The 53,651-nt window shown below is 67.7% G+C and carries 61 protein-coding genes (2 of these 61 running past the window's edge); 29 read left to right on the forward strand and 32 right to left on the reverse strand.

What is annotated here, in order from left to right; all coding sequences use genetic code 11:
- Both CXR42_RS18295 and CXR42_RS18300 read right to left on the reverse strand, forming a co-directional pair.
- Positions 1–114, reverse strand: the 5' end (the start) of a protein-coding gene (locus CXR42_RS18295) for a hypothetical protein (protein ID WP_103259037.1). The gene continues 705 nt to the left of window position 1, outside the view; the window shows 114 of its 819 coding nt (coding positions 1–114); its start codon is at positions 112–114; its stop codon lies beyond the left edge, outside the window.
- 109 nt (positions 115–223) lie between these two features.
- A complete protein-coding gene (locus CXR42_RS18300; protein WP_103259038.1) occupies positions 224–898 on the reverse strand; it encodes a hypothetical protein in 675 nt (224 codons plus the stop codon).
- A gap of 115 nt (positions 899–1,013) precedes the next feature.
- On the opposite strand from CXR42_RS18300, the gene argE reads away from it, so the two are divergent.
- Positions 1,014–2,162 (forward strand): acetylornithine deacetylase, encoded by a 1,149-nt coding sequence (argE, locus tag CXR42_RS18305; protein WP_103259039.1) that lies wholly within the window; start codon positions 1,014–1,016, stop codon positions 2,160–2,162.
- An 81-nt stretch (positions 2,163–2,243) separates the two neighbouring features.
- Here argE and CXR42_RS18310 read toward each other — a convergent pair whose 3' ends face one another.
- Positions 2,244–2,627 (reverse strand): MerR family transcriptional regulator, encoded by a 384-nt coding sequence (locus tag CXR42_RS18310; protein WP_103259040.1) that lies wholly within the window; start codon positions 2,625–2,627, stop codon positions 2,244–2,246.
- Between the two features lie 99 nt (positions 2,628–2,726).
- Here CXR42_RS18310 and CXR42_RS18315 point away from each other — a divergent pair, with 99 nt between their 5' ends.
- From CXR42_RS18315 to CXR42_RS19635, 8 genes are all read left to right on the forward strand, one after another.
- On the forward strand, positions 2,727–3,158 hold the full coding sequence (locus tag CXR42_RS18315) for a PaaI family thioesterase (RefSeq protein ID WP_103259041.1): 432 nt from the start codon (positions 2,727–2,729) through the stop codon (positions 3,156–3,158).
- Entirely contained in the window at positions 3,155–3,649 is a 495-nt protein-coding gene (locus CXR42_RS18320) for a PaaI family thioesterase (protein ID WP_103259042.1), read from the forward strand. Before CXR42_RS18315 ends, CXR42_RS18320 begins: the two co-directional genes overlap by 4 nt.
- Positions 3,646–4,953: an MATE family efflux transporter gene (locus CXR42_RS18325; protein WP_103259043.1), complete on the forward strand. Its 1,308-nt coding sequence runs from the start codon at positions 3,646–3,648 to the stop codon at positions 4,951–4,953. Before CXR42_RS18320 ends, CXR42_RS18325 begins: the two co-directional genes overlap by 4 nt.
- A gap of 63 nt (positions 4,954–5,016) precedes the next feature.
- A complete protein-coding gene (locus CXR42_RS18330) occupies positions 5,017–5,505 on the forward strand; it encodes a hypothetical protein (RefSeq protein WP_103259044.1) in 489 nt (162 codons plus the stop codon).
- A gap of 69 nt (positions 5,506–5,574) precedes the next feature.
- Positions 5,575–6,030, forward strand: a complete 456-nt coding sequence (locus tag CXR42_RS18335) for a universal stress protein (protein ID WP_103259045.1) — start codon at positions 5,575–5,577, stop codon at positions 6,028–6,030.
- 117 nt (positions 6,031–6,147) lie between these two features.
- A complete protein-coding gene (locus CXR42_RS18340) occupies positions 6,148–7,779 on the forward strand; it encodes a phosphoethanolamine transferase (protein ID WP_103259046.1) in 1,632 nt (543 codons plus the stop codon).
- Positions 7,776–8,147: a diacylglycerol kinase gene (locus tag CXR42_RS18345; RefSeq protein ID WP_103259047.1), complete on the forward strand. Its 372-nt coding sequence runs from the start codon at positions 7,776–7,778 to the stop codon at positions 8,145–8,147. The genes CXR42_RS18340 and CXR42_RS18345 overlap by 4 nt, the downstream gene beginning before the upstream one ends.
- A 101-nt stretch (positions 8,148–8,248) precedes the next feature.
- Complete coding sequence (locus tag CXR42_RS19635; protein ID WP_180996113.1) at positions 8,249–8,398, forward strand: hypothetical protein; 150 nt, start codon at positions 8,249–8,251, stop codon at positions 8,396–8,398.
- 49 nt (positions 8,399–8,447) lie between these two features.
- Here the strand turns inward: CXR42_RS19635 and CXR42_RS18350 are convergent, their stop codons facing one another.
- Positions 8,448–9,323, reverse strand: coding sequence for a DMT family transporter (locus CXR42_RS18350; RefSeq protein ID WP_245875487.1), 876 nt, complete (start codon positions 9,321–9,323; stop codon positions 8,448–8,450).
- Between the two features lie 105 nt (positions 9,324–9,428).
- Here CXR42_RS18350 and CXR42_RS18355 point away from each other — a divergent pair, with 105 nt between their 5' ends.
- Positions 9,429–11,798: a trimethylamine N-oxide demethylase gene (locus CXR42_RS18355; protein ID WP_103259048.1), complete on the forward strand. Its 2,370-nt coding sequence runs from the start codon at positions 9,429–9,431 to the stop codon at positions 11,796–11,798.
- 70 nt (positions 11,799–11,868) lie between these two features.
- Complete coding sequence (locus CXR42_RS18360; RefSeq protein ID WP_103259049.1) at positions 11,869–12,252, forward strand: group II truncated hemoglobin; 384 nt, start codon at positions 11,869–11,871, stop codon at positions 12,250–12,252.
- Here CXR42_RS18360 and CXR42_RS18365 read toward each other — a convergent pair.
- Genes CXR42_RS18365 through cbiB form a run of 4 tightly spaced genes read right to left on the reverse strand, consistent with a single transcriptional unit; the run spans position 12,249 to position 16,118 of the window.
- Positions 12,249–13,151, reverse strand: a complete 903-nt coding sequence (locus tag CXR42_RS18365) for a glycosyltransferase family 2 protein (protein ID WP_103259050.1) — start codon at positions 13,149–13,151, stop codon at positions 12,249–12,251. The genes CXR42_RS18360 and CXR42_RS18365 overlap by 4 nt on opposite strands.
- Positions 13,145–14,044 carry a glycosyltransferase family 2 protein gene (locus tag CXR42_RS18370; RefSeq protein ID WP_103259051.1) on the reverse strand — a complete coding sequence of 300 codons (900 nt, stop codon included), beginning with the start codon at positions 14,042–14,044 and terminating at the stop codon, positions 13,145–13,147. The genes CXR42_RS18365 and CXR42_RS18370 overlap by 7 nt, the downstream gene beginning before the upstream one ends.
- Positions 14,044–15,201, reverse strand: a complete 1,158-nt coding sequence (locus tag CXR42_RS18375; protein ID WP_103259052.1) for a lytic murein transglycosylase — start codon at positions 15,199–15,201, stop codon at positions 14,044–14,046. Before CXR42_RS18375 ends, CXR42_RS18370 begins: the two co-directional genes overlap by 1 nt.
- Before the next feature lie 17 nt (positions 15,202–15,218).
- A complete protein-coding gene (cbiB, locus tag CXR42_RS18380; RefSeq protein WP_103259053.1) occupies positions 15,219–16,118 on the reverse strand; it encodes an adenosylcobinamide-phosphate synthase CbiB in 900 nt (299 codons plus the stop codon).
- Positions 16,119–16,331: 213 nt separating this feature from the next.
- On the opposite strand from cbiB, the gene CXR42_RS18385 reads away from it, so the two are divergent.
- Positions 16,332–16,685, forward strand: coding sequence for a hypothetical protein (locus tag CXR42_RS18385; RefSeq protein WP_103259054.1), 354 nt, complete (start codon positions 16,332–16,334; stop codon positions 16,683–16,685).
- 91 nt (positions 16,686–16,776) lie between these two features.
- Here the strand turns inward: CXR42_RS18385 and CXR42_RS18390 are convergent, their stop codons facing one another.
- Together CXR42_RS18390 and CXR42_RS18395 are read right to left on the reverse strand one after the other, a co-directional pair.
- Positions 16,777–17,316 (reverse strand): L,D-transpeptidase family protein, encoded by a 540-nt coding sequence (locus tag CXR42_RS18390; RefSeq protein WP_103259055.1) that lies wholly within the window; start codon positions 17,314–17,316, stop codon positions 16,777–16,779.
- Positions 17,313–18,485 carry a MalY/PatB family protein gene (locus tag CXR42_RS18395; protein WP_103259056.1) on the reverse strand — a complete coding sequence of 391 codons (1,173 nt, stop codon included), beginning with the start codon at positions 18,483–18,485 and terminating at the stop codon, positions 17,313–17,315. The genes CXR42_RS18390 and CXR42_RS18395 overlap by 4 nt, the downstream gene beginning before the upstream one ends.
- Before the next feature lie 206 nt (positions 18,486–18,691).
- Between CXR42_RS18395 and def (CXR42_RS18400) the strand changes: the two genes are divergently transcribed.
- Positions 18,692–19,207 carry a peptide deformylase gene (def, locus tag CXR42_RS18400; protein ID WP_103259057.1) on the forward strand — a complete coding sequence of 172 codons (516 nt, stop codon included), beginning with the start codon at positions 18,692–18,694 and terminating at the stop codon, positions 19,205–19,207.
- Here def (CXR42_RS18400) and CXR42_RS18405 read toward each other — a convergent pair whose 3' ends face one another.
- Positions 19,208–19,603: a hypothetical protein gene (locus CXR42_RS18405; protein ID WP_103259058.1), complete on the reverse strand. Its 396-nt coding sequence runs from the start codon at positions 19,601–19,603 to the stop codon at positions 19,208–19,210.
- 67 nt (positions 19,604–19,670) lie between these two features.
- On the opposite strand from CXR42_RS18405, the gene def (CXR42_RS18410) reads away from it, so the two are divergent.
- Genes def (CXR42_RS18410) through CXR42_RS18425 form a run of 4 tightly spaced genes read left to right on the forward strand, consistent with a single transcriptional unit; the run spans position 19,671 to position 21,835 of the window.
- Positions 19,671–20,159: a peptide deformylase gene (gene def / locus CXR42_RS18410; RefSeq protein WP_103259127.1), complete on the forward strand. Its 489-nt coding sequence runs from the start codon at positions 19,671–19,673 to the stop codon at positions 20,157–20,159.
- Positions 20,156–20,659, forward strand: coding sequence for a peptide deformylase (gene def, locus CXR42_RS18415; RefSeq protein ID WP_103259059.1), 504 nt, complete (start codon positions 20,156–20,158; stop codon positions 20,657–20,659). The genes def (CXR42_RS18410) and def (CXR42_RS18415) overlap by 4 nt, the downstream gene beginning before the upstream one ends.
- On the forward strand, positions 20,656–21,549 hold the full coding sequence (fmt, locus tag CXR42_RS18420) for a methionyl-tRNA formyltransferase (protein ID WP_103259060.1): 894 nt from the start codon (positions 20,656–20,658) through the stop codon (positions 21,547–21,549). The genes def (CXR42_RS18415) and fmt overlap by 4 nt, the downstream gene beginning before the upstream one ends.
- 52 nt (positions 21,550–21,601) lie before the next feature.
- Entirely contained in the window at positions 21,602–21,835 is a 234-nt protein-coding gene (locus CXR42_RS18425; RefSeq protein ID WP_103259061.1) for a GlsB/YeaQ/YmgE family stress response membrane protein, read from the forward strand.
- Here the strand turns inward: CXR42_RS18425 and CXR42_RS18430 are convergent.
- The 8 genes from CXR42_RS18430 to CXR42_RS18465 all read right to left on the reverse strand — a co-directional run bounded on the left by CXR42_RS18430 (position 21,828) and on the right by CXR42_RS18465 (position 27,170).
- Positions 21,828–22,328: a transcriptional regulator gene (locus CXR42_RS18430; RefSeq protein WP_103259062.1), complete on the reverse strand. Its 501-nt coding sequence runs from the start codon at positions 22,326–22,328 to the stop codon at positions 21,828–21,830. The genes CXR42_RS18425 and CXR42_RS18430 overlap by 8 nt on opposite strands.
- Positions 22,329–22,366: 38 nt before the next feature.
- Entirely contained in the window at positions 22,367–23,002 is a 636-nt protein-coding gene (locus tag CXR42_RS18435) for a trimeric intracellular cation channel family protein (RefSeq protein WP_103259063.1), read from the reverse strand.
- A gap of 8 nt (positions 23,003–23,010) precedes the next feature.
- Positions 23,011–23,469, reverse strand: a complete 459-nt coding sequence (gene rnhA / locus CXR42_RS18440; RefSeq protein WP_103259064.1) for a ribonuclease HI — start codon at positions 23,467–23,469, stop codon at positions 23,011–23,013.
- Between the two features lie 3 nt (positions 23,470–23,472).
- On the reverse strand, positions 23,473–23,934 hold the full coding sequence (locus CXR42_RS18445) for a DUF3429 domain-containing protein (protein ID WP_103259065.1): 462 nt from the start codon (positions 23,932–23,934) through the stop codon (positions 23,473–23,475).
- Positions 23,935–23,973: 39 nt separating this feature from the next.
- A complete protein-coding gene (locus CXR42_RS18450) occupies positions 23,974–24,447 on the reverse strand; it encodes a hypothetical protein (protein ID WP_146038114.1) in 474 nt (157 codons plus the stop codon).
- 68 nt (positions 24,448–24,515) lie between these two features.
- Complete coding sequence (gene ispH, locus CXR42_RS18455; protein WP_103259067.1) at positions 24,516–25,469, reverse strand: 4-hydroxy-3-methylbut-2-enyl diphosphate reductase; 954 nt, start codon at positions 25,467–25,469, stop codon at positions 24,516–24,518.
- 671 nt (positions 25,470–26,140) lie between these two features.
- The gene (locus CXR42_RS18460; RefSeq protein WP_103259068.1) at positions 26,141–26,578 is read right to left on the reverse strand and encodes a YqaA family protein; all 438 of its coding nucleotides are present in this window, start codon (positions 26,576–26,578) and stop codon (positions 26,141–26,143) included.
- 16 nt (positions 26,579–26,594) lie between these two features.
- Positions 26,595–27,170, reverse strand: coding sequence for a LabA-like NYN domain-containing protein (locus CXR42_RS18465; RefSeq protein ID WP_103259069.1), 576 nt, complete (start codon positions 27,168–27,170; stop codon positions 26,595–26,597).
- A 142-nt stretch (positions 27,171–27,312) separates the two neighbouring features.
- Here CXR42_RS18465 and folK point away from each other — a divergent pair, with 142 nt between their 5' ends.
- The 12 genes from folK (at position 27,313) to CXR42_RS18525 (ending at position 37,514) form a co-directional block, all read left to right on the forward strand.
- Entirely contained in the window at positions 27,313–27,885 is a 573-nt protein-coding gene (gene folK, locus CXR42_RS18470) for a 2-amino-4-hydroxy-6-hydroxymethyldihydropteridine diphosphokinase (protein ID WP_103259070.1), read from the forward strand.
- An 81-nt stretch (positions 27,886–27,966) separates the two neighbouring features.
- Entirely contained in the window at positions 27,967–28,320 is a 354-nt protein-coding gene (gene rpoZ / locus CXR42_RS18475) for a DNA-directed RNA polymerase subunit omega (protein WP_103259071.1), read from the forward strand.
- 37 nt (positions 28,321–28,357) lie between these two features.
- Complete coding sequence (locus CXR42_RS18480) at positions 28,358–30,475, forward strand: RelA/SpoT family protein (protein WP_103259072.1); 2,118 nt, start codon at positions 28,358–28,360, stop codon at positions 30,473–30,475.
- Between the two features lie 40 nt (positions 30,476–30,515).
- Positions 30,516–31,238, forward strand: a complete 723-nt coding sequence (locus CXR42_RS18485) for a DUF2062 domain-containing protein (RefSeq protein WP_245875488.1) — start codon at positions 30,516–30,518, stop codon at positions 31,236–31,238.
- 13 nt (positions 31,239–31,251) lie between these two features.
- The gene (locus tag CXR42_RS18490; RefSeq protein ID WP_103259129.1) at positions 31,252–32,010 is read left to right on the forward strand and encodes a pyridoxine 5'-phosphate synthase; all 759 of its coding nucleotides are present in this window, start codon (positions 31,252–31,254) and stop codon (positions 32,008–32,010) included.
- A 58-nt stretch (positions 32,011–32,068) separates the two neighbouring features.
- Complete coding sequence (gene acpS, locus CXR42_RS18495; protein WP_103259073.1) at positions 32,069–32,485, forward strand: holo-ACP synthase; 417 nt, start codon at positions 32,069–32,071, stop codon at positions 32,483–32,485.
- A gap of 50 nt (positions 32,486–32,535) precedes the next feature.
- The gene (lepB, locus tag CXR42_RS18500) at positions 32,536–33,324 is read left to right on the forward strand and encodes a signal peptidase I (RefSeq protein WP_103259074.1); all 789 of its coding nucleotides are present in this window, start codon (positions 32,536–32,538) and stop codon (positions 33,322–33,324) included.
- Positions 33,321–34,007 carry a ribonuclease III gene (gene rnc, locus CXR42_RS18505; protein ID WP_103259075.1) on the forward strand — a complete coding sequence of 229 codons (687 nt, stop codon included), beginning with the start codon at positions 33,321–33,323 and terminating at the stop codon, positions 34,005–34,007. Before lepB ends, rnc begins: the two co-directional genes overlap by 4 nt.
- Positions 34,008–34,153: 146 nt before the next feature.
- Positions 34,154–35,065: a GTPase Era gene (gene era, locus CXR42_RS18510; RefSeq protein ID WP_103259076.1), complete on the forward strand. Its 912-nt coding sequence runs from the start codon at positions 34,154–34,156 to the stop codon at positions 35,063–35,065.
- A gap of 67 nt (positions 35,066–35,132) precedes the next feature.
- On the forward strand, positions 35,133–35,468 hold the full coding sequence (locus CXR42_RS18515) for a DUF1491 family protein (RefSeq protein WP_103259077.1): 336 nt from the start codon (positions 35,133–35,135) through the stop codon (positions 35,466–35,468).
- Between the two features lie 47 nt (positions 35,469–35,515).
- Positions 35,516–36,235 carry a DNA repair protein RecO gene (gene recO, locus CXR42_RS18520; RefSeq protein WP_103259078.1) on the forward strand — a complete coding sequence of 240 codons (720 nt, stop codon included), beginning with the start codon at positions 35,516–35,518 and terminating at the stop codon, positions 36,233–36,235.
- Positions 36,236–36,296: 61 nt separating this feature from the next.
- Positions 36,297–37,514 carry an MFS transporter gene (locus CXR42_RS18525; RefSeq protein WP_103259079.1) on the forward strand — a complete coding sequence of 406 codons (1,218 nt, stop codon included), beginning with the start codon at positions 36,297–36,299 and terminating at the stop codon, positions 37,512–37,514.
- Here CXR42_RS18525 and CXR42_RS18530 read toward each other — a convergent pair.
- From CXR42_RS18530 to CXR42_RS18590, 13 genes are all read right to left on the reverse strand, one after another.
- Complete coding sequence (locus CXR42_RS18530) at positions 37,511–38,611, reverse strand: alginate lyase family protein (RefSeq protein ID WP_103259080.1); 1,101 nt, start codon at positions 38,609–38,611, stop codon at positions 37,511–37,513. The two genes, CXR42_RS18525 and CXR42_RS18530, sit on opposite strands and share 4 nt — an antisense overlap.
- Positions 38,608–41,340, reverse strand: coding sequence for a tetratricopeptide repeat protein (locus CXR42_RS18535; RefSeq protein ID WP_103259081.1), 2,733 nt, complete (start codon positions 41,338–41,340; stop codon positions 38,608–38,610). The genes CXR42_RS18530 and CXR42_RS18535 overlap by 4 nt, the downstream gene beginning before the upstream one ends.
- A 15-nt stretch (positions 41,341–41,355) precedes the next feature.
- Positions 41,356–41,985 carry an alginate O-acetyltransferase AlgF gene (locus CXR42_RS18540; RefSeq protein WP_103259082.1) on the reverse strand — a complete coding sequence of 210 codons (630 nt, stop codon included), beginning with the start codon at positions 41,983–41,985 and terminating at the stop codon, positions 41,356–41,358.
- Positions 41,982–43,325 (reverse strand): alginate O-acetyltransferase AlgX-related protein, encoded by a 1,344-nt coding sequence (locus CXR42_RS18545; RefSeq protein WP_103259083.1) that lies wholly within the window; start codon positions 43,323–43,325, stop codon positions 41,982–41,984. The genes CXR42_RS18540 and CXR42_RS18545 overlap by 4 nt, the downstream gene beginning before the upstream one ends.
- On the reverse strand, positions 43,322–44,077 hold the full coding sequence (locus CXR42_RS18550) for a hypothetical protein (RefSeq protein WP_103259084.1): 756 nt from the start codon (positions 44,075–44,077) through the stop codon (positions 43,322–43,324). The genes CXR42_RS18545 and CXR42_RS18550 overlap by 4 nt, the downstream gene beginning before the upstream one ends.
- On the reverse strand, positions 44,070–45,146 hold the full coding sequence (locus CXR42_RS18555; protein WP_103259085.1) for an alginate O-acetyltransferase AlgX-related protein: 1,077 nt from the start codon (positions 45,144–45,146) through the stop codon (positions 44,070–44,072). The genes CXR42_RS18550 and CXR42_RS18555 overlap by 8 nt, the downstream gene beginning before the upstream one ends.
- A 9-nt stretch (positions 45,147–45,155) precedes the next feature.
- Positions 45,156–46,583 carry an MBOAT family O-acyltransferase gene (locus CXR42_RS18560; protein WP_103259086.1) on the reverse strand — a complete coding sequence of 476 codons (1,428 nt, stop codon included), beginning with the start codon at positions 46,581–46,583 and terminating at the stop codon, positions 45,156–45,158.
- 4 nt (positions 46,584–46,587) lie between these two features.
- A complete protein-coding gene (locus CXR42_RS18565) occupies positions 46,588–48,018 on the reverse strand; it encodes a right-handed parallel beta-helix repeat-containing protein (RefSeq protein ID WP_103259087.1) in 1,431 nt (476 codons plus the stop codon).
- Positions 48,018–49,472, reverse strand: a complete 1,455-nt coding sequence (locus tag CXR42_RS18570; protein WP_103259088.1) for a mannose-1-phosphate guanylyltransferase — start codon at positions 49,470–49,472, stop codon at positions 48,018–48,020. Before CXR42_RS18570 ends, CXR42_RS18565 begins: the two co-directional genes overlap by 1 nt.
- Positions 49,469–50,545, reverse strand: a complete 1,077-nt coding sequence (locus tag CXR42_RS18575) for a hypothetical protein (RefSeq protein WP_146038115.1) — start codon at positions 50,543–50,545, stop codon at positions 49,469–49,471. The genes CXR42_RS18570 and CXR42_RS18575 overlap by 4 nt, the downstream gene beginning before the upstream one ends.
- Positions 50,546–50,563: 18 nt before the next feature.
- Positions 50,564–52,039: a glycosyltransferase gene (locus CXR42_RS18580; RefSeq protein WP_245875489.1), complete on the reverse strand. Its 1,476-nt coding sequence runs from the start codon at positions 52,037–52,039 to the stop codon at positions 50,564–50,566.
- Complete coding sequence (locus CXR42_RS18585) at positions 52,039–53,358, reverse strand: nucleotide sugar dehydrogenase (protein WP_103259090.1); 1,320 nt, start codon at positions 53,356–53,358, stop codon at positions 52,039–52,041. Before CXR42_RS18585 ends, CXR42_RS18580 begins: the two co-directional genes overlap by 1 nt.
- 284 nt (positions 53,359–53,642) lie before the next feature.
- Positions 53,643–53,651, reverse strand: the final stretch of a protein-coding gene (locus tag CXR42_RS18590; protein ID WP_146038116.1) for a response regulator transcription factor. Its footprint extends 639 nt past the window's final position; 9 of the gene's 648 nt are visible here — the last part of the coding sequence; its start codon lies off the right edge, out of view — the gene reads right to left on this strand; it ends in the stop codon at positions 53,643–53,645.

Below are 53,651 nucleotides of genomic sequence, written 5' to 3' on the forward strand. Positions count from 1 at the left end.
GCCCTCGGCGGTGGTGCCGACATTGGTGCCGGACTTGTCCTGGGCCAGGACCGGCAGGGAAAGCGCCACCAGCGCGGTGGTGGCAAGGGCGAGGGAAAGGGATTTCAGCTGCATGGCTATACCTATGGTCAGCCGGCCCGGGATGGACCGGAATGCGCCATCCTTGCAGGTCGCGGGGCCGTTGAGAAGGTGGGTTTCCGTGACAAATCCGGTCACGCGGGGGCTAGTTCCCCAAAAGCCGGTAGCTGTTGACGATGCCGCCAGCGTTGGTGACGGTGACCGTGAAGAATCCGTTCCGCGCCGGGGTCAGGCTGCACAGGGCCGGAGCGGTTCCGGCAGGGCGGGTGCAGAGGACCGCGCCGGTTTCATCGGTCACGGTCAGCGCCAGCGGCCCGTCGCCGTCGCCGACCAGGCCGATCTCGGCGGCAACCTCGCCAAAGAGTGGCAGGGTCCAGGTATCGGTCTGGCCGGAGCCGAGGTCGGATGCGGCCACGACGGCGGTGTCCTGATGGGCGTCCGGCAGTTGCGCATCCAGCGCATAGACCAGATCCTGCAGGTCCGGGTCCTCGCCCGCAAGGTTGCGAGCGATGGCCATGGCGGCCTCGCCGGCGGGATCGGGGGCGGCGGGTTGGCCCGGTGGGGCGTCGGCGGCGGGCTGGCCCGCACTCTCCAACGTCCAGCCGGTGGCCGGGCGCTGGGTGACGCCGCGCGCCAGGCGGATCGCGGTCAGCAGGGCCAGCGCCTCGCCCTGCGTCAGGGCGGCCTGGTAGGCGCGCTGGGCAAGGATCAGTTGCGCCACGCTGCCCGGCGCGCCCTGGGGATCGACGGACAGGTTCGCCTCTTGCGCGTAAATCGGCGCGGTCAGGCAGGCGAGAAGAAGGAGACTGCGGGAAAGCATCGGTGCCCTGGTCCGGGATGGGCGGGGACTGTCGCAAAAGCGGGGGACGGCGGCAAGCGGGGAAAGCTTTTCGCCCCCGCGCTTTCGCGTTAGCAGGGGATAAAGGAGAGACGGGATGCGCGAGATACTGGACTGGCTGGTGGGCTTTGACACGGTCAGCTCGAAGCCGAACATGGCGCTGATGGCTTATGTGAAGGACCTGCTGGAGGCGGCGGGGATCGCGGTCACGCTGGTGCCGGATGCGACGGGGGGTAAGGCGAACCTTTACGCCTCGACCGGGCCGGAGGGGGTCGGCGGCGTGATGCTGTCGGGGCATACGGATGTCGTGCCGGTCGAGGGCCAGGCCTGGACGAAGGCCCCCTTTGCGCTGACCGAGGAGGGCGGGCGCTACTATGGCCGGGGCACCACGGACATGAAGGGTTTCGTCGCCTGCGCGGTCGCGGCGATGGTGGAGGCCGCGCGGCGCCCACTGCGGGTGCCGCTGCATCTGGCGCTGTCCTATGACGAGGAAGTCGGATGCATGGGCGTGCGCAGCCTGATCGACCTCCTGGCGCAGGCCCCGGTCCGGCCGCGCTTTTGCATCGTGGGAGAGCCGACGGGGATGCAGGTCGCCACCGGCCACAAGGGCAAGGTCGCCCTGCGGGCAACCTGCACCGGGCGTGAGGGGCATTCGGCCCTGGCCCCGCTGGCGCTGAACGCTTTGCATCTGGCGGCGGATTTCCTGGGCGCGGTGCGCAGGCTGCAGGCCGAGGTGGCGGCGACCGGGCTGCGGGATGGGGACTATGACGTGCCCTATACCACGATCCATGTGGGCAAGATGGCGGGTGGGGTGCAGGTGAACATCGTGCCGAACCAGACGGTGCTGGATTTCGAGATTCGGTCGCTGGCCGGTGAGGATGTGGCCGGCCTGATCACGCGGCTGGAGGCCGAGGCGGAGGCGATCGTTGCGCCCGTGCGGGCCGAGTTCCCCGAGGCGGCGATAAGGGTGGAGCGGCAGTGGGACTATCCCGGCCTGGGCACGCCCTCGGATGCGGCGGTGGTCAATTTCGTGAAGGGGCTGACCGGCGCGAATGGCACGATCAAGGTGGCCTATGGCACGGAAGGCGGGCTGTTCGATCAGCGGCTGGGTATTCCGACGGTGATCTGCGGGCCAGGGTCAATGGCGCAGGGGCACAAGCCGGACGAATATGTCTCGGTCGAGCAGCTGGGTCTGTGCCAGGCGATGCTGTCCCGGCTGATCGACCGGTTGGAAGCGGGGATCTGAGGCACCGATTTCCAAGAAGAAATCGGGTCGGAAATCAGGGATTTCCGGGGCGGTCCTGATGGCCCCGGGCCAGGCCCCCGTTCAGGCGTCAGGCAGGCGGCTCATTTCCTCGACCGCGGTTTCGCGCAGGGCTTGCAGGTCGGCGATGGTGGTGTCGAGTTCGGCACGCTGCTTTTGCAGATCGACCAGCTGCCGGTCCGCCAGGTCAAGCCAGGCTTGCAACTGCGGGCGTTCGCCCTTCTTGCCGTAGATCAGCAGCCATTGGCGGATCTCCTCCAGCGAAAAGCCGAAGCGGCGGCCGCGCAGGATCAGTTTCATCCGCGCCACTTCGCGCGGGCCGTAAAAGCGGGCGCGGCCTTCCTTTTCGGGGGCCAGAAGTTCGATGTACTCGTAATAGCGCAGCGTGCGCGGCGTCACGTCGAACTTCGCGCACATCTCCTTGAAGCTGAGGCGGGTTTCGGTCATGCGCGGTCCTCCCGTCTGCAACCTAGGCGCAAGCGCCTGCCGGTTGCAACGGTGACGCTGGGGCTTGCGTTCCCCCGCAGGCGGCGGTTTGATCGGGCCATGCAGGAACGTGACACGCTGAAGATCGCCCGACAGTTCATCGAGGCGCTGCCGCACAGCCGGGCGCTGGGCATGGTGCTGGAGGAGATGGGGCCGGGCTGGGCGCGGCTGACGATGCCCTATGACGCGCGGCTGGTGGGCGATCCCCTGACCGGGGTGATCCATGGCGGGGCGGTTTCGGCGCTGATGGACACGGCATCGGGGACGGCGGTGATGTGCCACCCGCAGGCGGGGTTCTCAACCGCGACGCTGGATCTGCGGATCGACTACATGCGCCCGGCGACCCCCGGCCAGGCCCTGCGCTGCCGGGCCGAGTGTCACCATGTCACCCGCACGGTCGCCTTTGTCCGCGCGGTTGCGATGGATGACGACGAGGGGCGGCCGGTGGCGATGGCCACGGGGGCCTTCACGGTGGAACGGGGGGCGGCATGAAGCGGCCAGAGCCGGTCCATGTGATCAAGCAGCGGCGCGAGGGGCTGTTGCGCGCGCTGGTCGATGCGGTGCCCTATATCGGATTCCTTGGCATCCAGTTCGACCGCCGGGGCGACGAGCTGACGGCCGTCCTGCCCTATCACGACAGCCTGATCGGCAACCCGATGCTGCCCGCGCTGCATGGCGGCGCGACGGCCGGGTTCCTGGAGATTGCGGCGATGATCGAGCTTTCGTGGTCGTCACTTTGGGACGGGGTGGAGGCGCAGGGTGCCCTGCCCGAGGGGCCGCTGCGGTTGCCAAAGACCATTGATTTCACCGTGGACTATCTGCGCCCGGGCCTGCCGCGCGATGCCTATGCCCGTGCCCGGGTGAACCGGTCGGGGCGGCGCTATGCCTCGGTCCATGTCGAGGCGTGGCAGGACAACCGGGCGCGCCTGTTCGCCCAGGCGACCGGGCATTTCCTGATGCCGCCGTCCGAGCCGGGGAAGTGACCGAGATTACGCACGGCCGGGTGCTGCGGATCGCGGCGCCCATCGTGCTGTCCAATGCCACGGTGCCGCTGCTGGGCGCGGTCGATACTGCCGTCATCGGCCAGCTGGGTGATCCGGCCAGCCTGGGCGCGGTGGGGATCGGGGCGGTCATCCTGGCCACGCTGTACTGGGCCTTCGGCTTCCTACGGATGTCGACCTCGGGCCTGGCGGCGCAGGCGCATGGGGCGGGGGACGGGCCGGAACGCTCGGCCGTCTTGCTGCGGGCGCTGATCGTGGGGGCGGTGGCGGGGCTGGTGCTGGTCGCGGTGCAAGTGCCGCTGTTCGCGGCGGCCTTCGCGGTGGCCCCGGCCAGCGAGGCGGTGGAGCGGCTGGCGGGGCAGTATCTGGCGATCCGCATCTGGGGTGCGCCGGCGACCATCGCGCTTTATGCGCTGAACGGCTGGCTGATCGGGCTGGGTCGCACGCGGGGCGTCTTGGTGCTGCAACTTTGGCAGAACGGCGCGAACGTGGGCCTGGACCTGTGGTTCGTCCTGGGCCTGGGCTGGGGCGTGCCGGGGGTGGCGGCGGCGACGCTGATTGCTGAGTGGACCGGGCTGGCCCTGGCGCTGTGGCTGGCGCGCGATGCCTTCGGGGCGGGCTTCCGCGACGGGGTGGCGCGGCTGCGCGACCGGGTGGCGTTGCGGCGGATGTTCACCGCCAGCCGCGACATCATGGGGCGCACGATCATCCTGCAACTGTCCTTCACCAGCTTTGTCTTTCTGGGCGCGCGCTTTGGCGACGTGACGCTGGCGGCGAACCAGGTGCTGATGCAGTTCCTGGAGGTCACGGCCTATGCGCTGGACGGGTTCGCCTTTGCCGCCGAGGCGCTGGTGGGGCAGGCGGTCGGCGCGAAATCCTCGCGGCAGATCCGGGCGGCGGCGCGGATCTGCATGCAACTGGGCGTGATCGGCGCCATAGGGCTGGCGCTGGTCTTTGCGCTGACCGGGCCGGCGATCATCGATCTGCTGACCACCTCGCCCGAGGTGCGGGCCGAGGCGCGGGCCTATCTGCCCTGGCTGGTCGCCGCGCCGGTGATCGGGATCGTGGCCTGGATCTATGACGGCATCTTCATCGGCGCGATGCTGACCGGGGACATGCTGCGGGCGATGCTTGCCTCGGTCGCGGTCTATGCGGTGGCGCTGGCGGTTATGGTGCCGCTGGCGGGGAATCATGGCCTGTGGGCCGCGCTGATGGTGCTGAACGCGACCCGGACGCTGACGCTGTGGCGCCTCTATCCCAAGGTGCATGCACTGGCGGCGGGGTAGGCAAAAGCCGACTGTTCCGCAGCGCGCAGAGCGGCTAGCCGGGACGAAACCCCGGAGGACCCGATGCGCGCTGCCGTTTTCCTGACCGCCCTGTTTGCAACTGCCCTTCCGGCCGCAGCGCAGGATATTCCCGGCACCGAGTTCACCTTCGGCCTTTGGCGCGGGGCGGCGCAGTCGGATGCGGCGGGGGCCTTCACCCATTGTTATGCGACGCTGGTCTTTGCGGGTGGGGATCAACTGTGGATCAATGTCAGCGCGAAAGAACGGGTCGAGGTCATCTTCTCGTTCGTCAAGCAATCCTACCGGCCGGACCAGACCTTCCAGGCCAGCCTGATGCTGGAATCCGGCCTGCCGACCCATGGCGAGGCACAGGCGCTGGGCGGCAGCCTGATCAGCTTCAACATGGCCCCGGTCGATGACGCCCATGCCTTCCTGTCGCAGGGGAACTGGTTGCGGCTTATGGGCGTGGGCAACGACGAAGCCTATGATGTGCGGGGCCTTGGCGGCGTGCTGGGAGAGGTTCGCGCCTGCCGCGAAAGCCAGCGGCAATAGACCTGCACGCGAAAGCTTGCCTTCCCCCCCGCAGCCGGGCCAATATCTGCACCGCCAAAGGGGAGAGCCATGCGGAAGTTCCTGGTCGTGCTGGACGACAGCCGCGAATGTCTGAACGCGATGCGCTTTGCCGCGCTGCGGGCCTCGCACACAGGGGGCGGGGTCACGATCCTGTCCATCGTCTCGCCGGAAGAGTTCCAGACCTGGATGGGCGTTGCCGATCTGATGCGGGCCGAGGCGCGCGAACGGATCGAGGCGCATTTCGAGGTCTTTGCCAAATGGATGCGCGACAAGCAGGGGGTGAACCCAGAACTGGTGATCCGCGAAGGCGATCCGGTCGCCGAGATTCTGGCGCAGGTCAACGAGGACCCCGAGATCGGCATCCTGGTGCTGGGGGCGGGGACCGACAAGTCGGGGCCGGGGCCGCTGGTCACCGCCTTGGGACGCAACTCGGGCAACCTGCCGATCCCGATCACCATCGTGCCGGGCGACATGTCGAAGGAACGGCTGGAAAGCATAACCTGACCGCGCGCGGGGGCTGACCGGCGTCGGATTAAGCGCGTGCTTACAGCCAAGGCGGTCGGGCGGGGATAGATGGGACGCGGGGCCGCAGGATGGCCCGACGCTTCCCAGGACCTCCCCATGACCGCCTTTCCGCAAGCCGCGCGCCGGCCGGAGCTTTCCGCCTTCACCCTTAACCTGCTGGCCGCGACCTATCTTCTTGCGCTGTGCAACGCGACCTTCTGGGGCCATCTGTTCCGCATCTTCGAGGGGCGGACAGTCACGGCGCTGGTCTTTGCCGGGGCGGTCTGGGCGCTGATGCTGCTGGTGATCCAGCTTCTGGCCGTGCGGCGGGCGCAGAAACCGGCACTGGTCGCGTTGCTGTTGATCGCTGGCGTCAGCTCCTATTACGTCGAGGTGCTGGGCGCGGTGATCGACCGCGAGATGATCCAGAACGCGATGACCACGACCTTCGCCGAATCGCGGCATCTGATCACGATGCAATTCCTGGGCCACGTCGCGCTGTATGGCCTGCTGCCCGCCGCCCTTGTGCTGTGGGTCCGTATCCGGCGGCAGACGCGCTGGCGGGCGCTTGGCGGCTGGGCCCTGCTGACCGCCGGCGCGGCGGCGCTGGTTGTGGGGCTGCTGTTCACCAACTTGCGGGCCTATTCCACCGTCCTGCGCGCAGACAAAGAGCTGATGGGTGCCGTCCAGCCCCTGGCGCCGCTGGCGGCCTCGCTGCGGTATGCGAAGATGATGGTCGGGACGACCGCAATCGTGCTGCAGCCCACGGGCCGCGACGCGAAGGCGGGGCCGCATCTGGCGGGGGTGGACAAGCCCATCCTGATGGTCATCGTCGCGGGCGAGACCGCGCGGTCGCAGAACTGGTCGCTGGGCGGCTACGCGCGCGAGACGAACCCGATGCTGGCCCAGCGGGATATCCTGTATTATCCGAACGTGACCAGCTGCGGCACGGCGACGGCAACCTCGCTGCCCTGCATGTTTTCGCCCCTGACCAAGGCCGAGTATTCCTATGAAGGCGGGCTGGGGCATGAGAACCTGCTGGACGTGCTGGTCCATGCCGGGTTTGCGGTGGAATGGTGGGACAACAACACCGGCCACAAGAATACCGCCGACCGGGTGCCCTCTCGCGTGATGGGGGCGGCGGATGGGGTCGAGTTCTGCCAGCCGGAATGCATCGACGGCGTGTTCCTGAAGCACCTGCAGGAAAAGGCGCAGACGATCACCGGGAACACGGTCATCGTACTGCACCAGATCGGCAGCCACGGGCCCAGCTACTGGCTGCGCTATCCGCCCGAGGGAGAGGTCTTTGCCCCCGCCTGCCGGACGCCCGAGTTGACGGACTGCTCGACCGAAGAGATCGTCAACGCCTATGACAACACCATCGCCTATACCGACCGCTTCCTCGCCGAGGCGATCGACCTGCTGGACGCCGAGGGGCGGGTGACACCGGCATTGTTCTATGTCTCGGACCATGGCGAGAGCCTGGGCGAAGGCGGGCTGTACCTGCATGGCGCGCCCGACTTCATGGCGCCGGAGTATCAGACGCGGGTGCCCATGGTGCTCTGGATGTCCGAACGGTTCCGTGCCAGTCTTGGCCTTGACGCCGGGTGTATGGCGGCGGCGACGGGTGAAGCGGTGAGCCACGACAACATGTTTTCGACTGTGCTGGGGTTGCTGGATGTCTCGACGACCGCGCGGGATACGGGTCTGGACCTGGCCGGGCGCTGCCGCACCGGGGTGAACGGATGACGCTGCAAGACAAGCCCGCACGCAAATCGGGGCTGGCGCATTTCTTCGCGGCGGCGGGCTATTCGGCGGCGGGGTTGCGCCGGCTGGCGCGGGAAAGCGCGTTCCGGCAGGAAGTGGCGCTGATCGTTGGGTTGCTGGTGCTGTTTGTGGGCCTTGGCGCCTCGCTGCCCGAGGTGCTGGGGCTGCTGGGCCTGGGGCTGCTGCTGATCGCGGTCGAGGCGTTGAATACGGCGATCGAGGTCGTGGTCGATCATCTGTCGCCCGGCTGGTCGGCCTTTGCCAAGGACGCCAAGGACCTGGGTTCGCTTGCGGTGGCCTGCACGATCGGACTGGTCCTGATCTATGCGGCGGTTGTTTTGGTCTGGTAAGGCGCCGGGCGCAGGTCGGCCATGCGCGAACGTGGGTTGGGGCGCCGGGCGACAGGGACTAGGTTGCGGGTCGGGAGGAGCCGTAACGAAAGGTCCGTCCGATGTCCGTCCATGCCCTGCCCCGTCTTGTCACCGCCGTCCCGGTGCTGGAACCCTATTTCCAGGCCGCCCGCCCTGCCGCCGCACCGGCCCTGCGCCCATTGACTGCGCTGGAGCAGATGTACGCCTACTGGGGCTCGGACCGGGTTTGATCCGGGTCGGGGGTAAGGTGGGCGATATCGCCCACCCTACGCCCGCGCGTCACAGCCCCTGCAGCCCCAGCGCCGCGATCCCCGAGAACACCGTCGCCACCCCCAGCCACTGCAGCGGCCGCACCCTCTCGCGCAGTACCCAGGCCGCCAGGACGACCGTCAGGACGCCGAACAGCGACGCCGCGACCGAGGCATATTCCGCCCGCGGCAGTTGTCCAGCCGCCGTGACCAGCCCCAGGGCAAGCGCGTCGAATGCCCCCATGAGGGCCAGAAGCCAGCCCTGACCCTGCTTCGGTGCCAGGCGGGCCCGCTGTGCCAGGGCCAGCATCAGGACGGCTGCGAACGCGGTCAGGCGGCCGATGAGCATGGCCGGCAGTTCGGCTCCTTGCCGCGTCGCTTCTTGTCCCAGGGCGAAGGTTGCGGCGAAACCCACGGCGCTCAGCGCGGCCCAGCCTAGCGCCACGGCGGGCGGGGCGGCATAGCCTTCGGGTCCGTCGCCCTGTGCCGCCCGCGCGACGATGGCGATCCCGGCGACGATGGCCGCCACCGCCAGCCAGTCGCCGAGTGAAACCGGCTGCCCCTGCGCGACCGCGATCCCCAGCGAGAGCATCGGATAGGCCCCGATCACCGGCGAGACCAGTCGGACCGGCGCCAGGCTGAACGCCCGGTAAAGCGCGCCGCCAGCGATCGCATAGGCAAGACCATAGACCAGCGCCACGCCGATGGCGGGGCCGGTCATGGCCGACCAGTCACCCAGCATCAATGCCACGGGCGTCAGCACCATGCAGCCCGCCCCGAATACCATCGCAATGATCGGCAGCAGCGTCGCGCCTTGCGTCAGTTTCCGTGCCAGAAGATCATGCAGCGCCCAGATCAGCGCCGCCGTCAGTCCAAAGCCCAAAGCCAGCATTTTGTTGCCTTTCACCGATCCCGCGCTTGTGCGAGTCTGAAGCTGGCGCTATTCTTCGGAATGAACAAGTTTTAACCTCATTAAACAGGCCGGCTGGGTCCGGTCCGCTCCGGGGGCCTCATGCTTGACTTGACCTATCCCGCCGTCAATCCCGGTCCGCCGCGTCCCAGTCGGATTCTGCTGCCGCAGGGCTTTTCGCGCCACCACGGCCAGGAGCGTCATGTCGTGCCGGGCGGCGGTGCGGTGCTGCTGCAACTGATGGTCGGCGACCGCCTGACCCTGGTGAACGACGAGGGTGGCCAGCTGGTGGAACTGGTGGCGGCCACGAAGGACGGGCGCATCGATGCGGCGATCCTGGGGCAGGCGTCGAACGCGACAGCCGAGGGGCTGAAGGCGATGCTGGCGTCGGGCGATGAAAGCCTGGCGCGGTTGCGCAAGGGGCTGGCCGCGCGGAAGATCGATCTGGCCGCGTCAGGCGCGCTGCGGCTGTTCGGCGGGGATACCCCGGCCGGCACGCGGGCCGAGCTTGTGGCGCAGGACGACGGCTGGCTGGTCATCGCGGCGCCCGGCCTGCCGATGGCGCCCGAGGCGCAGGATACCGCCACCCCGGTCACGCTGCTGGTCAGCCGCGCCAAGCCGCGTCTGGTGGGGAATTACGATCTGCCCGATCCGCTGGCCGATCCGATCCTGGACTTGCGGGTCAAGTCGGCGACGGCGGAAAGCTATTTCGTCAAGGCCGGGGATTACATCCAGGTTCTGGACGTCGATGGCCGGCAATGCACCGACTTCCAGTGCTTTGATGCGCGCAAGCTGGACAAGGGCATCCAGCACGCGCTGGACGTGACCACCAGCCGGACGCTGATGGGCCATGCCTACTCGATGCCCGGTCTGCATTCGAAATACTATGATCAGGACTGGGTGCCGCTGGTTGAGGTGGTGCAGGACACCGTCGGGCGGCATGACGCCTTTGCGATGGCCTGCGCGTCGAAATACTATGACGACATCGGCTATCCGGGGCATGTGAACTGCTCGGACAACTTCAACACCGCGCTGGCAAAGCATGGGATCGACCCCCGGCCGGGCTGGATGGCGGTGAACCTGTTCTTCAATACCAACATCGACGCGCATGGCGTGCTGATCAGCGACGAGCCGTGGAGCCGGCCGGGCGACTATGTGCTGTTCCGGGCGCTGACCGACATCGTCTGCGTGAACTCGGCCTGCCCGGATGACACTTCGCCCGCCAATGGCTGGTACCTGTCGGACATCCACGTTCGCACCTATTCCGGGGCCGAGACCTTCTCGCGCTCCATCGCCTATCGCCCCACGCCCGCTTCGGAGCCGAAGATGACCAAGGAAACCGCCTTCCACGACCGGATCAGCCAGAAGACCCGGAACGTGGTGGAGTACAAAGGCTATTGGCTGCCGCAGGCCTATTCGTCCAACGGCGCGCTGGAGGAATACTGGGCCTGCCGCCAGGCGGCGGTGGTGCTGGACCTGTCGCCGCTGCGCAAGTTCGAAGTGACCGGCCCGGATGCCGAGGCGCTGATGAACTGGGTGCTGACCCGGGACATGAAGAAGCTGAGCCAGGGCCAGGTGGTCTATTCCGCGATGTGCTACGACCACGGCGGCATGATCGACGACGGCACGGCGTTCCGCCTGGGCCGCGACAATTTCCGCTGGATCGGTGGCGATGATTACGGTGGGGTCTGGATCCGGGAGCAGGCCGAGAAGCTGGGGCTTAAGGCGATGGTGCGGTCCTCGACCGACCAGCTGCATAACCTGGCGGTGCAGGGTCCGAACAGCCGCGAGATCATCAAGCGGATGATCTGGACCGCGCCGCACCAGCCGACGATCGAGGAGCTGGGCTGGTTCCGCTTCACGGTGGGCCGCTTGGGCGGGCCGTCGGGCGCTCCGGTCGTGGTGTCGCGGACGGGCTATACCGGGGAGTTGGGCTTCGAGATCTTCTGCCACCCCAAGGACGGAAGCGCCGTATACGACGCGGTCTGGGCAAATGGTGAGGACCTGGGTCTGCGGCCGATGGGATTGCAGGCCTTGGACATGGTGCGGATCGAGGCGGGGCTGATCTTTGCTGGCTATGATTTCAGCGACCAGACCGATCCGTTCGAGGCCGGGATCGGGTTTACCGTGCCGCTCAAGTCCAAGACCGACGACTTTGTGGGCCGCGAGGCGTTGATCCGGCGGAAAGAGCATCCGTCGCGCAAGTTCGTCGGGCTGGAGATCGACAGCAACGTCGATGTGGGCCACGGCGATTGCCTGCATGTCGGCCGGGCGCAGGTGGGGGAGGTGACGTCCTCCATGCGCTCGCCGCTTCTGGGCAAGAACATCGCGCTGGCGCGGGTCGATGTGGCCCATGCCGAGGTCGGGACGGCGCTGGAGGTGGGCAAGCTGGACGGCCAGCAGAAGCGGCTGCCGGCGGTGATCGTGCCTCTGTCGCATTACGACCCGAAAAAGACGCGGCCGCAAAGCTGACGGGGCGCAGGGCCTTTGACGGTTCCGGCCCGATCTCTGCAAGGAAGTCGGGACCGGAAAGGAGGATGCGATGGAACCGATGATCGACCGTATCGGGGGCGAAGAGAAGGTCCACCACCTGGTGAACCACTTCTACGACCTGATCGAGACCCTGCCCCAGGGCCGTGCGATCATGGAGATGCACCTGAAGGGACACGGGCTGTCCCATGTGCGCCCCGAGCAGTTCGACTTCCTGTGCGGCTTCTTCGGCGGGCGGCGGTACTATCACGAAAAGCACGGCCACATGAACCTGCGCGAGATCCACGCCCATGTGGAGATCCGCCGCCAGGATGCCGAGGACTGGCTGGCGGTGATGGAGCGGGCGATGGTCGAAACCGGGGTGCCCCAGACCGAGCGGGCGGGAATCATGGCCACCTTCCGCCGCGCGGCGCTGATGCTGGTGAACGTCGCCTAAGGCCGCCCCGCCAGCAGGTCCGCCACCTTGGCCCGCAGGCCGAGATTGGTGGTAATGAGCAGGCCGTTGGCCTCCAACAGGGCTGCCTTTTCAGGCGTTGTGATCATGGTGTGCCGGTAGAAATCGGCGATGACCGCGTCGCTTGCGCCTTTCAGATGGCTGCGCAGGTGGTTCTCGGCGTCGTAGTGATAGGCCCCGCCGGTCAACCGGTGAGGCAAAAGACGGCGCCACTCGACCGGGTCATGCGCGTGGAAATGCAGGACGCGCAAACTGGGATGGAACGGTCGGACAAGGGGGGTGCGGCCGGTAAAGACCTCATGCAGGCCCAACCTGACGCCGGGCACGCCGATACGGCAGAAGCTTTTCCCGATGGTATGGCCAAGGTTGCCCTTGGCCACCACGTCGGCCACCGGGCCGAAGATGGCAGCATGTAGCGCGGGATGGGCCGGGCCCAGCGGGCCGCGGAACTGCCGCGCGGTGAAGATGTCGTCGGGCAGATCGGGGTCGTGCATGGCCTCGAAGGCGTCCATCAACACGTTGGGCACGTCGGATGGAACCTCGGCCAGAAGCTCGGCAATCGGGCGGGGGGCATACAGAAATTCGTCCGAGTCGATATGCGCCAGCCAATCCAGCTTGCACTTGCGTTGCGCATGGATCGCGTTGGTGATCTGCCGGTTGTGCAGCTTCTCGTGCCGCCCGCCGCGGATCGCCCAATACCAGCCGGTGCAGCGCCGGGCCGTGACGTTCCGCAGACGCGACACACGGGCATGGGCAGGATCGGCGGGATCGTCGAAATAGATCCAGACATGCGCTGCACCCAGGGCGAGATGATGGGCGATGAAGGCCAGCACCTGCTCTTCCGGAGCCTTCACGGTTGCCACCACTCCCCATTTTACCACGGGCTGCCCTCCATCATTGCCTGAACCTTCTGCCGCAACTGCAGATCCGCCACCACCACCCGGCCCAGCGCCTGCAACTCGCGCGCGACGTCCATCGGCAGGATCTGCGTCCGAAGGTAGAAGGCGTCCACCTCCTCGGGCGTCGCCCCGGCCAGGAATTGCTGCAGGGGCGGGCGGAACTGATAGGCTCCGCGCGTCAGCCGGAAGGGCAGCGCCGACAGCCAGGCCGCCCGGTCCTGGGCGTGAAAGTGCAGCAGGCGCGCCTCGCGGCACCAGTCGGGGGCGGGGATGCGCTTGCCCCCCAGCATCACGCTGTGCAGACGGGGCGCAAGCCCCTGGATGCCGGTGCGGAACAGGACCTTGCCGACGGAATGGCTAAGGATGCCGTCCCGGATCACCTTCTTGTAACGGCCGAGGGCCGGGGTCCGATAGCGCCAGACGTCATGGGTCAATGCCCCACGAAACTCGCGCGCGGTGAAGATGTCGTCGGACAGCATCGGATCGTGCATCGCCTCGAACGGCTCCAGCTTGACCACCAGGCGGTCTTTGGGCTGGTCGGCAAGCATCTCGCCCAGCGGGCGGTCGGCCTGGATGAACTCGTCCACGTCGATGTGGCCCATCCAGGCGGTCCGGGCACGGGTGTAGGCGTGGCGGGCGTTGCGGCCCTGACGGTTCTGGTGCTGGTCGGGGCGGGGGCGTTTGCCCCAATAGGCCGCGTCGCACAGGGTGGCCGTGATCTGCGGATGGCCCTGCAATGCGGCATGGGTGGGGTCGTCGGGGTTGTCGAAGTAGATCCACAGATGCGCCGCGCCGATGGACAGGTGATGGGCGGCCCAGGCCAGCACCTTTTCCTTCGGTGCCTTCACAGTGGCCACAAGCCCCCAGTCGACCATCACAGCGCGTCCAGCAGGTCCCGCGTCGGCCAGCCGTCGGCGGGCAGGCCAAGGCGCAGCTGTTCCTTCTGCACGGCCGCCCGGGTGCCGGCCCCCAGGATACCGTCGATCTTGCCAACGTCATGTCCCAGCGCCGCGAGCCGTTCCTGCAACGCCACCATCTGGTCGGGGTCCAGCGCCGGGTCGGGGTCGCCAGCGGCATAGGGCGCGGCACCTGCGATCCGGGTGCCGAAATAGGCGGCGGTGGTGACGTAGACGAAGCTTTTGTTCCACTCGAACAAAACGCGGTAGTTCGGATAGGCCAGGAAAGCCGGTCCCTTGCGCCCCTGCGGCAGCAGGATCGAGGCTGAAAGGCCCGGCGCCAGCGGCCCGTTGCGCGGCTGGACGCCAAGGGCGGCCCAAGCCTCGGTCGGGCGTTCGGTGTCGAGGCCGGTCAGTGCCCAGTCGAAGCTTTCCGGCAGGGTAACCTCGGCCAGCCAGGGCTCACCCGCGCGCCAGCCGTGGTGTTGCAGCATCCGGGCGCCCGACAGGATTGCGTCCGACGGTGAGGTTTTCAGCAGGATCAGCCCGTCGCCGTCGCCGTCCACCCCACGCTCCAGAATGTCCTTGGGCAGCATCTGGACCATCCCGATCTCACCGGCCCAGGCGCCGGTGGTGTCCAGATCGAACTCGTCCAGCGCGTGAAGCTGCGCTGCGGCCAGGACCTGCGGCTGGAACAACTCGGGCCGGCGGCAGTCATGGGCCAGGGTGAGCAGGGCGTTGCGGGTGTTGTAATCGCCCTGGACCTGACCGAAATCGGTCTCGAAGGCCCAAAAGGCCAGAAGGATACCGCGCGACACGCCATACTCGGCCTGGGCGCGGGAGAAGATCGCGTCCAGCTCTTGCGACTTGGCTTTTGCGGTGGCCAGCCGCTGTTTCGAGATCAGCGATTGCGAGAAGTCGAGGAAGGTCTTGCGAAAGACGCCTTGGCTGCGGTCGGCCTTCAGTACCTTGTCGTCGATGCGGGCGCCGGAAAAGAACTCGGCCGCCTTGTCGGCGGGCACACCGACGGCGACGGCCTCGGCCTGCATGGCTGCAACGAAGGTCCCGAAGTCACCGCCGCAGGGTGCGGCAGCGGCGGGGGTGGCGGCAAGAAGGGCAAGCAGGGCTAAGCGCATGACGGCTCCTTTGCCGGCTAGAAAAGCGCGATCACGACGGCAAAGGCAAGCAACACCGCCCAGACCCGCCACAGCGCGTCGGCGGCGGCGTCAATGTCGTCGGCCCCGGGGTCGCGGCGCCCCTCGGGCCAGACCCAGGGATAGTCCTTGCGCATGCCGTTATAGCTGCGCGGGCCGGAGAGGGCGACGTTCAGCACCGGGGCCAGGGCGGATTCGGGCCAGCCGGCATTCGGGCTGCGGTGCTTTGGAGCGTCGCGCAGGATCGGGGCGGGATCGACCCAACCATGCGTCAGCGCGATCAGAAGCGCGGTCAGCCGGGCCGGGATCAGGTTCAGCACGTCGTCCAGCCGGGCCGAGGCCCAGCCGAAATCGCGATACTTGGGCGTGAGGTGGCCGATCATGCTGTCAGCGGTATTGACCAGCTTGTAGGCAAAGATGCCCGGCAGCCCCAGGACGAGATACCAGAAGATCGGGGCGACGACGCCGTCCGACAGGTTCTCGGCCGCGCTTTCGATGGCGGCACGGGCCACGTCCGGTCCGGTCATCTGCGCGGTGTCGCGGCCGACAATCATCGCCACGGCGCGCCGGCCCTGGTCCAGCGACTGGCGCAGGCCCTGGGCCACGGCGCGGACATGCTCGACCAGGCTTTTCTGCGCGATCAGGATGGCCAGGGTCAGGACTTCCAGCGCGCCATGGTCGGGGATCAGGTGGATCAGCCAGCCGATGGCCAGCCCCGTGACCACCAGGCCCGCAGCCACGGCCACGCCCTTGGCCTTGCGTCCCGCGCCCTGGTTGAAACGCTGGTCGCACCAGCCGACCAGCCGGCCCATCAGGACCGCAGGATGCGGAACGCGGTCCCAGAGTTGTTTCGGCTCGCCGAAGGCCGCGTCCAGAAGCATGGAGAGGATCAGAATCATGCCTTGGCTATTCCTGCGGCCGGGATGATTCGCAAGCGGGGACATGGGTTTGAGCGGTGGTTTCCGGCTTGGACCGCGACGATCAACCCATGCGTGTGTGAATCTGCGGCTTTCAGGACATGCTGCGTTTACAATTCGCCAATAGGCTTATGACAGCTTGATTTTTGCCGGTCTGGCCACAGACTTATCCACATAGTGCGTGCGAGGGCTGCCATGCTTGAGTTTCTGCCGACAGAGGTGCGTGAGGGGCTGGAGGCCGCGCGCAAGAAGGATCTGCGCCGGAAGTCGCGGTTGCGGGTGCAGGTGGGGGATGCGGTGTTTCCGGTCCTGCGCTTTTGGGACAACGGCTTTGCGCTGGATGCCGACCTTAGCCCGGGAAAGCTGCGCGGGCTGGTGGATGTCTATGACGGCTCGCGCCATGTGTTCCAATGTCTGATCGTCGCCTCGTCGATCGACGAGGGCGAGTTGGTCTGCGACTTCAAACGGGCGACGGCGGTAGCGGATCGTGCGGCGCTGGACTTCTGGCGGGACGAAAACGCGCCGGTGGGGTATCTGCCGAAGGCTTAGGTCCTGCGCCCCTCCCCTCCTCGTGCGACTTCGTCTTCTCGTCGGATCGTGGGCGAGGAGTGACGAAGTCAGCGACGAGCAGGGGTGCCGGTCAGGGCCGGATTTCCACCTTCGTCCCGATCGGCGTCACCGCCCAGATCTCGCGCATCTCGGTGTTGGTCACGGCGACGCAGCCGGCGGTCCAGTCGCCCTTCAGCTTGAACCCTTCGGGCAGGGCATTGGGCTGGCCGTGGATGAAGATGTCCCCGCCCGGATCATAGCCCCCGGCCGCGGCGCGCTGCACATCTTCCGGCCGGGGATAGTTCAGCCCGACCGACAGGTGGAAGGCCGATTGCTGATTGCGCCGGTCGATCACGAACTCGCCCTCGGGCGTCTTGCCGTCGCCCTGGCGGTCCTTGTCGCCCTCGGGCGCGAAGCCGAGGGCGATCTGGTAGGTCCGCACCACCTGACCGTCCTGGTAAAGCTGCATCCGCCGCGCCGCCTTGTCGATCACGATCCGCTCCACCTCTCCGGTCAGGGGCGGCGGCGGCGGCAGGTCGACTCGTTCCGGCGGCATGAACAGCGAGGCCGTCAGCAGGCCCAGCGCGGCCACCAGCGTCAGCCAGGCCAGAAGGCGGAGGAGACGCGTCATTGCAGGTCGGCGAAGGCCTTCTGCAACCGGGCCACCGCCTCGGCCACCTGGGCGCGGGGGCAGGCCAGGTTGAAACGCAGGAAGCTTTCTCCGCCCAAGCCGAAGGCCGAGCCATGGTTGGTCGCGATCTTCGCCTGCTTCTCGACCCGGGCGATGAACTCCTGGGGGGCCATGCCGGTGCCCGAGAAATCGACCCAGGCCAGGTAGGTCGCCTGCAAGGGCGTCGAGCGCAGACCGGGGATCGCGGCGATCCCCTCGTCGAACAGCCGGCGGTTGCCGTCCAGATAGCGCATCAGGTCGTCGACCCAGGCCGCGCCTTCGGGGCTGTAGGCGGCGGTCGCCATGTGCATCCCGAAGGAGTTGGGCGAGATCCCCATCGCGTTGATCGTGTTCGCAAAGGTCTTGCGCAGTGCGGGGTCGGCGATGATGACGTTGCCGATATGCGCGCCGGCGATGTTGAAGGTCTTGGTCGTGGCCGTCATCATCACCAACCGGTCGGAGACGTCGGGCGCGGCCAGCGGCATGACGGTGTGCTTTTGCCCGGGGAGCACCAGGTCATGGTGGATCTCGTCCGAGACGAGGATCAGATCGTGTTTCACGCAGAAATCGGCGATCTGGCGCAACTCATCGCCCGTCCAGACCCGGCCGCCCGGATTGTGCGGCGAGCAGAGGATCAGCATCTTCTCGCGCCCTGTCAGGCGCGCATCCCAGGCCGCCAGATCAAGCCGGGCAACGCCGTCCTCCAGCACCAGCGGGCATTCGGTGACCTCGCGTCCGGCGGCTTTGATGACGCGGGCGAAGGCATGGTAGACCGGTGTCATGAGCACCACGGCATCGCCGGGCTGGGTGTAGCTGTGGACGCAAAGCGCCGTGCCGTTGACCAGACCGTGGGTGGTGAAGATCCACTCGGGCGCAACATCCCAGCCGTGGCGGGTTGCCATCCACCAGCGGATCGCCGCCAGATAGGCGCTGTCGTCGCCGAAATAGCCGTAGATGCCATGGGCCAGCATCTTCTCCAGCGCGGTCTGGACGACCTGGGGCGGGCGAAACTCCATATCGGCGACCCACATCGCCAGGCCTTCCTGCGGCGCCAGGCCATAAAGGCTGGGCATCATGTCCCACTTGACGCAGTGAGAGCCGGTGCGGTCGATGGGCGTGTCGAAGGTCATGTCGAGCTGTCCTTGGGGTGGAATTTTCATCCGATTATACGTTTGCAATCGGGAAGTCATCCCGATTTTTCGTTAGTATACGGGAAAGTAATCCAAAGTATGATCATGGATTGGAATTTTTGACCGCGGCGTGCTGGTTAAGTCGCCGTCGCGTTTTCCGCGCCTTCCCCTTGCCATGTCGCCCCGGCTTTCGTAGATCGCTTCGCATGATCCGCCCTATCCTGATCCATCCCGACCCGCGCCTCAAGAAGGTCTGCGACCCGGTGGCCGAAATCACCACCGAGTTGCGCCGTCTGGCCGAGGATATGCTGGAAACCATGTACGACGCGCCCGGCATCGGCCTGGCTGCGCCGCAGGTCGGGGTGACCAAGCGTCTGGTCGTGATGGACTGCATCAAGGATGGCCCACCAGAGCCGGTGATCCTGTTCAACCCCGAAGTCATCTGGTCGTCCGAGGATCTGTCGACCTATGAGGAAGGCTGCCTGTCGATCCCCGACCAGTACGCCGACGTCAAGCGCCCGGCCGAGGTGCAGGTGCGCTGGATCGACCAGGACGGCCAACCGCAGGAACGCCAGTTCGCTGGCCTATGGGCGACCTGCGTGCAGCATGAGATCGACCATCTGGATGGCAAGCTGTTCATCGATTACCTGGGGCCGCTGAAGCGCCAGATGATCACCCGCAAGATGGAAAAGCTGAAGCGGGAACGCGCGCGCGAGGGTTGATCACTCGCCCAGCGGGCGCAGCAGCACCGTATCGCCGCCCATTTCCATCAGCATCGCGACAAGCAGTCCGATCTTCGGCCCTTCGGAGGCGCAGGTTCCCGGCCGGTCCAGCAGGTCGAAGGCAGGACCGTAAAAGTCGCTGTCATAAGCGCCGGTGTCCATGACGCCCAGTTTCGTCGCCACGATATAGGCCGTTCCGGTCAGCAGCGCCCATTCGCCCTGGGTCAGCGGAAAATCCTGGCAGTTCATGCCCACCACATTCGCCGTGACCAGCGCGCGGAGGAGATCGGGTGACGCCACCTCGGCGATCCGTTCGTCCCTTGGCAGGGTGACAAACCCGGGGTCCTGGGCCAGGGCGGGCGTGGCGATCAGAGTCAGGATGAGGGCGCGAAGCATGGGGCCTCCTGGGCGTGACTTTCGCGCCAGATACCGCTATTCGCCGGACCTGACACCTGAGGTATTCCTGATGCTCTTGCCGATCCTGCGCTGGCCCGACCCCCGCCTTTCGCAGCCCTGCGCGCCGGCCGTCCTTGACGACGACCTGCGCGCGTTGGCCGCCGACATGCTGGAAACGATGTACGCCGCCCCCGGCCGGGGCCTTGCCGCGCCGCAAGTCGGGCGGCTGGTGCGGATGTTCGTGATGGATGTGGCGTGGAAAACCGGCGAAGCCGCGCCGATGGTCTTTGTGAACCCCTCGGTCGAGTTGCTGGGCGACCGGGTGACTGGCCCCGAGGGTTGCCTGTCGATCCGCGGCCCGGTGACCGAGGTAGAGCGGGCGGCGCAGGTGCGGGTGCGCTGGACCGACCTGGACGGGATGGCGCAGGATCAGTTGCTGGACGGCTTCGCCGCGATCTGCGTGCAGCATGAGTATGACCACCTGGACGGCGTGCTGACCCTGGACCGCCTGTCGCCCGAAGCGCGGGCGATTGCCGAAGCCGAGGTGCTGGCATGACCGTCCGCCGCTGTCTGCCCTGGCCCAATGCCGTCCTGCGGACCCCTGCCGCCGATGTGCCCGCGATCAATGACGAGGTCCGGGCGATCTGGACCGACATGATCGAGACGATGGATGCGATGCCGGGCTATGGCCTGGCCGCGGTGCAGATCGGCGTCCCCCTGCGGCTGGCGGTCGTCGATTGCTCGGAGGCGCGGGGGCAGGCGGTGCGGATGGCCAACCCCGAGGTGCTGCACGCCAGCGTCCAGTTGCGCGAGCATGAGGAAGCCAGCCCGAACTTGCCCGGCGTGTCCGCCGTGATCCAGCGACCGCGCGCGGTGACGGTGCGCTTTCTGAACGCCGAGGGGACGGTGGAAGAGCGGGATTTCGTCGGCCTCTGGGCCACCAGCGCGCAGCATCAGATCGACCATCTGGCGGGGAAGATGTACTTTGACCACCTGTCGCCCTTGAAGCGGAAGATGCTGATCTCGCGGGCGCAGAAACTGGGGAAGCGCGGATGAAGATCGTCTTCATGGGCACGCCGGACTTCAGCGTTCCGGTGCTGGAGGCGCTGCACCAACGCCATGAAATCCTTGCGGTCTACTGCCAGCCCCCCCGCCCCGCCGGGCGTGGCAAGGCGGACCGTCCCAGCCCGGTCCAGGCCCGGGCCGAGGCGCTTGGCCTGCCTGTCCGCCACCCGGTTTCGCTGCGCAGCGAAGGTGCAGCGAAAGAGTTCGCTGCGCTGGGTGCGGATGTGGCCGTCGTGGTCGCCTATGGGCTGATCCTGCCGCAGCAAATCCTCGACACCCCGCGCCTGGGCTGCCTGAACATCCACGCCAGCCTCTTGCCGCGCTGGCGCGGCGCGGCGCCGATCCATCGGGCGATCATGGCCGGCGACCAAGAAACTGGCGTCTGCATCATGCAGATGGAGGCGGGCCTGGACACCGGCCCGGTCCTGCTGCGCGAGGCACTGGCGATCGGGGTTGAGGAGACGACGGCGGACCTGCACGACCGCCTTTCGACCCTGGGTGCGCGGCTGATCCTGCAGGCGCTGGACCGCCTGCCCGACCTGACGGCCGAACCGCAGCCGCAGGATGGCGTGACCTATGCCGCCAAGATCGACAAGGCCGAAGCGCGGATCGACTGGACCCGCCCGGCCACTGAGATTGACCGTCAGATCCGCGGCCTGTCGCCCTTTCCCGGCGCCTGGACCGAGGTAAACGGCGAGCGGGTGAAGCTTCTGCGCTCGCGCCTGGGCGACGGCGGCGGTCCGCCTGGCCAGGTGCTGCACGGCTTTACCATCGCCTGCGGTACCGGCGCGGTCGACATCACCGAGGCCCAGCGCGAGGGCAAACGCCCGATGCCCGCGGCCGAGGTGCTGCGCGGCCTGATACTGCCGCAACGCCTATAGCGCCGGGCGGCAGGACACCCCATATTCCGCAAGAATAGCGAAGGGGGATGGCATGGCCTTCATCTGGCTTCTGGTCGTGGGCGCAGCGGCGGGGTTCCTGGCCACGCGCATCCTCAAGGTCGATCTGGACACCCCCTCGACCATCGCGCTGGGGGTCCTGGGGGCGCTGGTCGGCGGGCTGATCCTGCGCGGGCTGACGATGCTTGCCGGGTTCGGGGCCGGGATCGTCGGTGCGCTTCTGGGGGCTTTGGCGCTGGTCTGGCTGTGGAAAACCTGGACTAGGTAAGCCGCTTCACCGCATCCTTCAGCTTGAACGCGCCCTCACCAGTCGCGGACCACAGGGCCTGCCCGGCCCAGGCCGCAAACAGCAGCGCCGCACTTTCCCGCGCCTTGGTGCCGGTGCCCAGCCGCAGCGCCAGCGCGGATTCCACCGTGGCCCGCCAGGCGGCGGCACGCTGGGCAAGTTCGGGGTCGCGCAGGTCATGGGCCAGCCCGGCGGCATCCAGCGGGCCAACCGCCTTCAGCAGCCCCTGCGGCCCCTTGTCGGCGGTGGCGGCGATGGCATCCATCGTCCGCGCCTCAAGCGCGGCCCAGGCAGCAAGGCGGGCGGCGCGCACCATCGCGTCGCGGCTGCCATAGCGCTGCACCAGAGTGGGCGGCGCAAGGCCGGTGGCGCTGGCGACGGTGGCAAAGGACACGGCCTTGTCGCCGCCCTGGTCCAGCAGGTGCTGGATGGCGGCAAAGACCTGGGCGTCGGGAACGGTGCGCGTGCGTGGCATGGGGTGATGGTAAACGAACGTTCGTTCACCGCGCAAGCCTAGCGTTTCGGCGCCCCCGGCCGTGGCGGCTGCGAGCGATAGACCGGCAGCCGCCAGCCCAGTGCGATGCTGCCCGCGCGCAGCACGAAGACCAGGCCCGCGCACAAAAGCAGCGCCATGCCCTGACCCAGCCCCGCCCAGATCGCCACAACCGCGCCAAGTGATCCGGCCAGGGCGCAGGTCGCGTAAAGCTCGCCCTGTTTCAGGACCAGGGGCACCTCGTTGCAGACCACGTCGCGCATCAACCCGCCCAGGCATCCGGTAATCATCCCCATCACCAGCACGATGGGCCAGGCCTGCGCCTCGGCCAGTGCGACCGCCACGCCGGCAGGCACGGCGACGGCCAGGGCGAAGGCGTCGAACCACAACAGCGCGCGGTAACGGCTTTCCAGCAGGTGCGCGGTGAAGAACACCAGCACGGCCGCGACCGTGGCGACGGCCAGCATCACCGGATCGGCGACCCAGAAAACCTCGCGGTTCAGGATCGCATCGCGCAGCGTGCCACCGCCGACGGCGGTCAGGCAGGCAATGAAGATGAACCCCACGATGTCCAGTTGCGACCGGCTGGCGGCCAGCGCCCCCGTCAGCGCAAAGACCAGGACCGAGGCATAGTCCAGCGCGTCAAGCAGCGCCATGCTCCCCATCAGACTGACGCCTTGAACGGGGCCATCCCGGCCCGGGCGAGTTCGTCGGCACGTTCGTTCTCGGCGTGGCCGGCATGGCCCTTGATCCAGCGCCAGGTCACCTTGTGGGTCGCGGCCGCAGCTTCAAGCCGTTGCCAAAGCTCGACATTCTTGACCGGGCTGCCGCCCGCCGTGCGCCAGCCCTTGCGCTTCCATCCGGCGATCCAGTCGGTGATCCCGTTCTTCACATAGGCGCTGTCGGTGACGATGGTCAGTTCGGTCGGCCGCGTCAGCGCCTCCAGCGCGGAAATCGCCGCCAGAAGCTCCATCCGGTTGTTGGTGGTCATGGCTTCGCCGCCCTGGAGGGTGCGCTCCTTGATCACCGTGCCGTTTTCCCGCGCCAGCATCAGCACGCCCCAGCCACCAGGGCCGGGGTTCCCCGAGCAGGCGCCGTCGGTATAGGCGAAAAGCTCGGCCATGGGTCAGCCCTGCAAAGGGATGGCAAGGCAGGCCAGGACGACCACGGTCAGCATGACGCGCAGCCGCAGCCACCAGCGCGGGGCCAGGCCCCAGGCCGAAAACATCGCGTCCAGCAGCAGAAGGCCGACGAACCCGGCAGCCAGGAAGATGGTCGAGGTGTCGGAGGCGTCCGAAACCATCAGGAAGACCCATAGCGCCGGGATGACGGACAGGGCATAGGCGATCGTGGCTTCGCGCCCCTCGGCCTTGGTGGCAAAACCCCACAAGACGCCGGACATGAACGACAGGATCACCGTGCCGTACGTCAGCCCGACATAGGCGCCCAGGAACATCGGCGACAGGAATTGCCCGGCCCAGGTCGAAAGGGCCGGCGACAGATGCGTCGCGGCGGACCAGAGGAACGGGATCAGCCCGGCAAGGCCGAGGAGGAGGGCGGGTCGGGGGATGCGGTGGTCGTCAGTCATGCGCCTGATCTAGACCGCCCGGCCGGCCATGGCCAGCCGTCACTCTTCCAGAAAGCGGTTGAACCGCGCCGGGATCGCGGCGCGGATCGCCGTCAGAACGCTGCCAACCCGCGCGGCATCCGCCTCGGCCGGTTGGGACAGCAGCGTCACCTCTCCTTGCTCAAGCAGCACGCGGCCCCCTGACAGGCTGCCGCCGACCATCGGAGTCTCGGTCTCTTGCGCGGGTTTGTCGGCCAGGCCGCTGGCCTCTGCCGCTGTGATGATCGCCGCCAGCGCCTCGGTCGGGACCGTGGCGCGGCGGGTCTTGCAGGCGGGGCCCTCGGTCTCGTACCCGGTGCAATGGGTCAGGGTCAGCTTGCCATCGGCCAGGATCGAGACACTGGTCTCCCAGGCGTATTCGGGGGGCAAGCTGCCATTGTTGGTCCAGTATTCGGCCAGGACCGTGGCCTCTTGCGCCTGGGCGGCGGGGGCCAGGGTCAGGAGCAGGGCGGCAAGGCGAAGCAGACGGGGCATGGCGGGCATCCGGGTTGATCACGCCCCGTAGTAATGGCGAGAGGGTCCGCGCGTCAGTAGGGATTTGCTCACGCCGGTTCGCGCAGGATGCGGGGGACCTTGAATTCGATGTCCTCGACCGCGGTTTCGACGAGGTCCAGCGTGACAGCGTAGCGGGCGCGGAAGGCGTCGACGACTTCGTTGACCAGCACCTCGGGTGCACTGGCCCCGGCGGTCAGGCCGATGGACCGGGCCCCCTCCAGGGCGCGCCAGTCGATGTCGGCGGCGCGCTGGATCAGCATGGAGTAGCGGCAGCCGGCGGCGGTGCCGACCTCGACCAGACGCTTGGAGTTCGAGGAGTTCGGCGCGCCGATCACGAGGAGGGCGTCGATCTTGGGGGCGACGGCCTTCACGGCGGCCTGGCGGTTGGTCGTGGCGTAGCAGATGTCGTCGTGGGCGGGGGCGTGGATCAGGGGGAAGCGGGCCTTCAGGGCCGCGGCGATCTCGGCGGTGTCGTCGACAGAAAGGGTGGTCTGGGTGATGAAGGCCAGCTTTGCCGGGTCGCGGACCTGGAGGGTGGCGACGTCGGCGACGGTTTCCACCAGCAGGACCTCTCCCGGCGGAAGCTGGCCCATCGTGCCCACGGTCTCGGGGTGGCCTTCGTGGCCGATGTAGATCATCTGCGTCCCGGCCTCATGGTGGCGGGCGGCCTCGTTGTGGACCTTGGTGACCAGGGGGCAGGTAGCGTCGACGGCGATCATCTGGCGCTGGCTGGCTTCGGCCGGCACGGATTTCGGGACACCGTGGGCGGAAAAGACGACGGGGCGGTCGTCGGGGCAGTCGGACAGTTCTTCCACGAAGATCGCGCCCTGGGCTTTCAGGGCGTCGACGACGAATTTGTTGTGGACGATCTCGTGCCGGACGTAGACCGGGGCGCCCCATTTCTGGATCGCCATCTCGACGATCTTGATCGCGCGGTCCACCCCGGCACAAAAGCCGCGGGGGGCAGCGAGGTAGAGGGTCAGGGGGGGCAGGTCGGGCATCGGGCGGGCTCCGGGAAGGGCTGGGACAGACTTAAAGGTTGCGGCGCGCCGCGTCCAGTGTCCACGGTGGACAAGCCGGGAGAGTGGTTTGATTTCAAAGGGTTGATCGCGGGCGTTAGGGAAATCTTAATCCCGGAAATCCTCCTCGTGCGCCTTCGGCTTCTCGTCGTTGCATGGTGTTCAGGAAAACGCGTTTCAGTGGCGACCTACTAGGAAGGTACAGGCGGGCCAGCAACCTGGGCCTCCTCGTACGGCTTCGCCTTCACGCCGGGGCAGGGTGTTCAAGAGCAGCCTACGAGTCTTCCTGCGCGAGTTAAGGAGATGTGCAGGCGGGGCCAGCAAGCCTGGGCCGCCTCGTGCGGCGTCGCCTTCTCCTCGGGGCAGGGTGTTCAAGAGAAGCCAACGAGTTTTCCTGCGCCAGTTAAGGGAATGTGCAGGCGGGGCGAGCATCGCCTGTGCGCGGCTTCGCCTTCTCGCCGGGGCAGGGTGTTCAAGAGCAGCCTACGAGTCTTCATGCGCGAGTTAAGGGGATGTGCAGGCGGGGCGAGCAAGCCCGGGCCTCCTCGTGCGGCGTCGCCTTCTCGTCGGGGGACGGCAACCGGATCGGGCGGCACCGTCCTTCGCCGGGCGACCCAGCGAGGAGTGCATGAAATGCATCGACGAGCGGCGGGTCAGGCGGTCCATCCGGCGAAGGCGGCGGCGCCAAGCCAGGCGACGGCAGCATAGCGCAGGGTCTTGGCCAGCGTGACAAGCAGCAAGAACAGGGCGACCGGCGTCCGCATCAACCCGGCAACCGCCACCAGCACATCGCCGCCCGGTGCCCAAGACACCAGAAGTGACCAATAGCCCCAGCGGGCATACCAGGCCTCGGCCCGGGCCAGTTGCGCGGGGCGGATCGGAAAGCGCGGATGGTCGCGAAAGCCGCCCAGCCCGCGGCCCAGCGCATAGGTGACGCAAGAGCCCAGCACATTGCCGACCGAGGCCACAAGGACCAGCGTCAATGCCCGCCAGCCCGCCGCCTGCAGGCCAAGGAACACGACCTCGGACTGGAAGGGGACGGGCGTGGCGGCCAGGAAGGCCGCCAGAAACAGGCCGGAAAGCGCGATCACGCCGGGCGGACCGGGGTCACTTCGCCTCGACCGTCGCCTCTTCGGTGATCACGGGGCGCGGCTCGCGCGGGGGGCGGCCGATGACTTCGCGCAGCTCGTCCAACTCGATGAAGTTGTCGGCCTGACGGCGCAATTCGTCGGCGATCATCGGCGGCTGGCTGCGGATGGTCGAGACGACCGAAACGCGAACCCCCTGGCGTTGCAGGCTTTCCACCAGCGGGCGGAAGTCCCCGTCGCCCGAGAACAGCACGACATGATCGACGCGCGGCGCCAGCTCCATCGCATCGACGCACAGCTCGATGTCCATGTTGCCCTTCACCTTCCGCCGTCCCTGGCTGTCGGTGTATTCCTTGGCCGGCTTGGTGCGCATGGTGAAGCCGTTGTAGTGCAGCCAGTCGACCAGCGGGCGGATGGGCGAGTATTCCTCGTTCTCCAGAAGCGCGGTGTAGTAGAACGCCCGCAGAAGCTTGCCGCGCCGCATGAATTCCATGCGCAGAAGCTTGTAGTCGATGTCGAAGCCCAGGGCCTTGGCGGCTGCGTAAAGGTTCGATCCATCTATGAACAGCGCAAGCCGTTCGTCCTTGTAAAACATGTATTGGTCCCCTCAAACCTGCCGGGCGGCGAACTTCCGTGTCTGGATCACGTAATGTAAAAGAGGTCCGACGCCTGACGCCTTGTGAATATCAGTCGGAAACCGTTCGCGACAAGTCAACTTGGGGAAAATAACAGACACTATGCGGAAAACCGGACATGCCCTGATCGCGCTCGGCGCAAATCTGCCGTTGGCGGGAAAACCGGCCGAGGCGACGCTGCGTCAGGCGCTGGCGGCGCTGGCGGAGGAAGGTCTTGCGGTGTCGGCGGTTAGCCGGTTTTTCGCCACGCCCTGCTTTCCGGCGGGGGCGGGGCCGGACTATGTGAACGCGGCGGCGGTGCTGGATGTGGGTCAAGGCGTTGACCCCGCGTCAATTCTGGCGCGGCTGCACGCGGTCGAGGCCCGGTTCGGCCGCGAGAGGGTGCAGCGCTGGGGGATGCGCACGCTGGACCTGGACCTTTTGGCGCTGGATGATTCGGTGCTGCCGGATGCGTCCGTACAGGACGCCTGGCGCGACCTGGCGCCCGAAGCGCAGGTCATGGCCGCGCCGGACCGGCTGATCCTGCCGCATCCGCGCTTGCAGGATCGGGCCTTCGTGCTGGTTCCCCTGGCCGATGTGGCCCCGGACTGGGTGCATCCGCGCCTGGGCCTGACCGTGCGGCAGATGCTGCAGGCGCTGCCCCAGTCAGATCGCGACGCGGTGAAACCGCTTTGATTTGCGGCGATTCCGCGCTTGTCAAGCCTGTCCAATGCGCCTAAATAGGCCACTTCCAGCTATTCGGGATTGGAGTGTCTCATGGCCCGCGTGACGGTCGAAGATTGCGTTGACAAGGTGCCGAACCGGTTCGAACTGGTGATGCTGGCCGCCCATCGGGCGCGCGAGATCCAGTCCGGCTCTCCCATCACCATTGATCGCGACAATGACAAGAACCCGGTGGTCGCGCTGCGCGAGATCGCCGAGGAAACCCAGTCGGCCGACGTCCTGCGCGAGCGGATGATCGAAAGCCACCAGACCCAGATCGAGGTGGACGAGCCCGAGGATGACCAGATGGCGCTGCTCATGGGTGGCGAGATGGATCGTCCGATGGTCGACGACATGTCGGAAGAAAAGCTGCTGCGCGCGCTGATGGAAGCCCAGGGCGAACTTTAAGGCTTTCGGCACGGGTGGGCCCGTAGATGGGGCGGTGATGATCGACGTCGAAGACCTCATCGCCCTGGTCCGCAATTACAATCCGCGGTGCAACACGGATCTGATCCGCAAGGCCTATGCCTACGGAATGAAGATGCATGAAGGCCAGATGCGCAAGTCGGGCGAGCCGTACTTCACGCATCCGGTCGCCGTGGCGGCGATCCTGACCGAACAGCGGCTGGACGACGCGACCATCGTGACCGCGCTGCTGCACGACACGATCGAGGATACGCGGTCCACTTATACCGAGGTGTCCGAGTTGTTCGGGGCCGAGGTGGCCGAGCTGGTCGATGGCGTCACCAAGCTGACCAACCTGCAGCTGTCGAACACCGAAAGCCAGCAGGCCGAGAATTTCCGCAAGCTGTTCATGGCGATGTCCCGCGACCTGCGGGTGATCCTGGTCAAGCTGGCCGACCGGCTGCACAACATGCGCACGATCCGGTCGATGAAGCCGGAAAAGCAGGCCCAGAAGGCGCGCGAGACGATGGAGATCTTCGCTCCGTTGGCCGGGCGGATGGGGATGCAGTGGATGCGCGAGGAGTTGGAGGACCTGTCCTTCAAGGTCCTGAACCCCGAGGCGCGCAATTCGATCATCCGGCGCTTCGTGACCCTGCAGCGCGAGACCGGCGATGTGGTCCACAAGATCACCGGCGACATCCGGCACGAGCTGGAGAAGGGGCAGATCGAGGCCGACGTCTATGGCCGCGCGAAGAAGCCCTACAGCATCTGGCGCAAGATGCAGGAAAAGGACCTGGCGTTCAGCCGGCTGTCCGACATCTATGGCTTTCGGGTGATCTGCGGCAGCGTGGCCGATTGCTACCGCATCCTGGGCGTCATCCACCAACGCTGGCGCGCGGTGCCGGGGCGGTTCAAGGACTATATCAGCCAGCCGAAGAACAACGGCTATCGCTCGATCCACACCACGGTCAGCGGCCGGGACGGCAAGCGGGTCGAGGTGCAGATCCGCACGCGGGAGATGCACGAGGTCGCCGAGGCCGGGGTCGCGGCGCATTGGTCCTATCGTGAGGGGGTGCGGGTCGCGAACCCCTTTGCGGTGGACCCGGCCAAGTGGATCGCCACGCTGACCGAGCGGCTGGACGAAGGCGACACCGACGAGTTCCTGGAAAACGTCAAGCTTGAGATGTACTCGGACCAGGTGTTCTGCTTCACGCCGAAGGGTGACGTGGTGCAACTGCCGCGCGGGGCGACGCCGCTGGACTATGCCTATTCGATCCACACGCGGATCGGAAACTCCTGCGTCTCGGCCAAGGTGGACGGCATCCGGGTGCCGCTGTGGACCCGGCTGAAGAACGGCCAGTCGGTCGAGATCATCACGGCCGAGGGCCAGCGCCCGCAGGCGTCCTGGATCGACATTGTCACCACGGGGCGGGCGAAGGCGGCGATCCGGCGGTCCTTGCGGGAAGAGGACCGGGGCCGGTTCGTCAAGCTGGGGCAGGAACTGGCGCGGGCGGCCTTTGACCATGTCGGCAAGAAGGCCACCGACAAGGCGCTGCGCACGGCGGCCAAGATGCTGGGCCTGGCGGATGAAAACGATCTTCTGGCCCGCCTGGGCAGCGCCGAACTGCCCGCGCGGCGGGTGGTCGAGACGCTGTATCCCGAACTGGCCATGGCCGTGGCGGAAGAGGTCGATTCGAAGCGCCCCGTCGTTGGCCTGACCGCCGACCAGTCCTTCCGCCGCGCGAATTGCTGCCAGCCGGTTCCGGGCGAGCGGATCGTGGGCATCACCTATCGCGGTCAGGGCGTCGTGGTTCATGCCATCGACTGCCCCGCGCTGGAGGAATTCGAGGAGCAGACCGCCCGCTGGGTGGACCTGCACTGGCATTCCGGGCGCCATGCCCCGGTGTTCACGGTGACGCTGGACCTGACAATCTCGAACGACGCGGGCGTGATGGGGCGGATCTGCACCTTGATCGGCGAGCAGAAGGCCAATATCTCGGACCTGAGGTTCACAGATCGCAAACCAGATTTTTACAGACTTATCATTGACGTGGACTTGCGCGACGTCGAACATCTGCACATGGTCATGACCGCGCTTGAAGCCGAGACGGATGTGGCGCAGATCGAACGTCAGCGGGATCTGACACGGCGGCCGTAACGGCAGAAAGCGGGCGACGCCCGGGCGAAGAGGCGGGGAAGTGGTCTTCAAGCGGCGGGAGAAGTTGGGCTGGGGCGCGTGGCTGCGCGAACAGGTCTACCCGCGCGGCGGTTTCAAGCGGGCGATCCGCTATGTCGTCCACCGCATGCGCCGCCTGCCGGACCAGCCGCATCGCGTGGCGCGTGGCGTGTTCGCTGGGTCGGTGATCGGCTTCCTGCCGCTGCCGGGCCTGCAATTCCTGGCGGCATGGGGCGCGGCGCGGCTGGTGCGCGGCAATGTGCTGGCCTCGCTTCTGGCGACGTTCAACACCAATCCGGTGACGACCCCGTTCTTCGCTGTGCTGGCAATGACGCTGGGTCACTGGATCATGGGGATCGAGGCGCCGCTGACGGCGGAATACATCGGCTCGGCCTTTGCCAATGCCGGCAGCGACCTGTGGTACAACTTCCTGGCCCTTTTTGGCCCGGAAAAGACTCGCTGGGACGGGCTGATCCAGTTCTGGCACGAGATCTACTGGCCTTATTTCATCGGCGCGCTTGGACCTGCCCTTCTGATCAGCGGCGTGGCCTACTACGTCACGATTCCGCTGGTCGAAGCCTATCAGAAGGCCCGCGCCGCCACCGCGCATGAGCGCAGCGAACGCCGTCGCAACATCCGCGCCAAGCTGGCCGAGGCCGCGGGCAAGCTGAAGCGGCGGGGCGAGGATGGGCGGGCCGAGGATGGGCCGGACGCGGGCGATGATGACGGGCCGGGGGCGCCCTGAAGGAAGGATGAGCATGGCACAGACAGGCAGGTTGCGGCTTGGGGTCAACATCGACCACGTGGCCACGGTGCGGAACGCGCGCGGCAGCGCCTGGCCCGACCCTTTGCGCGCCGCTCTTCTGGCCGAGACGGCGGGGGCTGACGGCATCACCGCCCACCTGCGCGAAGATCGCCGCCACATCCGCGACGGGGATATCGAGGCGCTGATGGCCGGGATCAGCATCCCGCTGAACTTTGAATGCGCCGCGACGGCCGAGATGCAGGCGATCATCCTGCGTCACAAGCCGCATGCGGTCTGCCTGGTCCCGGAAAAGCGCGAAGAGCGGACGACCGAGGGTGGGCTGGACGTGGCGGGGGATATCGCGCGCCTGACCGACTATATCGCGCCGCTGCGCGCGGCGGGCTGCCGGGTCAGCATGTTCATCAGCCACGATGCGCGCCAGATCGAGGCGAGCGCGCAGATCGGCGCGGCGGTGGTGGAATTGCATACCGGCCTGTACTCGGACCTGCTGGCCGAAGGGCATAATGAGCTGGCCGAGCGGGAGCTGGATGCCCTGCGCAAGGGGGCCGAACTGGCCGCGCGTCTGGGGCTGGAGGTCCATGCCGGGCACGGGCTGACCTATGACAACGTGGAGCCCATCGCCGCGATCCCGGAACTTGCCGAGTTGAACATCGGTCACTTCCTTGTGGGCGAAGCGATCTTCCGCGGCCTTGGTCCCGCGATCGAAGAGATGCGGCGGCGGATGGATCAGGGACGAGGTCCGGTGTTGTGACGGCGGACTTCGTCACGACTTCCGGGCCGGGAACCGCACAGGCGCGGGGGCCAGGGCGGTGATCCTTGGGATCGGCACGGACCTGGCGAACATCGAGCGGATCGAGGCCGTGCTGGCCCGCCACGGCGACCGGTTCCGTCAGCGCGTCTTTACCGAAGCCGAGCAGCGCAAGGCCGAAAGCCGCAAACGCGCCATTGCCGCGACCTATGCCAAGCGCTGGGCGGCGAAGGAGGCCTGCTCCAAGGCTTTGGGCACGGGGCTGCGGATGGGGATTTCCTGGAAGGACATGGCCGTCACGAACCTGCGGTCGGGCCAGCCGGTGATGCATGTCACGGGCTGGGCGGCGGACCGCCTGCGCGCGATGACCCCCGCCGGGCATGAGGCGGTGATCCATGTCACGCTGACCGACGACCATCCCTGGGCGCAGGCTTTCGTCGTGATCGAGGCCCGGCCGCTGTCGGCGGGCCGCGCTTGACTCCCATCCCCTCGCCGCGCATGTAGCGGCAAAACGCAAGGCAGGGCATCATGGCAAAATCCGGCAAGGCCGAGGGCGGGATCGTCGAGACGATCAAGACGGTATTCTGGGCGCTGGTGATCGCCGGTATCTTCCGCACCCTGTTCTTCCAGCCGTTCTGGATCCCGTCCGAGTCGATGAAGGACACGCTGCTGATCGGCGACTTCCTGTTCGTCAACAAGATGGCTTACGGCTATTCCAAGTACTCCTGCCCCTTCGCCATGTGCCCGTTCGAGGACCGGATCTTCGCGTCCGAGCCCGAGCGCGGCGATGTGGTGGTCTTTCGCCACCCGGTCGCGGGGACCGATTACATCAAGCGGCTGATCGGCCTGCCGGGCGACACGATCCAGGTGAAGGCGGGGGTCGTGTATATCAACGGCGTCGCCGCGCCGCAGGAACCGGCCGGCACCTTCTCGGAAATCTACGAGCCGCAAGGCCCGATGCGCAACCTGCCGCAATGCGAAAACGGCGCGGTCGGGGCGGGCGGCACCTGCACCAAGTCCCGCTTCATCGAGACCCTGCCCGAGGGGCAGAAGCACAGCGTCCTGAACATCCGGGATGGCGGGCCGGGCGACGATACGCCGCTGTTTACCGTGCCCGAGGGCAACTACTTCTTCATGGGCGACAACCGCGACAACTCGACCGACAGCCGCTATGACCCGCGCGCCGGTGGGGTGGGGATGCTGCCGGCCGAATATCTGATCGGCCGGGCCGACCGGGTGATCTTCTCTTCGGCCGGGTCGCGGATGCTGTATTTCTGGACCTGGCGGTCCGACCGCTTCTTCAAGGCGATCGAGTGAGGCTTTCGGCGGAACTGCTGTCCTTCCAGACGCGGCTGGGCCACCAGTTCCGCAAGCCCGAGCTTCTGATGCGGGCGGTGACGCACGCCTCGATCGGGTCAGCCACGCGGCCGGATAACCAGCGGCTGGAGTTTCTGGGCGACCGGGTGCTGGGCCTGGTGATGGCCGAGGCGCTGCTGTCCGCCGACCCCCAGGCGCGCGAGGGGCAGCTTGCGCCGCGCTTCAACGCGCTGGTCCGCAAGGAGGCCTGCGCCGAGGTTGCCCGGCAAATCGGCCTGGGCGAGGTGTTGAAGCTGGGCCGGTCCGAGATGCTGACCGGCGGGCGGCGGAAAGAGGCGCTTCTGGGCGACGCGATGGAGGCGGTGATCGCCGCCGTCTACCAGGACGCCGGCTTTGACGCGGCCAGGGCGATGGTCCTGCGGCTGTGGGGCGACCGCATCGCGGCGGTAGAGCCGGATGCCCGGGATGCCAAGACCAGCCTGCAGGAATGGGCCCAGGCCCGCGGGATGCCGCCCCCGATCTATAACGAGGCCGGCCGCAGCGGCCCCGACCACGCCCCGCAGTTCACGGTGCGCGTCACGCTGGCCAGCGGCGAGACGGCCGAGGCCACCGCGGGGTCAAAGCGTGTGGCGGAACAGGCGGCGGCACGTTCCCTGCTGGACCGGCTGGATTCCGTGGACTGACGCGCTGCTCGTCGCGCACTCCTCGCGCGGTCCCTCCGAGGCGTGCGCGATGTGCCCGAAGACGCGGCGCGGGGCTGCGGAATGCAAACTGGCCTTTCTCGCCGGTTTCGCCTATGGGATCGGATCAACGAAAGGGTTGCCACCACATGACCACGCGCGCGGGCTTTGTTGCCCTGATCGGAGAGCCGAACGCCGGCAAGTCCACGCTTCTGAACCGGATGGTGGGGGCGAAGGTCAGTATCGTCACGCACAAGGTGCAGACGACGCGGGCGCGGATTCGCGGGATCGCGATGGCGGACCAGGCGCAAATCGTCTTTGTCGACACGCCCGGCATCTTTCGGCCCCGGCGGCGGCTGGACCGCAGCATGGTCAAGGCGGCCTGGGGCGGGGCCTCGGATGCGGATATCATCGTCCTTTTGATCGAGGCGCATCGCGGCTTGACCGAAGGCGCGCTGGCGATCATCGACCGGATGAAGGACGAGATGCCGCAGGGCAAGCCCGTCGCCCTGGCGATCAACAAGATCGACCGGGTAAAGGCGGAAACCCTGCTGGCCCTGGCCGAAGCGGCGAACCAGGCCTTCCCCTTCGCCAAGACCTTCATGATCAGCGCCGAACGCGGCCACGGGGTCGAGGCCCTGCGCGATTGGCTGGCCGAGACGCTGCCGGAAGGCCCCTGGTTCTATCCCGAGGACCAGATCGCCGATCTGCCGATGCGGATGATCGCGGCCGAGATGACGCGCGAGAAGCTGACCCTGCGCCTGCACGAGGAACTGCCCTATCAGCTGACGGTGGAGACCGAGGCCTGGGAGGACAAGCCCGACGGAACGACCCGGATCGACCAGGTGGTCTATGTCATGCGCGACGGGCACAAGGGGATCGTCCTGGGCAACAAGGGCGATACGATCAAGGCCATCGGCCAGGCCGCGCGGGCCGAGATCAGCGAATTCCTGGGCCGGACGGTCCACCTGTTCCTGCAGGTCAAGGTGCGTCCGAACTGGCTGGACGAGCCCGAGCGCTATTCCGAGATGGGGCTGGATTTCAAGGACGGCGATGCCTGAGACCGGACGAATTTTCTGCGAAAATTCGTTGAGATCTTCGCAGAAGATCTGTGCGGGGTGGGGTTGAATGGCGCCGCGTCTGGCCTCGGGTGTTTGGGTGTCGGCCTATCTGACCCGTCTGCGTCTGGCGGATATCCCGGCCTATGTCACCGCCAAGGGCGACCCGCAGGCCGGAGCCGTGGTGGTGAAGGTGGCGCTGCTGGATGGCAGCGCGCGGGCCTATGAGCGGCGGTCGGACCTGATGACGGGCGCGCGGGCCTGGATCCTGCTGGCCGAGGGGCCGGAGGCCGAGGTGGATGCGCTGGTCCTGCGCACCAGGGGCCGCGACCCGGACCTTTGGGTGATCGAGTTGGAGGACCGGCGGGGCCGGACGCTTCTGGACGAGGACGGTTTGCGGGACTGATCTGCCCTGGCCTTGCGCCGGCCCGGGTGGCGGCGGATAGTCCCGGGATGGACTGGCGCGACGAAGGTATCTTGTTGTCCATGCGGCCGCATGGCGAAAGCTCGGCGATCATCGAGGTGATGACGGCCGCGCATGGCCGGCATTTGGGCGTGGTGCGCGGCGGGGCTTCGCGCAAGATGGCGGCGACGTTGCAGCCGGGCTCGGGGCTGATGCTGGACTGGCGCGCGCGGCTGGAGGACCATCTGGGCGCCTTCACGGTCGAGCCGGTGACATCGCGGGCGCATCTTTTGGCGGATCGGTTGGCGCTGGCGGGGCTGCTGGCGGTCTGTGCGCTGCTGCATGTCGCCCTGCCCGAGCGCGAGCCGCATCCGGCGTTGTGGCGCAGGACGCGGGCGCTGGTGGACCAGTTGGGGCAGGAGGGCTGGACCTCGGCCTATGTCCGCTGGGAGGTGTGCCTGCTGGAGGAGATCGGGTTCGGGCTTGACCTTGGCCGTTGCGCGGTGACCGGGGCGACCGAGGGGCTGGCCTATGTCAGCCCGAAAACCGGGCGCGCGGTGACGGCTGCGGGGGCGGGGGACTGGGCGGACCGGCTGCTGCCGCTGCCAGCGGGGATGGACGGCGAGGGGCCGCTGGCACCGGGGGCCGTGGTGCAGGCGCTGCGGCTGACCGGGCATTTCCTGGAGCGCGAGTTGCGGCCCGTCTTGCAGGACAAGCCCCTGCCCGAGGCGCGGGCGCGGCTGATGGACCTGCTGGGCCGACCGGCCTGAAACGACGCCGCATGTCGCGGGCGTGACAGACGGAACCGGGCTTCGGCGGTCGAAGTCGGGCATGGCCACTCGTTACCTGCCGCTTGCGCTGAGGCATAGCGCCACCCCCCGGATCGAGCATTTCGCGCTTCTTGCCGGGCTTGATGCCACGATCCGCGGCACGCTGATCTCGACCATGCCGCTGGTGGTCTATGATGCCCTGGGCGATGCGCAGTCGACGTCGGTCGCGTTCTTCCTGGCGGGGATCGTGGCGCTGGTCTGGGGGCTGATGGTGCCCTGGGCGACCAGCAAGCTGCCGCGGCGCTGGGTCTATACCGGGGGGGTGTGCCTGTACCTGGTCGGCAACACGCTGGGTGCGGTGGGAACGGTCTGGTCGGTGCCACTGGCGCTGATGTGCAACGCGATGGCGACGGTGACGGTGTTTGTCTGCCTGAACGCCTATGTCCTGGATTATGTCGAGCGGGTGGACCTGGGGAAAAGCCAGTCGATCCAGATGGTCTATGCGGCGACGGCCTGGACCGTGGGGCCGATGACGGGGGTCTGGCTTTACCACAAATGGGCGCCCTTGCCCTTCATGGTCGCGGGCGGCTTTGCGCTGGTGCTGCTGACCAGTTTCTGGGTGCTGCGGCTGGGCAACGGCAAGCAGATCCAGCGCGCCAAGGGGCCGGCGGTGAACCCGCTGGGGTTCCTGGGGCGGTTCTTCCACCAGCCGAGGCTGATCGCGGGCTGGACCTTTGCGGTGATGCGCAGTTGCGGCTGGTGGGTTTATGTCGTCTACCTGCCGATCTTCTGCATCGAGGCGGGCCTGGGCGACAAGGTGGGCGGCATTGCGCTGTCGATCACCAACGCGCTGTTGTTCGCGGCCCCCGCGCTGAACCGGCTGGGGCGCAGGTTGTCGGTCCGCCGCTCGGTCCGGGTGGCGTTCGGGGCCTGCGGGGCGCTGTTCCTCGTGGCGGGGCTGTTGTCGGTGCTGCCCTGGGCGACGGTCGCCCTGGTCATGGCGGCCTCGGTCTTTCTGGTGATGCTGGACGTGGTGGGCGGGCTGCCGTTCCTGATGTCGGTGAAGCCCAGCGAGCGGACCGAGATGTCGGCGGTCTATTCCAGCTTCCGCGATGTGTCGGGCATCCTGACGCCGGGGGCGGCCTGGCTGGTCCTGTGGGTAGCGCCGCTGCCGGGGATCTTCGTGGCGGCGGGCGCGGGGCTGCTGGCATCCTGGATCATCGCGGGGCGGCTGCATCCAAGGCTGGGCACCCCGCGCCCGTCGCGGGGCGGGGCCTAGCCTTCGGTTGGCGTCGCCTCGGTCGGCGTCACCGTGGCTGGCTTCGCTTCGCCCGGTGGGACGAGGGGCCAGAGCAGGCGTTGGTCGCCGCCGAGTTTGGAGCTTCCCAGCTTTTCGACCGCTTCCATCCGCGCGGCCAGATCAGGGTCCGGGTTGAAACGCAGGTAGGCGGGCAGCCAGGCGAGTTCGAAGTCGCGAGCCTTTTTCTTGCCGCCCACGCTTTGTGCCTTGCCGGTCAGCGCCTCGACCGGGGCGGGGTCGTCCAGGCCGGCAAGGGTAAAGCGGACGATGCGGGGGATGGCAGCATCGCAGAGGGCGAAGAGGTCACGGTCGGGCAGAAGGGCGGCGGTCACGACCAGGGGGGCCACGGCATGCAGCTGGTAGTGCAGCGCCAGACGGCCGCGCCACATTTCGTTTGGCAGGCTGCCATCCGGCGCGGCGGTGCAGGCGACCAGTTCGGCCGAACCCGCGCCCCAGTCGATCAGCGCCGGGTCGTCCAGGATCAGCCCGACCCGCGTCACCGCAAGGCCGGCCCAGGCGCGCAGGTTGTTCTGCGAGGCGCGGGGCGGGGCTTCGGTATCGAAGAAGGCCATGCCCTGCTGCGCGCGGGCCAGAAGCCAGGCCTCGATCTCGGGACTGGCGAGGTCCGGTTGGGCGGCAATTGCCGCGCCGTAGGCAAAGGCAATCCCACCGACGCGGGACGGGGCCGAAAGGTTCGCGCCCTGGGTCCGCAGGTCGCTGAGGGCATCGGCCTCTGCCCAGGGCAGAATCAGGCTGACCACGCAGTCGGCGGCGGCCTTTGCGTCCTGCGCTTCGGTTTCGGGGTCGTGCAGGGTGTCGGTCAGGCGGGCGAGGTCGTTGATGAAATCGTCGATCGGTTTCAGCGCGGCGGTGACCGCCTTGTCTGCCTCTTCGTCAAAGTCGCTGCGGTTCTTGCTGTCGTCGGTGTAGCGGCTGCCGAAGCCCAGCGTGACCACGGGTTCGGTGCCCGCAGGGCAGGTCTCGGCTTCGTCCTTGGCGGGTGGCGAGGGGGTATCCTGGGCGGCGAGGGGCGTGGCCAGAAGGGCCAGCCCGAGAGTGAGGGTTCGCAGGGTCATTGTCCGACCTCCGTTGTCAGGTCCAGGGTCCGCAGGCGCTGGGCGGCGTCGGGGCTGCCCAGGTCGGCGGCTTTTTGCAGCCAGGCGACTGCTTCTTCGCGTGAGGCGGTGACGCCGATGCCGAACACCAGCGCGTCGGCATAGTCCAGCATGGCGGCAGGTTCGCCCGCCTCGGCCGCGCGGCGCAGCCAGTCGGTGGAGTCCAGAACCTCGGCCGGGGTGGTGGCGGCCTTGCGCAGGATCAGCGCGTATTCCCGCATCGCGGCGGCGTTCCCGGCCTCGGCCGCGGACAGGTACAGGGCAGTTTCATCGATGCTGCGATAGGCGATGGCGCGGATTTCCGGGGTCGCGCTGCGCAGCCGGGCCAGCGTGGGGGGCAGATCCTCGGGCTGGCTGGTGGCGACGAGGTCGACGAAAAGCTCGGCCGACAGTTCGGGGTCATAGTCGGGCGAACTGCGGCGCGAGTAGATGTTCAAAAGGCGGTGGATCGCCATCCGGCTGCCATCTTCGCGCGCGGCCTGATACCAGGCGAGAATCTGCGGTTCGTCCGCATCGGTGGCGTGGCGGGTCAGCACATCGGCGAGGTCGGCCAGAAGCTCTCCCCGGCCCTTCGACAGGTATTCGGCGACGGCAAGCCAGCGGTCCATGAGCGCGCGGTCGCCAGCGCGGCCCACGGCATCGGCCAGGCGCATCGCCTCGTCAAAGGTGCAGCCGGTGATGGCGGTGGCGCGGGCGGTATAGTCGGCAAAGACGGCGGGGTCCTTGACCAAGGGCAGCGCCAGAAGGATCGCGTCGAAATCGCCGCGTGCGTCGATGGTGTCGGCGTAACGGTCATGGACGGCGGCGAGGTCGGGGAACTGTTCGGGATCGGCCAGCGGCAGCAGTTCCATCGCCTCGCCCATGCCGCGGTCGGCCAGCGGCAAAAGGAGGTCCAGCGCCTCGGCCTTGACGTCGGGGGTGACGCTCTCGTCGTCCAGCAGTGCCTCGGCCAGCTGGGCGCGGGCGGAGATTTCGCCCATCGCCACCGCCTCGCGGAACAGGTCCAGCGCCGCCGCGCGGTCCTGGGGGCTGCGCGCGGCCTTCAGCGCCAGGCTGGCGCGGGCGGTGGTCACGCCAGGAAAGCGGGTGGCATAGCCGTGCCAGAAATCCAGCGTCTCGTCCGGGGCGTCGCGCAGTTCCAGAAGGTGCATGTACTGCGCGATGGCGGTGATCCGGCCGGTGAGCGCCTGGGTCTGGATCTCGGCCTCGGCGATGGGGTCGGGGTTGGCGGCCAGGATCTGCAGATCGCCGGGGCCATAGTCGACGGCGGAGGTTGCGGTGCTGTCGGCAGCCTGAACCCAATAGTCGGCCTCGGCCACCTGGGGGGCGTTCGGGGCGCGGCAGATGAAGGCGTTCGACAGTTCCAGAAACGGGTCCATCTCGCCGGCCGAGACCACGACCTGGATCAGCTGGTCCATCACCGCGTAGAATTCGGCCGGGGTCTTGGCGGCGCGAAAGCGCATCGCGGCGGTGCGTTCCATCGCGGCGTCCTCGCCCAGGGCGATGGCGCGGTCCAGAAGCTCGCGCGCTTCGGCCTCACCGGCCCACCGGCCCTTTTCGGCAAGAACGTGGTCGGCCATGGCAATCAGCGCCCAGGCCGGGGCGTCGGGTGAGCCGGTGAGGTCGGCCAGCGCCTCGACATAGCGCGGGGTCCAGTCGGGATCGCGGCGGGATTGCGCTTGCAGGAAAAGGACATGGCCGGCGGCACCGGGGGCCCAGCCGCTTTCGGCAGCCGCGCGGTAGGTGGCGTCGGCGGCGGCCAAGTCGCGCGGCATCAGGGCGCCGTCGGCCTGCAGCCGGGCCAGCGCGGTCTGGGCATAGGGCAGGCCGGCGTCGGCGGCGACGGTCAGGTAGTGCAAGAGGACATCGTTGTCCTTGGGCAGATCCTCGGCCCGCAGGTGGATCTCGGCCACCCGCCAGGCGGAAAGCGCATCGCCGAGGTCGGCCGAAAAGCGGTACCAGCGTTCGGCAAGGGCGGGGTCGCGGGTGACGATGCGGCCGTTCATGTATTCGCGGGCGATCCGGTTCACCCGGTCGCAGATCAAGGGGTCGAGCTTGCCCAGCAGCGCGCCGAACGCCATGGTCACGCCAAGTTCGGGCGGCACGTCCCAGCCGGCGACGGGCTTGCCGGCAATCTCGCGTTCCACCAGGTCAAGGATCGCATCGGCGTTGCCACCGAAGGCAGCGGTCAGGAGGAGCGCTTCGCCCTGTTCGACGTCGCGGTCGATGCCCACGCCGCGCATCAGATAGCCGGCCAGCAAATGCTGCGCGCGGGGTGTCTGGCTAAGGTCCATCTCGGCCAGTTGCTGGACCAGCCGTTCCTGCTGCAACTCGGTCACACGGCCGGCGGCGAGCAGAAGTTCGATGCGGTCGATCAGGACGTTGGCCTGGGAATAGGCCGGGTCGATCCTGGGGAAGCTGGCCTGCACGGCGGCGGCAAGGTCGAACCAGCCCACAGGGTCCAGTTCGATCAGGCGGCGCAGGTCGCGCTTGATGACGGCGGTATCGGTTTCGGGGGGTTGGGAGGGGTCGACCCCCTCCCATTTGGCGACCAGGGCCTCGTCCGAGAGGTTGCGGTCGCAGATCGGGGCCGAGGTCAGCACCGGCGGTTCGAACACCAGGTCAACCGTCTGCGCGCAAAGCGCCGAAGGCAGGGCAAGGACCAGAAGGGTGGCAAGCGTGCGGTGCATGATCGGGCCTTTCCGTCAGTTGGATTTCGCCAGCGCGTTGGGCGTCATGGTCGCGGTGTAGGTGCCGCCGGTGCCGCTAAGCACGATGGCAACGCCTTCCCGCCGCACCAGGTTCACCCCCGCGACGCTGGCCACGGTGTTTTCACCGTCCCGCACCTCGAAATCGAGCGTGAGGGGGGCCTTCAGGGCCACAGCGCCGCCGCTGCCGGCGGCGACATCCTCGATCGCGACAGCCTTGGCCTGCGGGACGTAAAGATCGACCTGGGCGATGTCCGACAGGTTGTAGAAGGTCACGTCGGCCTGGGCCGGATTGCGGGTGATCTTGTCGACCACCAGCGCCGAGGTGCCATCGGCCCCGACGACGAAGGAATAGAAGGTGGCGGGCTGGATCGCCTCGGTCGCGGTGGTCTCGCCCGAGGTGATCTGGACTTCGGTCGCGCCGTCAATGACGACATACGGGGTGACGCCGCTGTCGCCGCCTTCAAAGCTGGCGGACTGGATGACCGCGACGGGGGTGCCCGCATCGACGACGCGGACAAAGGTCGAGGAGGGGCTAGCCACATCCTCGTACAGGCTTGCGTCTTGCGCCAGGGTGGCGGTCGCGGCAAGGGCTGCCAGCGGCAGAGTCCAGGCGATGCGTTTCATGAGTCGTCTCCTTCAGGGGTTGGGCAGAGAGTCACGGCCGAGCTTTCGCCAAGCGGCCGGTCGAAGCTGACGGCCACGCGCACGAGGTCGGGCTGCCAGAAAGGGGCAAGCTTCAGGAAGAAGCGCCCGGTTGCGCGCAAGCGGTCGGCGCGTTCGAGACGGACGGTGCGGGTGATGCCCGAGGCCGCCGTAAGGGTGACGGTCGCGACCCGCGCGCCGTCGCTGCCGTAGTCGAACAGGAAGGCGTCATCCGGCGTCAGGCGGCCAGGTTCGAAACTGGCGGCAAGGTCGTTGCCGTCGACCTGCGCCTCGGTGGGAATGTCGCAGGCGGGGCCGGCGGCGACGATCAGCTCGTCCATCGGGACGGGGCCGAACTGGGCCAGGCTGTTGTAGATCGGGTTTTCCCAGACCAGGAAAGTCGGCCGGTCCTGCGCGAAATCGCGCGAGGTGAGGTACGAGGTCATCGAGCCGAACTGGTTGCCGCCGGTGATGGCGTAGTTGACCACCTCGATCCCGGAATATTCGGACAGGAAGCCGGCGAAGTTGTTGATGCTGCTGTCGGAAAACGAGGTGCCGACCAGGACCAGGCTGGCCTCGTCCGCGCCGGTGCCGAAGATGTCCAGCGTGCCGTCCGCTGCGGGCGCGTCGGCGAAGATGTCGGCGGCGTCGTCCACGACGGTTTCGGCCGGGGTCGTGGTCCAGGTCACGGCTTCGACCGGGGGCAAGGTGTCCTTGCAGAAGGTCTGCAACTCGCGTCGCAGGCCGGAGAAGGCGGTTTCCGGCGCGACCTCGGTCGAGGTGAATTCGGTGGGCGTCACCTCGGAATAGGCGGGCAGGCTGCGGATCATCTCGCCGATGGCCTTGGCAGCCAGGCGGGCGCCGGTGGGCGTCCAGTGGAAGTCGGCCTGGAAGAACACCTTTTCGTCCGGGCCGGCCGCCAGCATCGCGGTCATCAGGTCGGGCGCGGCCACGCCGGCTGCGGCCAGGCGGTCGGTGACATCGGCATAGTTGGCCTGCATCGTCGCCGCGTCATAGCCGTAGGCCTTGGCCTGCGGCGGAAGGTATTGCGGCATGGCCTGCCCCTTGGTGGGGACGTTGACGTAGATCAGCGTCGTGCCCTGTTCGGCCAGCACCCGCGACAGTTCGGCCAGTTGGGCGACGACAAGGTCGTCCATCGGATGTTGCAGGCGCAGGTCGGACTGGACGCGGTAAAAGACGCCGTCCTGCCCTTCGATGCTGGCCGAGGGGGCAAATTCGGTGCGGGCGCAGCCGAATTGCGTGGTCTGGGCCATCAGCGGCGCGGGCGAGAGGACCGCCAGAAAGATCGCGGCACGGATCATGGGGTGGCTCCTTGCAGGGTTGCGGGGCGGGGGCGCGGGTGGACGATGCCGGCCTGGCGGGGAAAGACCTCGGGCGCGCCGCCGGGAAGCTGGTTCAACAGGGTCAGCGCGATGGACTGGACGCCGGGATCGGGGCTTTCCAGCGCCAGTTCCAGCGCGGGGCGGGCGGCGGGCGGGTCGGGCGGCAGGCCGGGCGCGCCCATGAAATGGCTTTGCGCCAGCCGGATCGCGGCCTTGTGGTCGCCGCCCTGCGCCGCCACCAGCAACAGGTCGCGTGCGCGCGGCACGTCCTGGCCAAAGGGCGCGCCCTTCAGCAGAAGGTCGCCCAGCCCCGCGGCGGCGACGGGGTCGCGATTGGCCTCACGCTCCAGCACGCTTTGGATGTTGCGCAGGCGGGCGGGACCGAAGTCCGCCTCGCCGCCGCGCAGGATGGCGACAAGGCGGGGAATGGCAAACTCGCGGTCGGCGTAGACCGCGATGGAGTAGTAATGGGCCGCATCGTCCAGGAAGGCAGGGTCCTGCCGCGCCTCAAGCCGCTTGGCATAGCGGGCGGCGGCCAGACCTTCGCCCGCATCGGCAAGTTGTTGCAGGCTTCGGTCGGACAGGTCTGCGCCCGCCAGCATCGACTTGCGCAAATCCTTCAGCCGGGGGCTGGCGGCGATGGCCGGGGGCAACACCACATCGGCCATCGCCGGTGTGGCGACGGCCAGAAGGGCGACCAGCGCGCAGATATGCCAGCGCCGGTCACGCACCGCTTTTCACCCCGGCAGGACCGTCCCAGAGGGCGGGGTCGGTCAGGTAGCGCACCGGGAATTCCCAGATCACCACCTGTGGCGGGGCGGCGCGGAAATCGGGCGAGGCGAGGTAGTCCAGCATCGGGCGGACCGGGCCCTGACCTTCGACGGCAAGGTTCAGCACGTCGCGGCCCAGGGCAAGTTTCAGCGCCTCGGCGAAGCTCCAGGTCGGGTTGGCGGAGTAGGAGGTGCCGATCAGAAGTGTGGCCCCCTCGGCGGTGCCGCCGAAGATGTCCAGGCTGCCGTCAGCCGTGGGTTCGGCGGTATAGGGGACGGCGTGTTCGGGCATCAGGCCCAGCATGGGCGCCAGATCGTCGGTGGTGACGTAGGACACGAGGTCGCCGGTGAACCGGATCTCGGGCGCGGTGCGGATGTTGAAATCGGCCTCGCCTTGCGCGACCAGGCCCGATGCGGCAAGGGCGCGGGCCACGCCCTCGGCCCCGCGCGGGGTCCAGTGGGTGTCGGTGGGGAAGAAGGCCGCGTCCCACTCGGCATCCATCCGCAGCGCGTCCCGGGCATCGAGAACCGTCACCTCGCGGGCGCGGAGGCCGGACAGGAAGGCGTCGTAGAGGGTGGCGATCCCTTCTGCCGCGCGCGGGTCGCCGTGGGCGACATGCACGTCCAGCTTGCCCGGAACCGGCACGATGACCAGTTGCGCCCCGGCAGCCGCCAGCCGGTCGCGCACCCGGTCGATCCGCGCGAGCGAGCGGTCGAGGTCGTCGGTCAGCGGACGCACTTCCTCGGTCGTGAAGAGCCAGCCGTCGCTGCCGGCCAGCACGCCCTTGCGCCCCTCGCCCAGGGCCATGTAGCGCAGCGCGCCCAGCACGCCGATGGCGGTGTCGCGATGCGGCAGCGACTGGCGGTAGACCTCGTCCAGCTTGGCCGTCGCCGAGCCGCGAAGAAGGTCGCCGTCACGGGTCAGGTCCTCGGTCCCCGGGAACTGGGCGTAGCCCAGGTTTACGACGGTGGCATAGCCGAAGAACGCGGCGGGAAGCAGGAAGCGCGAGGCCTTCAAAAGCGGTTGCATGGCGGGCTCCTAGAACTGGAAATAGAGGAAGGGCGAGAAGCTTTGCTCGGCCAACCGCATCACGGAGAGCGAGAAGATCAGCGTGGTCGCCAGTGCGGGCAGCAGCGTGCCGGTCAGTTCCACCCGGCCGTCGGGCGTTACCGCGTGGTAGCGCTGGCCGAACCAATCGTTCAGCAGCGGCTCGGACCAGGCCAGAAGGATCGCCAGCACAAGGACGGCCAGGCTTTCGCGGGTGATCTGCAGCGCGATGTCGATGGGCAGGCCCCAGCCGTTTGCGCCCATCATCCCGGCGTAGAAGTCCATCGCCATGGCCACATTCGTCGCCCGGAAAGCGACCCAGCCGATCAGCACGATCAGAAGGGTCCGCAGCACGCGCACCACGGTCTTGGGCGCCCGGGCCGCGCCGGTCCAACGCTCGAACGCCAGCCAGCCGCCGTGCCAGGCGCCCCAGAGGACGAAGGTCCAGTTTGCCCCGTGCCACAGCCCGCCCAGCACCATGACCGTCATCAGGTTGATGTAGGTCCGCCGTTCGTTGACCCGGTTGCCGCCCAGGGGGATGTAGAGGTAGTCGCGCAGCCAGACCGACAGGCTGATGTGCCAGCGCCGCCAGAACTCGGTGATCGAACCCGAGATGTAGGGCGTCTGGAAATTCTCCATGAACCGGAAGCCCATCATCAGGCCCAGCCCGATGGCCATGTCGCTGTAGCCCGAGAAGTCGAAGTAAAGCTGCAGCATGTAGGCCGCAGCGCCCAGCCAGGCCAAAGGCGCGGACGGGTCGGGCGTGGTGAAGGCAAGGTCGGCAAGCGGCGCCAGGTTGTCGGCGATCAGCACCTTCTTGCCCAGTCCAACCGTGAACCGCGCCATGCCATCGGCGAACTTGTCGGGAGTATGGGTCCGGTCGCGGAACTGGTCCTCAAGATCCTTGAAGCGCAGGATCGGCCCGGCGACGAGTTGCGGAAAGAGCGAGATGAAGGCGGCGAAGTCGAAGAAACTTCCGGTCGCGCTGGCATCGCGGCGGTAGACGTCGATCAGATAGCTGATCGACTGGAACACATAGAACGACACGCCAATCGGCAGGATCAGGTGCCAGTGGATGCCCAGGCCCGCCGCATCGGTGCCCAGCATCGCGGCGAAGCTGTCGATGAAGAAGTTCAGGTACTTGAACACCCCCAGCACCGCCAGACACCCGGCGGTGCCGATGGCGCAGGCCCAGGTCGCCCGGCGCGTGCCAAGGTTAGCGCCGATCAGGCGGCCAAAGGCATAGGTCCAGAGCGTCGTCAGGATCAGCAGGCCCAGGAAGTCGATCCGCCACCAGCCGTAGAACGTCCAGGACCCCGCCAGGATCAGCGCCGAGCGGTAGCGGAAGGGCGTGAGGTAATACAGCGCCAGGAACAGCGGCAGGAACAGAAACAGGAAGGTTTCCGAGGAAAACACCATCGGGCTACTCCGACTTGCAGGGGACGTCCGTCCCGGGCGAGGTGCCCAGGGCGGCGGGAATGATCAGGGCGTCGTCGCCCGCGGTGAGGTAGGCAGAGAGCCAGGGCGAGAAGTCGCCGGCGAACTGGCGCGGGGTCTGGTCGGCAAGGTCGTTGCCGGACAGGCGCACCTCGCCCAGGCCGGCGGCGCGCAGGCCCTCACGATTGTCCGCCAGGACGTTGTCGGACAGCAGGACCGGGGCACGGCCGGCCTGGTCCTGCACCTCGATCCCGGCCGAGCCGTTCCGGTGGATCGCGTTGTCGGTGACCTGTGCGTCACCGGTGCCGGAGAGGCGCAGCCCGGTGGTGCGGTTGCCGACCAAAATGTTGCCCCGCACCGTGACGCAGGCCGAGGGGCCAAGCACGATGCCCGCCGCGGAATTGTTCAGGACCACGTTGGCCCGCAGGTCCAGCCCGGTCAGCGCGCCGTCGATCTGCATGCCGTTGCCGCCGCCCGTGGTGATGCGGTTGCCGGTGACCTGCACCTCTGCCAGTTGACCCGAAAGCCGCAGACCCGCGCCCTGGCCCGTGTCCCGGATGCGGTTGTCGGCGATCACCGGCCCTTGCGCGTCGCGCAGCCGGATTGCGGCCCCGCCCGCAGCGGTGACCCGGTTTCCTGTCAGGATCAGGCCGTTGGTGCCCTCGAACCCAAGGCTGTGGACCCGGTCGAAGCGGCTGCTGATGATCACGCTGGGAAAGTCCGGCTGCAAAAGGCCAAGATTCAGCACCGACACTCCGCGGAACGGGGTTGCGCCGGGAAAGCCCAGATCCTGAAAGTGCGCGCGGTCGGCCCGCAGCGCGCCCTGGCCCGCGACCAGCAGAAAGGGGCGGAAGGCGGGAACGGTGGCGTTCTGCCCGGCGTCGCCGCGCAGGGTGGCCCCGTCCAGCACGACGGTCCCGAAGCTGAGGACAAAGGCCCCGCCGGCGCTGTCCAGTTCCAGCACCTCGCCGGGATGCAGAGCCAGCGCGGCGCCGGGCCAGATCACCAGCGGGCGGGACAGGTGCCAGACCCCGCCCCTGCGCTGAACCAGGTCCGAGGTCAGATCGGCCAGCCGCGCGGTGCCGGACAGGATCTGGACCACATCCGTCTGCCCGCCCTGCGCGCGTTGCAGGGTCAGCTGGCCATTGCCGCCGACCAGGATCGTCAGCTGCGTCAATGCGGCCTGGATCTCGCCGGTCTCGACCCGGGCCGTGGCCTGAGGCAACGTGAGCTCGGCCGGCAGGTCCGGGGCCGTGGTTCCGCCTGCCAGCCGCCGCGCCAGGGCGGCCAGCACCTCGGCATCCGCGCCCGCGTCCAGCACGCGCCGGACTGCGCCGTGCAGCACGGCGTCAGGTTCGGCCAACAGCGGGGCCGGCAGGGCGGCAAGCCAGGCCGCCAGAAGCGGGGCCAGCCGCATCAGACGGCCTCGCGCTGGACCTGCGCGCCGACCCGGTCCGGGGGGGCCGCCAGCACCGGGCGGGCCAGGGCGCTGATCTCGGCCGCGCCACGGAAAACCAGGTGGATCAGCTTCAGCTCGCCTTCGGTCGCGTTGGTCACCGGCAGGGCGGTGTCGGCGGCGATCGTGATGGTCTGGCCGCGCCGCAGCGTGACCTCGGCCCCGTCGATGGTGCAGCGCCCTTCGCCTGAGGTGACGGTCAGCATGCTGGGGCCAACCCCGGTGCCGTTGACCTGCACACTGGCCAGCCGTCGCAAGGTCATCACGCGCATGTCGTGCCCGGCGTCCGAGGCCAGCGTCTCGATCCGGCCCCAGGGCATCTCGCGTACGGTATGGCTGGCAACCTCGCGCCGGCCTTGGGATTTCAGGAGGTCGACCAGCTGCTTGACGTCCTGCGAGTGTTCGCGCTGGGTGATCAGCACCGCGTCGGGCGTGTCGATCACGACCATGTCCTGCATCCCGATCACGGCCACCAGCCGCGTCTGGCTTTGCACCAGCGAATTGCGGGTGTTCACCGCGATGACGTCGCCGTGCAGCACGTTGCCGTCGGAATCCTGGTCCGAGATCTGGTAGACCGCGTTCCAGGCGCCGACATCGTCCCATTGCACGCCATGCAGCGGTGCCAAGGCGATGGCGGGGGTGCGTTCGAAGATCTGCCGTTCGGTCGGTTCGTTGGCAGCGCGGCGGAACGAGGCTTCGTCCAGCACGATGCCCAGGCTGCGGAATTCGGCCCCGTCGACGGCGGCGGTGACGGCGGCGTGGGTGGTCGGATCAAGGCGGCGGAACTCGTCGATCAGGGTCGCGGCCCGCATCAGGCTGATCCCCGAGGCCCAGTAGACCCCGCCGCCGTCGATCAGGCGCTTGGCATGGTCGTAACCGGGTTTCTCGACGAACTGCGCGACACGGTGGAGCCCGGCAAAGTCCTGATAGGCCCCGCCGTCGGCGATGTAGCCATAGCCGGTCTCGGGATAGGTCGGCACGACGCCGAAGCTGACGATGCGGCCATCCTGCGCGGCCGGGACCATCGCAGTGACGATCCGGTTGATGTCGCCCTTGATCATGTGGTCCGAGGGCAGGACCAGGATCATCGCCTCGGGGTCCTCGCGCCGGGCGCAGATCGCGGCGGCAAGGACGGCTGGCCCGGTGTTGCGGCCGACGGGCTCTCCGATGACGCGGCCTTGCAGCTGCAATTCATCCAGTTGCCGATGCACCAGCGCGGCCTGCCGGGCGTTCGTCACCACGATCGGATCGGCGAAGGCGCTGCCCCGGTGGCGTTGCAGCGTGGCCTGGAAATAGGTCGGGCTGCCCTTGCCCAGGGTTGGCTGGAACTGCTTGGGCTGCTCGACCCGGCTCATCGGCCAGAGACGCGAGCCCATACCGCCGCACAGAACCACGGGAATTATGGAATGTGTCATGGTGCATCTGCCTTGATGTCAGGGGTGGAACGGTCGAACAGCGGGCGCAGCAGGTCTGGGGTGGGGCGGTGCAGGGTCACTTCGGCCAGTTGGCCGGTGAGGTCCGCCGCAAGGGGGGCGTCCGGAAGCAGGCGGAAGGGCACCGGCTGACCGGGTGCTGCGGTGCCAAGGCCGTCGGGGGCCAGCCGGGCGGAGACTTCGCGGCCATCGGCGAAGGTCACGTCGATGGCGCCGGCGCGGGCGAGGTCCAGAAGCTCTTCCGGCAGGGCGGTTCCGGTCAGGGCGACGGCGGCATCAGGGGTCGAAAGGCGCAGGATCGGGTCGCCGGCAAAGACCGTCGAACCGGGCTGGACCCCCATGACCTGGACCTGGCAGTCGCAGGGCAGGACGACCGACAGGGTCTGCCCGGTATTCGCGCGGATCGCGAAGGCCACTTCGCCGGACTTCGCGTCGGGGTTCAGGAAGTCGATCTGCCCGGTCGCGGTGGCGGCAAGCGTCTGCCCTTCCACCCCGGCGACGGCGGGGATGGCAAGCGTGCGGGTAAAGACGCGCTCGTGAACCTTGGTCGCCACCAGACCCAGGAGGGCGACGGTCGACACCAGCAGGATCAGCGTCCCGCCCAGCCGCCGCAGCCCGCGTTGGCCCGGCACAGCGCCGGTTCCCGGCTTGCGCCCCTCGGCCGGGCGCACCGACAGCGTATCGCCCAGGGTCACCAGATCGCCCGCGATATGGGCGTTCATCAGGTGGCGCAGTTGCGGCAGATGCTCGCCCATCGGCTCCAGAAACTCTAGCGCGGCGGTGCCACGGGACGGGTCGATGTCCTTTAGCCGCACCTCGATCGACAGGGCGACGACGAAGCCCTGGAAGGGAAAGACGAAAAGGGCGATCCGTTCGCTTTCGGCGGCGTGGGGGTCGATCAGGCCGCTGATCCCGGCGCGAACCAGCGACAGGCCGCGGCCCCGGTATTGCCGGCCGTCGATCTCGACGTGGAAGGGCATGTCCAGCATCGGGTGGTCTCCTGGTCCGGTGAGGGGCAGGGTCTCGGGCGGGGTGTGGCGGGGGGCTTGGTCCAAGGGACGGTCCTTTCCTGATCAGACAAGGCCCGACAACAGCATGACCCCGAAGGTCAGCCAGCCGAGCGCGAGGGCGTGGACGTAAGTGGACCCCAACCCGCGCAGGCGCAGGCCCAGGGCAGGCAGGGCAGAGGGACCGGCGGATTGCCGGGTCCAACGCTGGCGGTCGAGGCGGAAGAGCACATAGCTTTTCACCGCCGCGCCAACGATCTGGCCGAAATACAGCAGCACCGGATAGGTGATCGGGAAGCCGCGGCCCCGGACACTGGCCAGCACCCAGCAAAAGACATAGCGGGTGGCCATGACCCAGGCGATGTAGGCGGGGATCACCAACGGCTCGACAAAGATCGCCGCCAGAAGGACCGAGATCGGGCCGGCCAGCGTGGTCCAGATCCCGACCTTCTGGTCCAGGATCGACCACCAGGTGAACAGCCCGATCTGCCTTGGCCCAAGGGCCAGCGCCCGGCCATTGGTGCGCAGCATGTTGCCGAACCAGCGGATCATCAGCGTGACCGCGCTGTCGGCAAAGCCCGGCTTCGGCTGCGTCTCCATCGACAACGAGGTGACGTCGGGCAGATACAGCATCTTGTAACCGCGCTGCAGCAGCCAGAACCAGGTCGACTTGTCGTCTCCGGTCAGGAAGTCCACGCGGCCAAGACGCCAGTGGTCGATATGGTCGTGCTGGACCAGGCGGATGAACTCGGGCTGGGTCGCCAGGTCCGCGCGGAACACCGACATGCGCCCGGTCAGGGTCAGGACGCGACCGGACAGGCCCATGGAACTCATCATCATCTGGCGCTGGGTGAAGCGCAGGGCGAACCAGTCGCCGAACAGGCTGGGCTTGATCTCGACCGCCTCGTCGGTGGTCAGGGCACCGACTTCGGGGTCGGTGAAGAAGGGGGCCGAGGCGGCGACGATATCCTCGGGCACGCAACTGTCGCCATCGACAAGCAGCAGTATGTCCCGGCGTGAGGGGGCCTGGCGGCCGATCAGCCGCAGGGACCGCGCCAGCGCGTCGCGCTTGCCGGTGCCGGGGATCTGGTCGATCACCAGGTTCACCCCGTCCATCGGCACGTCCATCAGCGCATGGATGCGCCGGATCAGCCGCAGGTCCGAGGTGTCGACGACCGAGGCGACGATGGTCGCCCCACCGGGTGCCACCGCCGCCGCGCGGAACAGCGCCTGATAGACCCGGCGGGTCGTATCGCTGTCGATCTTGTAGCTGGTGATCAGGAAATAGGCGTGCCCTTGCACCGGCAGCGCCGCATGGGCGGCAAAGGCCCGTGCCTTCAGCCGCGGATAGGCGACGCGCAGGTAAAGGACCGCCCGCAGATAGTTGACCAGGGCCCAGCCATAGCGCCAGGCCCCGACCACGCCGACGACGATCAGCCCGTCCGAGACATGCCCCAGCGCCCCCGGCGGGATCGCCAGCACCAGAAGCGCCAGCACCGCCAGGTAAAGCAGATGGCCCAGGATCAGGGACGGGCGGATCATCACCAGCAGATCCCCTCATACAGCCCATCCGACCGCTGGCCCGGCTTGATCCGGGTCAGATCGACCATCGGGCGGTTGCCCATCGCGTCCTGCAGGGGCTGGATCGCCTCGTCATAGCGATTGCCGACCAGCACGATGTCCGACCGGGCGATCAGGTCGTCGATCGAGCCGACCAGGCGGCTGCCCAGTTCGATGTCCTGGTCAAGGCCCCGACCGACCTGGGTGTGGTCGCTGGCAAAGGCCTCATGCACATAGGGGTCGTAGACCGACAGCTGCATCCCGCGCCCGATCAGGCGGGTCGCAAGTTCGGCCAGGGGGCTTTCGCGCAAGTCATCGGTCCCCGGCTTGAAGCTGATCCCGACCATGCCGATCCGCGTCTTGCCCGAGGCTTCGATCATCGCTTCCGCCCGGCGGATCTGCCCGGCATTGGCGACCAGAACAGCATCCAGCAGCGGCGAGGCGACCTGACGGTCGGCCGCGAAGGCCCGCAGGGCGCGGACATCCTTGGGCAGGCACGATCCCCCGAAAGCAAAGCCGGGGCGCAGGAAGTGGGGGCTCATGGAGACCTTGTGATCCGAACACAGGATCGACATGACCCGCTGGCCATCCAACCCGGCCGCCTTGGCAATGTTCCCGATTTCGTTGGCGAAACTGACCTTCACCGCCCGCCAGGCGTTCGAGGTGTATTTCACCATCTCGGCCGTTGGCAGGTCCACCAGATTGATATCGCAGGGCAAATCCTGGTTCAGCCGGGTAAGCAGAGCGCCGGTCGGTTCGTCCAGCGCGCCAAAGACGATCAGGCCGGGATCGGCGTAATCGCGGATCGCGGTGCTTTCGCGCAGGAATTCGGGGTAGTAGCCGACGCCGAAATCGCGGCCCGCCACCTTGCCGGACGCCTGTTCCAGGATCGGGATGCAGACCTTCTCCATCGTCCCCGGCACGATGGTCGAGCGCATGATGACCGAATGGAACCCCGGATGATCCGCCAGGGCGCGGCCGATCTGGGCGCAGACCGCCTTGACGTAATCCAGCCCGATGGAATGGTCCGCCGCGCTGGGCGTGCCGACGCAAACGAAGGACGCCTCGCTGCCCTGCACGGCGGCGGTCACGTCGGTGGTGGCGGTCAGCCGGCCTGCGACGACCATCTCGGCGATAAGCTCGGGCAGGTCGCGTTCCACGATGGGCGAGCGCCCGGCGTTGATCGCCGCCACCTTGCCCGGGTCGACGTCCACCGCGATTACCTGATGCCCGTCACGGGCCAGACAGGCCGCCGAGACGACCCCGACATAGCCAATTCCAAAGACTGCAAGCCTGGTCATTTTGATCCGTCCTCTTTGCCCACGCTGCCGTGGGGTGCCGTTCTGCGCTGCAGCATTGCAGCTGTTGAATAAGGGTAGGCACGGGCGGCAAACTGGGGAAAGTCAGGCAAAGACCCCACGGAAAATGTGGGGATTTGCGGGTGTTTCCTGACAGGATCAGGCCGAAGGGCGGCCACTAAACCCGCGATGTAAGGAAAACCCTGTCAGGAGTTTCTGCAGGCGCGAAGTGTGCGCGACCGTCCGGTCAGACGGCGAAAAAGCTGCAATGGATGCCGGCGGCAGGCTCAGCCGGC

Source organism: Tabrizicola aquatica (assembly GCF_002900975.1).
In the GTDB taxonomy this organism is placed as follows: domain Bacteria; phylum Pseudomonadota; class Alphaproteobacteria; order Rhodobacterales; family Rhodobacteraceae; genus Tabrizicola; species Tabrizicola aquatica.

What these genes read in the sequence shown, in the direction of transcription:
- CXR42_RS18560 (WP_103259086.1), bottom strand. Translation starts at nt 46,583, where the DNA reads ATGGTGTTTTCCTCGGAAACCTTCCTGTTTCTGTTCCTGCCGCTGTTC.
- CXR42_RS18335 (WP_103259045.1), top strand. Translation starts at nt 5,575, where the DNA reads ATGCGGAAGTTCCTGGTCGTGCTGGACGACAGCCGCGAATGTCTGAAC.
- CXR42_RS18355 (WP_103259048.1), top strand. Translation starts at nt 9,429, where the DNA reads ATGCTTGACTTGACCTATCCCGCCGTCAATCCCGGTCCGCCGCGTCCC.
- CXR42_RS18435 (WP_103259063.1), bottom strand. Translation starts at nt 23,002, where the DNA reads ATGGCGCTGCTTGACGCGCTGGACTATGCCTCGGTCCTGGTCTTTGCG.
- argE (WP_103259039.1), top strand. Translation starts at nt 1,014, where the DNA reads ATGCGCGAGATACTGGACTGGCTGGTGGGCTTTGACACGGTCAGCTCG.
- CXR42_RS18430 (WP_103259062.1), bottom strand. Translation starts at nt 22,328, where the DNA reads ATGCCACGCACGCGCACCGTTCCCGACGCCCAGGTCTTTGCCGCCATC.
- CXR42_RS18540 (WP_103259082.1), bottom strand. Translation starts at nt 41,985, where the DNA reads ATGAAACGCATCGCCTGGACTCTGCCGCTGGCAGCCCTTGCCGCGACC.
- CXR42_RS18320 (WP_103259042.1), top strand. Translation starts at nt 3,155, where the DNA reads ATGAAGCGGCCAGAGCCGGTCCATGTGATCAAGCAGCGGCGCGAGGGG.
- CXR42_RS18480 (WP_103259072.1), top strand. Translation starts at nt 28,358, where the DNA reads ATGATCGACGTCGAAGACCTCATCGCCCTGGTCCGCAATTACAATCCG.
- CXR42_RS18425 (WP_103259061.1), top strand. Translation starts at nt 21,602, where the DNA reads ATGGCCTTCATCTGGCTTCTGGTCGTGGGCGCAGCGGCGGGGTTCCTG.
- CXR42_RS18345 (WP_103259047.1), top strand. Translation starts at nt 7,776, where the DNA reads ATGACGCTGCAAGACAAGCCCGCACGCAAATCGGGGCTGGCGCATTTC.
- CXR42_RS18585 (WP_103259090.1), bottom strand. Translation starts at nt 53,358, where the DNA reads ATGACCAGGCTTGCAGTCTTTGGAATTGGCTATGTCGGGGTCGTCTCG.
- CXR42_RS18370 (WP_103259051.1), bottom strand. Translation starts at nt 14,044, where the DNA reads ATGGTCGACTGGGGGCTTGTGGCCACTGTGAAGGCACCGAAGGAAAAG.
- CXR42_RS18525 (WP_103259079.1), top strand. Translation starts at nt 36,297, where the DNA reads ATGGCCACTCGTTACCTGCCGCTTGCGCTGAGGCATAGCGCCACCCCC.
- CXR42_RS18515 (WP_103259077.1), top strand. Translation starts at nt 35,133, where the DNA reads ATGGCGCCGCGTCTGGCCTCGGGTGTTTGGGTGTCGGCCTATCTGACC.
- rnhA (WP_103259064.1), bottom strand. Translation starts at nt 23,469, where the DNA reads ATGGCCGAGCTTTTCGCCTATACCGACGGCGCCTGCTCGGGGAACCCC.
- CXR42_RS18450 (WP_146038114.1), bottom strand. Translation starts at nt 24,447, where the DNA reads ATGCCCCGTCTGCTTCGCCTTGCCGCCCTGCTCCTGACCCTGGCCCCC.
- CXR42_RS18360 (WP_103259049.1), top strand. Translation starts at nt 11,869, where the DNA reads ATGGAACCGATGATCGACCGTATCGGGGGCGAAGAGAAGGTCCACCAC.
- CXR42_RS18395 (WP_103259056.1), bottom strand. Translation starts at nt 18,485, where the DNA reads ATGACCTTCGACACGCCCATCGACCGCACCGGCTCTCACTGCGTCAAG.
- CXR42_RS18535 (WP_103259081.1), bottom strand. Translation starts at nt 41,340, where the DNA reads ATGCACCGCACGCTTGCCACCCTTCTGGTCCTTGCCCTGCCTTCGGCG.
- CXR42_RS18465 (WP_103259069.1), bottom strand. Translation starts at nt 27,170, where the DNA reads ATGTTTTACAAGGACGAACGGCTTGCGCTGTTCATAGATGGATCGAAC.
- CXR42_RS18555 (WP_103259085.1), bottom strand. Translation starts at nt 45,146, where the DNA reads ATGCAACCGCTTTTGAAGGCCTCGCGCTTCCTGCTTCCCGCCGCGTTC.
- CXR42_RS18340 (WP_103259046.1), top strand. Translation starts at nt 6,148, where the DNA reads ATGACCGCCTTTCCGCAAGCCGCGCGCCGGCCGGAGCTTTCCGCCTTC.
- lepB (WP_103259074.1), top strand. Translation starts at nt 32,536, where the DNA reads ATGGCAAAATCCGGCAAGGCCGAGGGCGGGATCGTCGAGACGATCAAG.
- CXR42_RS18375 (WP_103259052.1), bottom strand. Translation starts at nt 15,201, where the DNA reads ATGCGCTTAGCCCTGCTTGCCCTTCTTGCCGCCACCCCCGCCGCTGCC.
- CXR42_RS18405 (WP_103259058.1), bottom strand. Translation starts at nt 19,603, where the DNA reads ATGCTTCGCGCCCTCATCCTGACTCTGATCGCCACGCCCGCCCTGGCC.
- CXR42_RS18315 (WP_103259041.1), top strand. Translation starts at nt 2,727, where the DNA reads ATGCAGGAACGTGACACGCTGAAGATCGCCCGACAGTTCATCGAGGCG.
- recO (WP_103259078.1), top strand. Translation starts at nt 35,516, where the DNA reads ATGGACTGGCGCGACGAAGGTATCTTGTTGTCCATGCGGCCGCATGGC.
- CXR42_RS18385 (WP_103259054.1), top strand. Translation starts at nt 16,332, where the DNA reads ATGCTTGAGTTTCTGCCGACAGAGGTGCGTGAGGGGCTGGAGGCCGCG.
- CXR42_RS18490 (WP_103259129.1), top strand. Translation starts at nt 31,252, where the DNA reads ATGGCACAGACAGGCAGGTTGCGGCTTGGGGTCAACATCGACCACGTG.
- def (WP_103259059.1), top strand. Translation starts at nt 20,156, where the DNA reads ATGACCGTCCGCCGCTGTCTGCCCTGGCCCAATGCCGTCCTGCGGACC.
- cbiB (WP_103259053.1), bottom strand. Translation starts at nt 16,118, where the DNA reads ATGATTCTGATCCTCTCCATGCTTCTGGACGCGGCCTTCGGCGAGCCG.
- era (WP_103259076.1), top strand. Translation starts at nt 34,154, where the DNA reads ATGACCACGCGCGCGGGCTTTGTTGCCCTGATCGGAGAGCCGAACGCC.
- CXR42_RS18545 (WP_103259083.1), bottom strand. Translation starts at nt 43,325, where the DNA reads ATGATCCGTGCCGCGATCTTTCTGGCGGTCCTCTCGCCCGCGCCGCTG.
- CXR42_RS18300 (WP_103259038.1), bottom strand. Translation starts at nt 898, where the DNA reads ATGCTTTCCCGCAGTCTCCTTCTTCTCGCCTGCCTGACCGCGCCGATT.
- CXR42_RS18330 (WP_103259044.1), top strand. Translation starts at nt 5,017, where the DNA reads ATGCGCGCTGCCGTTTTCCTGACCGCCCTGTTTGCAACTGCCCTTCCG.
- folK (WP_103259070.1), top strand. Translation starts at nt 27,313, where the DNA reads ATGCGGAAAACCGGACATGCCCTGATCGCGCTCGGCGCAAATCTGCCG.
- fmt (WP_103259060.1), top strand. Translation starts at nt 20,656, where the DNA reads ATGAAGATCGTCTTCATGGGCACGCCGGACTTCAGCGTTCCGGTGCTG.
- rpoZ (WP_103259071.1), top strand. Translation starts at nt 27,967, where the DNA reads ATGGCCCGCGTGACGGTCGAAGATTGCGTTGACAAGGTGCCGAACCGG.
- CXR42_RS18310 (WP_103259040.1), bottom strand. Translation starts at nt 2,627, where the DNA reads ATGACCGAAACCCGCCTCAGCTTCAAGGAGATGTGCGCGAAGTTCGAC.
- CXR42_RS18530 (WP_103259080.1), bottom strand. Translation starts at nt 38,611, where the DNA reads ATGACCCTGCGAACCCTCACTCTCGGGCTGGCCCTTCTGGCCACGCCC.
- CXR42_RS18390 (WP_103259055.1), bottom strand. Translation starts at nt 17,316, where the DNA reads ATGACGCGTCTCCTCCGCCTTCTGGCCTGGCTGACGCTGGTGGCCGCG.
- CXR42_RS18565 (WP_103259087.1), bottom strand. Translation starts at nt 48,018, where the DNA reads ATGCGGCTGGCCCCGCTTCTGGCGGCCTGGCTTGCCGCCCTGCCGGCC.
- ispH (WP_103259067.1), bottom strand. Translation starts at nt 25,469, where the DNA reads ATGCCCGACCTGCCCCCCCTGACCCTCTACCTCGCTGCCCCCCGCGGC.
- def (WP_103259057.1), top strand. Translation starts at nt 18,692, where the DNA reads ATGATCCGCCCTATCCTGATCCATCCCGACCCGCGCCTCAAGAAGGTC.
- CXR42_RS19635 (WP_180996113.1), top strand. Translation starts at nt 8,249, where the DNA reads ATGTCCGTCCATGCCCTGCCCCGTCTTGTCACCGCCGTCCCGGTGCTG.
- CXR42_RS18570 (WP_103259088.1), bottom strand. Translation starts at nt 49,472, where the DNA reads ATGACACATTCCATAATTCCCGTGGTTCTGTGCGGCGGTATGGGCTCG.
- CXR42_RS18445 (WP_103259065.1), bottom strand. Translation starts at nt 23,934, where the DNA reads ATGACTGACGACCACCGCATCCCCCGACCCGCCCTCCTCCTCGGCCTT.
- CXR42_RS18580 (WP_245875489.1), bottom strand. Translation starts at nt 52,039, where the DNA reads ATGATCCGCCCGTCCCTGATCCTGGGCCATCTGCTTTACCTGGCGGTG.